This is a genomic window from Bacteroidales bacterium (assembly GCA_023229505.1).
Lineage (GTDB): Bacteria > Bacteroidota > Bacteroidia > Bacteroidales > JAGOPY01 > JAGOPY01.
Map to the genome: position 1 here is coordinate 57,672 of JALNZD010000008.1, position 55,655 is coordinate 113,326.

Genomic DNA, 55,655 nt, shown 5'->3' on the forward strand with positions numbered 1-55,655 from the left:
TTTACCTGTAAAATATCCATGGAGAAAGTGGGAGTTTACCATTATGCGTTCAGACTTTACCCAAAGAATAAATGGCTGGCGCATCGCCTGGATTTTAACCTGATCAAATGGATATGATCCTTATTGTATTAAGCACATTATTAGTAAATTTGATAAAAAAAGATATATGCTGTTAAAAGATAAAACCGCCCTTATCACAGGAGCCGCCCGTGGAATCGGACGGGCGATCGCCTTGCAGTTCGCCGCTGAAGGTGCCGATATTGCTTTTACTGACCTGAAGGTCGATGAAAATATGGAAAGCCTTGAAAGAGAGATCGAATTACTTGGAAGAAAAGGAAAAGGCTATGCATCTGACGCAAGCGATTTCCTGAGTGCTGAAACCGTGGTCGACCAGATCGCACAGGACTTTGGCAGGATCGATATCCTGGTGAACAATGCCGGCATTACCCGTGATAATCTCCTGATGCGTATGACAGAAGCTGATTGGGACCTGGTCATAAAAGTAAACCTGAAATCAGTTTTCAGCATGACCAGGGCCATCCAGAAACATATGCTGAAGCAACGTTTTGGCTCTATCATCAACATGAGCTCGGTGGTTGGTCTGAACGGAAATGCCGGCCAGTCAAATTATTCGGCATCCAAGGCCGGCCTGATCGGTTTTACCAAGTCAATAGCACAGGAGTTAGGGTCCCGCAATATCCGCTGTAATGCGATCGCTCCGGGCTTTATCGAGACTGAAATGACGGCCCGGCTTCCCCAGGAAGCAAGGGAGGCCTGGATCAAGGAGATACCACTCAAAAGAGGCGGCAAACCTGAAGATGTTGCCCATATGGCCTTATTCCTGGCTTCGGATCTGTCGGATTACGTGACCGGTCAGGTGATCAGTGTTTGTGGAGGAATGAATACCTGATTTGATGCCAAACCTTTTCACCGGGCAGCCTGCATGGCTGATCATAATTTGCCTTTTGTTGGCAGGCGGTTATGCCATCGGCCTTTATTTCAGGGATATTAAAAATGAATTTCCGGATTACCTAAAATTAATCCTTGGCGCTGTCCGGTTTGTTTCGGTCTTTCTGATTTCCTTTATGCTGCTTTCCCCATTCATCCGCTCCATTTCAAAAGAAAAAGAAAAACCGCTGATCATCCTTGCTGTCGATGATTCAGAATCTGTCCTGCTGAACGCTGACTCAGCTTACTACAAGGATGCCTTGCTTCGGGATGTTGACCGTTTATCAGCCAGGCTTTCCCAAATAGGGGATGTACGCCAATATCTCTTTGGCGATAAGCTTATCCAGCTTAAACAAGGGGAAGATTTTTCCGGCTCGGTTAAATACGACAAGGCGACGACAGATATTTCAAGACTTATTGCTGAATTGGGCAATTTATATGTCAACCGGAATGTCGGGGCACTGATCATGGCTTCGGACGGCATTTACAATACAGGAGCCAACCCGGTTTACCAGGCTAAAGACTGGCCTTACCCTATTTACACCATTGCTTTGGGAGATACCAGCATCCGGAAGGACCTCATTATTGCAAAAGTCAATTATAACCGCATGGTTTACCTGAACAACAAATTCCCCGTTGAAATAGTTGTCAGGGCCAATGCAGCCAATGGACGACAAAGCCGGATCCGCATCTTTCATGAAAATAATCCTGTCGAATCGAAGGATTTTATAATTGATAAAGATGATTTTACCCAAAGTTTTCAAATTATCCTCGATGCAAAGAAAAGTGGGTTGCAGAAATATGTCATTGTCCTTGACCCTGTGAATGGGGAATTGTCTCAAGCCAATAACAGGAAAGAGATTTTTGTTGAAGTCCTTGACTCAAGGAGCAGAGTCCTGATAATATCCGGTTCCCCTCACCCGGATATATCAGCCCTTAACCAAGCCATAACTTCAAATATGAATTATGAAGTTAAGGAATCGCTTCTGGGCGATTTCACGGGAAACCTTGAGAAATACAGCCTGGTGATCCTTCATCAGCTGCCGTCAGTAAATGAACCTGCGGATGCTTTGCTCCGTTCGATCGAAGAGAAAAAGATTCCGGCACTCTTTATTATCGGCACGCAATCGGATCTTAACAGGTTCAACCAATGGAAATCAGGCCTGATCATTGCAATGGCAGGAAAAGCTGTTTATGAAGAAGCTGTTCCGGTCCTAAACCCCGGTTTTTCTGCTTTTTCCCTTAGTGATGCGACGAAAGCCTGGCTTTCCGATCTGCCCCCCCTGATTTCCCCTTTGGGTGATTACCAGGTTTCCAACGCGTCAAGGGTTTTATTAAATCAGCGTTTGGGAAGCGTTGAAACATCCAGGCCAATGATCCTTTTCAATGAGACCCTTGATGGCCGAACGGGCGTTATTGCAGGAGAAGGGATCTGGAAATGGCGGTTTTACAACTATGCAAAAACCAAAGATCATCAATCATTCAACGAATTGATCAATAAGATCATTCAATTCCTGAGCCTTAAGGACCAGAAAAAGAATTTCAGGATATATAACAAAAGTAATTTCAGGGAAAATGAGCCGGTAATCTTCGATGCGGAAGTGTATAATGAAAGCTATGAACTGACCAATGAGCCGGAAGTTGGGATTACAATCAGGAATGAAGATGCAAAGGAGTTTCCCTATGTTTTTAATAAAGCAGGAAATGCTTACCACCTGGATGCCGGCACTTTCCCTCCCGGCAATTATTCTTACCAGGCAAAGGTCAGCCTTGGAAGTAGCCTTTATAATGCATCCGGCCAGTTTTCCGTTACTGCCATCGACCTTGAAGCCCTGAACACCGTGGCTGACCACCACCTTTTATTCCAACTCGCTGATGGAAGCGGCGGTAAGATGGTTTACCCTTCAGACCTGGACCTGCTGGCTGAAAATATCCTGGCAAGAGAAGATATCAGGCCTGTAACCTATACACGGAAAAAATATGAAGATTTGTTGAATAAAAGGTGGGTGCTGGCACTTATTATAGGCCTCCTTACACTGGAGTGGTTTCTGCGCAAAAGAGCAGGTAGTTACTAAATCGACTGCTGTTGTTTATGGAAAAGATAATTTTTGTCACCATCCTGCTGATCGTTATCCTTGATTTTTTTCTGGAGAGGATACTCGACTTCCTCAATCGTACCTATTGGCGTGATGACCTGCCTGCTGAACTTGAAGGTATCTATGACAGTGAAAATTACCGGAAATCACAGCTCTACCTGAGAACTAACCACAATTTCTCTCAAATAACAGAAACCTTTAATTTTACACTCGTTTTAGGGATGCTCCTGTTTGGTGGTTTTGCTTTCCTTGATCACTATATCCGGCAATTTACAACCAGCCCTATCCCGATGGCGCTGTTATTTTTCGGCATACTAGGATTGATAGCTGATATTCTTGGAACCCCTTTCTCTGTCTATGCGACATTTGTGATCGAAGAGGGCTTCGGTTTTAACAAAACAACGGTTAAAACCTTCATACTTGATAAATTCAAAGGGTGGCTGCTTGCCATTATTCTTGGGGGCGGGTTGTTATCACTGGTGGTTTGGATCTACGGGGCAACCGGGCAGTGGTTCTGGCTGATCGCATGGGGAGTCATCAGTTTTTTCACGGTTTTCATGACCTTGTTTTACTCTAACATCATCGTCCCGCTGTTCAATAAGCAGACGCCGCTCGAATCCGGAGAATTGCGTGATGCCATCGAAGCTTTTGCACTAAAGACAGGCTTTAACCTGAGAAATATCTATGTCATTGATGGCTCGAAGAGGTCGACAAAAGCTAATGCATATTTTACCGGGCTGGGGAGGAAAAAAAGGATAGTATTGTATGATACTTTGATCAAAGACCATTCGACAGAAGAACTGGTAGCGGTCCTTGCCCACGAAATCGGTCACTATAAAAAGAAACACACACTGATTGGGACAGTCACCTCCATCGTGCAAACAGGAATCATGCTGTTCATTCTTTCGAGGTTTCTCGGAAATCCGCATTTATCAGGCGCACTTGGAAGCAGTGAGCCCAGTTTCCACCTTAGCGTGGTGGCCTTCGGAATATTATATACTCCATTGTCGATTATCCTGGGCCTGGCAATGAATGTAGTTTCCCGGAAACATGAATTTGAGGCCGATCGTTTTGCTGCAACCCAATATCATGGAAATAGCCTCCGGGATGCCCTGATCAGATTATCAGTGAACAACCTGAGCAACTTAAGGCCGCACCCGGCTTACGTGTTTTTTTATTATTCCCATCCACCTTTGTTGAAAAGGCTGCAGGCCATTGAGGAAGTCAGATAATTGCAGATCGTGCTTATTCTTCTACAGCATTATCCTTTTCGAAATTATAGATAGAAGCCACCTGCGGTGGAGTAAGGGCTTTATCATAGAATCTGACATCATCAATATTGCCTTTAAAGTAACCACCCCAACCAATGTAGAAGTCGCCTTCAACTGTTGTATAAACTCCGGTCGGAAGATCTGATCCGATTGTAAGGTTGATGTTATCAACAGTCACAGGAATTCCGGGGGTATTGTCCCATGATTGTGCTAATTCTCCATTGATGTAGAAATTCATAAATCCATCTGTGAAACTAACAGCAATATGAGTCCAGGTTTCAGCAGTGATCGCATACGGGTTACTATCCCGGTCATAATAAGTTAGGTTGCCGTTATAAAGTGTCCTAACAGTAAAGAACAGTAACATATTACCCTGAATATTTAATTTCCAGCCATTCCAACGGTTCAATGAAATAATGTAATCATCGTAAGCCTGTCCCTCCATTTTTATCCAAAGGCTGATGGTCATGCTCTGAGGATTTAATGCAGTGGAATAGGGTACTTCTATATTTGAACCCTGGTCAAAATGATAACAGTAATTTGCATTTCCGAAGCGGTCGGCCACTAATTGCGGGGCAGCGCCACCGCCAAAATATGCATGCCCCATTGTTAGTGTTCCATCGTGTCCGTTTGCTGTAGCATCATCTGCATCTCCATTGAACAACCAGTGAGCAACCAAGTTTTCAAGTGCAACACCAGCCTGATGAACTACCACAGAAACACTTCCGGTTGCGTTACCTCCATTTCCGTCACTGACTTTGACATTTATGGAATAAGTCCCGCCTTCATAAGGTGCTGTCCACGTCACGGAAGAGCCAAAACCACTTATCGATCCGCCAGATGGCGTATATAAATAGGTGAGGGCATCTCCATCAGGATCAGAAGCAGTAACTGTGACAGTTGCTACTCCTTCGGATTGAACACTATCAGGGTTGATGATTATTTCCGTTATAATTGGTGCAGCATTATTTATTACCGATAATGTTAGCTCTGTTTTGACGGTATCTCTACTGTCACTGACAGAAATCTCAATGACAAAACTGCCGGGATAATCAGGAGTATTCCAGGTGACAGTAGGACCTGATCCTGTGATTGTTCCTGCTTCCGGAGAATAGTCATAAATCAACTGGTCCCCGTCAGGATCAACAGCATCTACTTGTATGACGGCTGTTGAATTTATTTGTAGCACCTCAGGGGTAATGGTTATCTCATTAATTATTGGTTTTGAATCGACGTAAAATATTTCATAACCAGTAGCTTCTCCGCCATTTCCATCCGATACGACTATATTCAAATTATAAATCCCGGATTCCATTGGTGCGATGATTTGAACATTTGCCCCAAAACCAACAATATTTCCTTCTGAAACGGTATAGGAATAATCCAACTGGTCACCATCCGGATCGGTTGCCAATACCTGAGCATTAATAGTCCCACCCGGACTGACTGCTGTCGAGTCAAGTTCAATACTGCTAATTATTGGAGGTGTATTGTTTTTTTCCTCTTTACAACCAAAACAAACCAGCATTATTGATAATGCTAATATTAAGTATGATGTTTTCATAGCAAATAGGTTCAATTATCATTTCGGTGTAATATACGGACAAATTAGATATAATGTCACATTTTAATTAAAATGCAAAACGCAAAATGCAAAACGCTTCATCTGTATATCCCCTCCGGGGAATTTGATAATTGGTTTATCCTATTCTCCTACAATACCTTAACCGCTACGCGGTATTTGCTTCATTTGGCCAGCCCCAGGGGACAAATTCCAAATCTGTGCTTGCCCGTGGGTCATGGGGTAGTGTTAATCCCCTCCGGGGAATTTGATTATTGGTTTATCCCATTCTCCTACAATACCTGAACCGCTACGCGGTATTTACTTCATTTGGACAGCCCCAGGGGACAAATTCCGAATTTGCACTTACCCATAGGGCACAGAGTCTTGTAGCAATGACAACAAATGCCAGGTTTATACCCCGTTGGGGTTAAACACCTTTTTTTGTTTATCCGGATTTTTTCAAAATATACCCGGTGGGGAAGAAGGGAGTTATTAACAATCTGGGCAAATAGCCTTCAGTCCATCGAAGAAGCAAGGAAACAAACAGACGAAGAATGAAATCCTAGAGATCGCGCTTCCTGATAACCCACAAGGAAATCCCGATGAATAAAGCGGCATAAAGCAGGGCTATGACAATATCCTGGCTATGAAGGCCAGTCTGCAGTTCCACATTGAATTCCGGCGACCTGAACTGGATAAGAGAAGTATTAGGCGTGCGCAGGATATGATTCATGGCATTTACCGGAAGAAAAGGCTGAATGCTTTCAGGCATCTTTTGCTGGATGATCAATTCGAATATTGGATAAACAAAAAGTAACCCGATGGCAAACCCGGTGCGCCTGACCAGGATAGCTACCATCATCGAAAAGAGCAGGAAAGTTAACGTTTCCACAAAATACCCAAGCAGGAAGACCATCTTGGAGAAAAAGGCATGGACACTGATGGTCGATGAATAAATTACGCCAAGGACCGTTCCGGTTAAAAAGATAAGAAGAGTGGCTGCAAAGCTGAATAAGATTGCCAGGTAAACTTTAGAAAGAAGGAAATCTGTCCGGCTCAGCCCGTTGATGATATTGTTCCGGATCGTCAGGAATGAATATTCATTGGTAACCAATACAATCATGATCATGCCCAGGAATATCTTAATAAAAAAGCGCAGTGAAGCTGCCCAGGAAAGATTTTGCCAGATATCCGGAAAATTATAAAGGAACTTCATCAGGAGCTTCACTTCCGGAGTTTTGGACTGCATCGAGAAATAATCGATCAGGCTCGGAAGTCCGTAAGAAAAGAAGACCAGGGAGAGGACGTAGATACCTGTCATCATCCAGAACATCTTGTAGGGAATTATTTTCCGTAGCTCGATCTGCAGCAGTTTCATCATGATTTGTCCAATAATTCGAGGAAATATTTCTCCAGTGATTTTTTTCTCAAGGCCAGATGGGTCAAAACAATTCCTTTATTAAAGAAGAAACTGTTCAATTCCGCCTGGCTTGTCGCAGAGTTCAGCTTGACGATATATTTATCCCCTTCTTCCTGGATATTTTCCACGAAACCGGCCTGTTTCAATGCAAGTTGAAGTCCGGCCATATTATCCGCTGCAAGTTCCACCCACTGGGCATCGTTCAATACTTCATCCACATGCCCGGAAAATAATTTTTTGCCCCTTTCCAGCACAGCCATGTGGGTGCAGGTTTTTTGGACTTCATCGAGTATATGACTTGCCAGGATTATTGTTACACCACGGGATGCCACTGCCAGGATAATATTCCGGATTTCCGCGATACCTCTCGGATCGAGCCCGTTCGTGGGTTCGTCAAGAATGAGCACTTCAGGATTGCCAATCAGCGTTGCTGCAACGGCAAGCCTTTGCTTCATACCAAGGGAATAGGTCTTAAACCGGCTGTCTCTCCTGTCATACAGGTCGACAGTTTTCAAGGCATGGTCGATATCATCACCTGGTAAATCTTTGATTTTAGCCACCATTCGCAGGTTTTGCTTCCCGCTCAGATAAGGATAAAACAGGGGTACTTCCAGTATGGCCCCGATCTTTTTCCGCTGCGCTTTCTCAGGTAGTCCGCCAAACCAGGAGAAAGATCCTGAATCAGGACGTATAACATCCAGTAACGCCCCCAATGTGGTGGTTTTTCCGCTGCCGTTAGGACCGAGAATGCCAAATACCGAACCCCGTTCGATTTCAAGATCAAGATTGTTAACGGCAGTGATGGAACCGTATCGTTTGGTCAAACCCTGGATGGAAAGGACAATATCTTTCAAATAAAAATATATTGTGATCAACAAATGTAAAACGAACTTCAACAGGAATCATTACAGAAATCCAAAAATATTTTTCTACAAACAGGACTTTGTTATCTTTCACCACTGATTACCGGTATAACAGGAATACAGCAGGTTTTTTCTGAATATCAGGCCATTTCATCCGTTTCCATTGCTCAGCAGTACGGGTGATGATCAGTTCATCCGGCATGGTCAGATTTACAGCAATACAAATCTGGGTTTGCGGGCGGCATGTTTCTACTAATGCCTCCATCATTTGCTGGTTACGGTAGGGTGTCTCAATGAAGATCTGGGTCTGATCTTGCTGATAAGCTGAAGTTTCCAATTCCCTGATTTTCAATACTCTTTCTTTTTTATCTATAGGAAGATAGCCGGAGAATGCAAAATTCTGACCATTAAATCCAGAGGCCATCAGAGCCAGGAAGACAGAAGAAGGGCCGGTGAGGGGTACAATTTTTACTCCGTTTTCATGGGCATGGCTTACCAGCAAAGCACCAGGGTCCGCGACACAAGGCAGCCCGGCTTCAGATAACAATCCCATATCTTTGCCTTCAATTGCCGGAGCGAGCAGCGAAGAAACCTCCTGTGGCGTTGTGTGTTCATTAAGGATTTGAAAAGAAAGGTCATCTATTATGATCTCTGGCAGGATTTTCTTCAGAAACCTGCGTGCCGTCCTTAAATCTTCCACCACAAAATGTTGAAGCTTCTCGATGACCCTCAGGTTGATCTCAGGAAGGCTGTTGGATGATGATGTATCCCCTAAAGTTGATGGTATGAGATATAAAGTTCCTTTCATAATCTAACCGGGGTTAACCATGGCAATTTATCAAAGCTGACATTTCCTCCGGAAATGATGATGCCTATTCTTTTTCCCTGGAAATCATCCTGGTTCTCCATAAGAGCGGCCAGGGGAACTGCTGAAGAGGGCTCGATGATGATCTTCATCCTTTCCCATGTCAGTAACATCGCTTGAATAATCGTTTCCTCCGAAACAGTGATGATCTGGTGAACATGATCCAGGATTATCGGGAAGGTAAGCGAGCCTAATGAAGTGAGCAGCCCATCGGCAATGGTTTGCGGGTTTATTGATGGGACAAGCTTGCGCGTTGTGAAAGAACGGAAAGCGTCATCGGCATGGGCTGGCTCAGCGGCGATAACTTTTGTGGAGGGTGAAGTGTAAGATGTCGCCAGGGCTGTGCCACTAAGCAAACCTCCTCCGCCAACCGGGGCCATGATCACATCCAGCGGTCCTGTTTCTTCGAAAAGTTCAAGGGTTGCAGTTGCCTGTCCGGCAATTACCCGGTAATCATTATAGGGGTGAATTTCCGTGGCACCGGTCTGGTTGACGACCTCTTGCAGAGTTTCTTCCCTTGATGTCAGCGAAGGCTTGCAGAAGAAAATCTCACCCCCGTAACCTTTCACGGCTTCTACCTTCACCCGTGCGGCTGTCTCCGGCATGACGATATAAGCTTTGCACCCCCTGATGAGGGCGGCCCTGGCCAGCGCCTGCGCATGGTTCCCGGAGGAATGGGTGGCCACACCTTTCGCAACAGCAGTATCATCGAGTGAGAAAACGGCATTACACGCCCCTCTTGATTTAAAAGCACCTACTTTCTGAAAATTCTCACATTTGAAATAAACCGTTGCACCAAGCATCTGATTTATGCTCTGGCAGGTCATTACAGGGGTCCGGTGGATATATGGCCGGATCCTTGTTGCAGCTGTTTCTATGGTTCTGAGATCGGGGATCATATCCGGATTTATTTAATACGTCGTTCAATGGATAGAATCTCCTGTACCAGCTGATCACATGCCTGATTGAGCATACGATAGGTTTGTTCAAAATGATCTTTTCCGCCATACCAGGGATCGGGTATCTGGCGGTTTTCCCCTGGTGTTACAAGGTTAAGGATAAAATCCACTTTTTGTATATCCTGCTGATCGCGGGCCAGGCTCATCACATCCTCATAATTATTCCGGTCCATTACATAGATCCGGTCAAAACGGTCGAAATCCCTGACTGAAAACATGCGTGCTATATGGTCTGAAAGATCGATGCCATAAGCGGAGGCAACATTTACGGAGCGAGGATCAGCCGGATCGCCGCGGTGAAATAATTCAAATCCCGCAGAATCAGTTTCAGCATTTAGTCCGAGTTTTTCGATCTTATCTTCCATGATCCCTTTAGCCAAAGGTGACCGGCAAATATTGCCAAGGCAAACAAATAATATCTTCATTTGTCAAAAGTAGGAAAAAAGCTAAAATGTGAGTAACGGTCAGGATGGGCTAAACCATCTTGATTTTCTTGTCGAGTTCTTCGACGTAAATACGGAATTGTTTATCGGTATCGATCAGGTTATTGACGGTCCTGCAAGCATGGAGGACAGTGGCATGGTCCTTATTGCCGCAATGGAGGCCAATCGTTGCAAGAGAAGATTTAGTATGCTTTTTGGCGAAATACATCGCCAGTTGCCTGGCCTGAACAATCTCTCTTTTACGCGTTTTGGAATTAATCGAGTCAACTGGCATGTTAAAATAATCGCATACAATTTTCTGTATGAAATCAATAGATATCTCCCTGGATGTGCTTTTCACGAATTTATCGATCATTTGCTTGGCCAGATCTAAGGTTATTGGTTTCTTATTCAGCGATGACTGGGCCATAATTGAGATCAGGGCGCCTTCCAGTTCACGAATATTTGTATTAATGCTATAAGCCAGATATTCAATAACTTCTTCCGGCATTTCGATCCCGTCGTGGTAGAGTTTTTTTTGCAGGATTGCGGTGCGGGTCTCCAGGTCAGGCGGTTGCAAGTCGGCGGCAAGCCCCCATTTGAAACGGGAAAGCAGCCGTGGCTCAATGCCTTTCATTTCAACCGGGGCCTTGTCGGAAGTAAGCACGATCTGTTTACTGCTCTGATGAAGCTGATTGAAGATGTGAAAGAAGACATCCTGTGTTTTTTCTTTTCCCGAGAGGAACTGGATATCATCGACAATCAACACGTCGATCATCTGGTAGAAATGGATAAAGTCATTCTGGTTATTATTCCTTACCGATTCGATATATTGTCCGACAAATTGCTCGGTCGAAACATAAAGTACGGTTTTGTCAGGGAAATTATTTTTGACCTGGATGCCGATGGCATGTCCCAGGTGGGTTTTCCCCAGGCCAACATTTGAATACAGGTATAAAGGATTGAATGCGGTTTTGCCGGGGTTTTCCGCAACGGCAAATCCTGCAGACCTGGCCAGCCTGTTGCAATCACCTTCTATGAAATTTTCAAAAGAATAATTTTCTACCAACTGGGAATTTACCTTGATTTTCTTCAATCCCGGGATCACGAATGGATTCGGAATTTCTTTGGATGATCCCCGGTTCAGATCGATGGGCATGGAAACTGAAGGGTTTGATAAGGATTTATTATTGGATGCCGGGATCTTGATTGACATCGGGTCAGGATTATCATAACTGTTTTCCATCAGGATGCTGTATTCTAACCTTCCTTCTGCTCCCAGTTCTTTTTTGATTGTCTTTTTTAATAAACCCACATAATGCTCTTCTAACCATTCATAAAAAAATTGGCTCGGGACCTGAATGGTCAGGACATTATTTTCCAATTTAATAGGATTAATTGGAAGGAACCATGTTTTGTAACTCTGGTAGTGGATATTATCCTTGATAATCTTCAGGCAATTATCCCATACCTCAGTACAAGTCATTTTCATGCTAAAACCCCCGTTCCGCTTTTTTAATATTTATTCTTTTCATATGTTTTAATTTTCCGCCTGAAAGTCAGGGGACTAATGCTAGGCAAAGTCCCCAAAAAGTTATTTAACAAAAGTGACATTAAAAAAGTTAGAAAAAAAAGTTATTTAATACTTGACAATGATATATTTTTAGCTTATATAGGCAAAGATGAAGCCCATTAATAATTATAGTTAAAGAGTTGATTTTCTTGGTTTTGAGTTTTAGGGTTTTGAGAGGGAAAAAGTACGAAATAATTTCATAAGTGTCAACAAAAATATACTTAAAATCAATTTAAATTACGGTACATTCCAATTTTTCCAAGGATGAAAATTTTCTGATCACAGTTTCCAGGTTCCCTTTCCTGATTTCTAGTAAGATACAGGATTGTCCCGGGGATTCCTGGTGTATGATCCGGAGACCTTCATCTTTGATAACGCGCATGACATCATTCATCTGAAGATAATCATAACGGATTTCGAGCAAGGCTTTCCAGGTTTTTGTGACAATCTTTCCATTTTCGATAGCGTCTCTCGCTGCATTCCGGTATGCCTGAATAAGACCACCGGTGCCCAGCTTCACTCCTCCGAAATACCGGATAATAACAATCAGCACATTGGTTAGCTCAAATGATTGAATTTGCCCGAAGATGGGTTTTCCCGCTGTTCCTGAAGGCTCCCTGTCATCATTATACCTCACTTCATAAGGCTCTTCTCCCAACCGGTAAGCATAGCAGTGATGCCTGGCGTCATGATAGCGCTTACGGAGTTGTTCCAACTGCAGCCTGACCTCATCGACGGAATCAACAGGAATGGCTATTGCAATAAATTTACTTCCTTTCTCCTTGTAAAGGCCTTGCGATACTTCCTGAAGAGTCCGGTACTCATCCATTGATCAACAGTATCTGTTATAAAAGGCGAGATGGCGGTTAGCCATGGCTTCCCAGCTGAAATTCCGGCGGATCAGTATTGAAGCAGCTTTGCTGATCTTATCACGATAGGTTTCATCTTCCAGTAACCTGATCATTGCACCGGCAAATTCATCTTCATTTTTAGGATCGATAAGCAGGCCGTCCTTTTCATGGGTCAGAACGGTTTTAATTCCCCCGAACCGGGAGGCGATAACCGGAATCCCGCTGGCCATCGCTTCCTGCGCAGTCATCCCAAAAGGCTCGAAAATTGAAGGCATTACGAAAAACCGGGCATTTTGATAATAAGATGCCATTAAATTTTCTTCCACATGACCAACGAAGACGATCTTATCTTCAATACACTTCTCCTTCATGATCCGGTGCATCATGTCAAGCACTTCCTGTTCCCTTGGCTGCGGATGGGCAGACCCTCCGCCGGTTACCAGGTATATATCATCGATTTCCTTACAGACCCGGGCAAAAGCATTTAAAAGAAGATCATACCCTTTATTGCTGTCAACCCGGCTCAGGCAAAAAATGTATTTTTCCGGAAGTCCGGTCTTTCGGGGAGGTTCACCGGGAGCAAGCGGTTTGAATTTATGGATGTTTACGCCTGGAGGAATAATTTCTACATTATCTCCCTGGTAATCATACAATTCCCGGAGCTTTTCGAGCTGAAGCAGGGAAGTGACCGTATGGCCCTGCAGGGTATTGAATATGCGTTTTTCTTCCGAAATGCGGTGATTGAAATTATATTGTAATTCCATCTTAAAGTAGTCACCATCCATCCGTTCCCGTTTCCAGGCACCGAGGGAGTGGGCCGTGAAAAAAGCCGGCTTATGGAAAATCTTCTCCAGGTCGATAGTTACGATGCCTGCATCAACATAATGTCCATGGAAAAGATCATAATCCAGGTTGTTTTTTTTGATGAAGGATGTAAGATTTTCAGTCAATTCAGGCAGTAGCTTATAAATTTCTTCCTTGATTACAAATTCCCATGGGCCTGCCGGGATACGGATCACCCTGACATCGGGACAATCCTTCAACGGATTGATCTGTTGGCGGTTGTGATCAAACCAGCGCGTGTAAATATCAACCTTAATACCTTTTCTGGCCAGTGCTTTGGATAATTCCAGCACATACAGCACTTGCCCGCCTGTATCCGTTTCCCCAAGCAGCGGGATGGGGTCAAAATAGCCATGCGTGCTCAGCATGGCAATATGTTTGAAGCTGCTGGTCATCCGGCTTTGATAACTTTAAATTCCTTATTCACGATAATATTTGCCAGAGTTTTATGGCGGTATATAATAAGGTGTTCAATTTCCAGTATTTTTTCCAGGTAGTCATTTTGCTTTTCCCGGTTTCGTTTAAGCCTGTCTGCCCGGGTATCATCCCTGTCACGGTCAATGAAAACGCGGCAGTCTATATGTTCCAGCAGAGTAGTATAGGTCCCGTCAATAATGATAACCTTGAAAGGGTTCAGGTTGATTTTTTCCGAAGTGATCCGGTCTTCGGCAAATATGACCAGTGGTTTTTCTATCTCTGTATTCCCGTTTAAAACTTCCCGGATATTTTCATTCAACTTGTCCAGCCGCACCTCACCGGGCCCGATCAGGTGAATATCTTTCTCCCGCATGCATTCATTGGTTTTGGGAGGATAAACAAAGAAGTCGTCCTGCTGGATAATACGGGCCGCGATGCCTGTTTTTTCTAAAAGATTTTCCAGGGCATAAGATACTTCTGATTTACCCGCACCAGATTCTCCCGCGATGGTGAAAAAGAATTTACCCGGTTTGAAGCGGATAGCCGGCAGCGTCAGGTCAAGAATATCTTGCGCAGCTTGCCTGTGATGCTCACTAATGATCAGAATATCACCCTTCATCAGAAATTATTGGGAAAAAATAATAATAAATGTTCAATCAAAGTTAGAATTTTCTTACCTTATAATCCAAAATAGTCGGGATTAATTTATTCAAGATAGGAAAATGATGCAACTTAAAGTGCTAAGGGATAAGATGGTACAAGAGTTAGTAGCGATCTACCCTGAAAAAGAATGTTATAATCTTGTCAACAGCCTGATCTTTTCGGTCACCGGGATAGAAAAGAAAGAGATCCCCCTTGATCCCGGAAGGATAATTGAAGAAGATATTGAAAACCTACTTTCCCAGGGTTTACATGAGTTGCTCGGGCATAAGCCTGTCCAATATGTAACGGGGATAGCTTACTTTTACGGCCTTGAACTTGCAGTTAATCCTTCCGTGCTGATACCCCGGACTGAAACGGAAGAGCTGGTAAAATGGGTGGCTGATGATCATAAAGATAAAACAGGTTCGAATGTCCTGGATATTGGTACCGGCAGCGGCTGTATTATTCTGGCCCTGGGCAGGCTTTTGAAGCAGCCCCATTTAACGGCTCTCGACATTTCTGAAAATGCTATCAAAACCGCATCAGGGAATGCAGATAGATCTGGTATCAGGGTGGACTTCAAAAAGATTAATATCCTGGATGAGAGCGAATGGGATGAATTGGGGATTTACGACCTGATCGTGAGTAACCCGCCTTATGTCAGGGAATCCGAAAAAAGCCTGATGCAGTCTAATGTTCTGGATTTTGAACCGTCACAGGCACTTTTCGTCCCTGATGATGACCCCCTGCTTTTCTACCGGGCGATTGCCGGATTCTCAAGGCAGCATCTGTCCGGAAACGGGAAGCTTTACCTGGAGATCAATGAAAATCTTGGTAAAGAGGCCGTCTTTCTTTTAAAAAATGAAGGATATGCTGAAATCTTCCTGAAAAAGGATATGCAGGAAAAAGACCGGATGATAAGGTGTTGTTTACTGGCTGAATAAGCTGAATACAGGGACTTACTAATATGGTGAAATCAACCGGAAGACGGGGGTTTCAGGGTTCAGGATTCTCATTAATTCCTGGTAGTTAACGAAAATGTCAATCGGCCCCAATGCAAAGGGAGCTATTTCATACTGGTTGTAATAAAAGCCTATGCCATCCTTGGTGATATAAAAATTAGGCCCGGCATCGATAAATTCGCTGAAAAAGCCTGCTTCCACAAGGCTCTGATTCCGTTCGAGATTGTACTTTTTGCGGGCGGCAAAATTGATGATGTCCCTGAGGTCATTATCATAATCTTTCCGGAAAATTTCACCCAGGCTGATCTGATGCCCGTCCTTCAGATCGATCACCCGGAATTTTGATACGGAAAGGCCATGCGCCCCGCCTGTAAAACCATAATTATAACATTCTATTGATAATATTTCATGCTCATTATGAAGGATCCTCATCTCCTTGATTTTCTTCCAGTCGAAAGATGCGGCGCCTTCCTGGTAAATATCCGCATTGCTGGTTTTATAATTTGTGAAGTATTGTTCACGGGTCTCATTGAACAGGATTGCCGGATCAGCACCCAGGGATTCTTTTTCGAAAAAGTCTTCATAGACAAAAGCTGTTACTGAGTCAGCAACATGATCTACCGGGTAATCGACCGGTAATAACAGGCTCAGGTTCAAAGATGCAACAGGCGAATTTGCCTTTCCAGTCAGTAAAGTCTTGTCATTCATGTATACGACGCGGAATGCCATCGTTCCTAATGGATAAGTTTCTGTGGCTGTGAACGGAAGCTGTTTTTTCCCGTCGGCATTGATCCACTTACCCGAAATAATCCCGTCTTTCAAAGTACCTTTGAAGATGGCACCTTTAACTTCAGGATCAAACTCGCTGAATTCAAAATCGTTCGAAGAACTTATTTGTCCATAGACCGGCATCGACTTTCCATAATGGGTCCAGGCGTCATCACCAGATTTATCATCAAAAAAATAATAGTAATAACCCCCGAGCTTTTCACCTGTAACGACCATATCAAGAACAATATTGATGTTGTTCCCGACTTTACCTTCCAGGTGTTTATAAAATGCAGTCTGTGCGTAGCAGGTTATGACCGCGAGAAAAGCCGTAATAAAAGATATAATGCCTCTGATCATAAGTTTAATGGTTTGGATCAGGGTCAAAATTAAGCATTGAAAAGAGAACAATTGCTGAAACCAAATTGATTTTATCCTTGAATTATCAACATAATATTGATGGCAATTAAATAATATAGAGATAGATAAGTAAAAATTAAAAATGCCACTAAAATACCAAATCACCAATTATCACCAAAAGGTTATAATCAAACAAATAACTTTCGTGGGTTTTGGTGTTTTAGTGCTTTGGTGGCAAAAAATGCAATTTTCGGAATTAATCAAATAATGAGAAAAACTAAGGCGATATGCCGAATTTATAAATGGTTTCAGACTGGAAAGTTTCACCAGGGCGCAAAATAGTACTTGGAAAGCCCGGCTGATTTGGAGAATCAGGAAAGTGCTGTGTTTCGAGGCACAACCCATAGTGTTTGAAATAGGGCTTACCGTTTTTACCGGTGATAGTGCCATCAAGGAAATTGCCGCCATAGAACTGCATGCCTGGCTGAGTGGTGTAAACCTCCATCCATCTGCCGGTAGATGATTCTTTGAGAATCGCGGCCTTAACCAGTGATCCGTCAGTATTAAGGGCAAAATTATGGTCATAGCCACCTTCGACCTGTGGCATATCCCGGCCGATAAGCTTTGGCTGCCGGAAATCCATCGGTGTGCCGGTTACCGGCCTTAATTCCCCGGTAGGCAAAAGCTGATCATTGACAACATTATAACGGTCAGCATGGATCATCAGTTCATGATCCAGGATGTCGCCATTTCCGGCCCCTTTAAGGTTAAAATATCCATGATGGGTAAGGTTGACCGGGGTTGGCCTGTCGGTTTCAGCAAAGTACAGGATTTTAAGTTCCCGGTCCTGGGTGAGCATATAAATGACCCTGACCTTCAGCTCACCGGGGTATCCTTCTTCACCGCCGGGGCTGACGTAAGTCAGTTCAACGCCGGCCTCATCACCCTGAACGATTTCGCGGGCTTCCCATACTTTTTTATCAAACCCGCTGATCCCGCCATGCAAATGATTATCGCCGATATTTTTAGCCAATTGGTATGTTTTTCCATCCAGTTCGAATTTTGCTCCGGCAATACGGTTGGCACATCGCCCCACGATGCAGCCGAAGTAAGGATGACCGTTCAGGTAGCCCTGCAGGCTGTCAAAGCCAAGTACGACATCTCCCGGGTTCCCGTTACGGTCAGGCACGAACAATGAAGTGACAATTCCCCCATAATTCGTTATCTGAGCTTTTGTTCCATCGTTTGCAGTCAGGGTAAAAAGGAACACATCTTTTCCTTCAACTTTACCATAATTTGATTTTGTGATTTTAATCATGGGAACATTTTTTTGAACAGGTTCATTACTCTTATTAACAGGAGCTCCACAGCTGATGAACAAATAAACAGGAAATGTAATACTTAGTATTATCGCCAGATTTCTAAATGTTTTCATGGCTTATGATTTTGCAGTAAATTTAAAACTTTAATTTCCAAAAAAATGACATGTTAATCATTTTCATTTTGTGTAAAATATATATCATTAAATTTACCTTTGAAATCCTGGCAAATTAAGTGGCTTTGGAGAACTAAAACCTTATAAACGAGTGTATTATTTAAATTAAAGTATATGACAAACAGCTTTAATCTCGCATGGATCGATTACACGGTCATGATCATCTACTTCCTTTTCGTGCTCGGCATAGGTTGGGCCCTGAAAAAGTACATGAAGGACGCAAAGTCTTTTCTGGAGGCAGGGCGTTCTATGCCTGCCTGGGTGGCAGGTCTTGCATTTATTTCCACAAACCTTGGCGCTCTCGAAGTGATGGGGATGACGGGTTCCGGGGTTAAATACGGGATGCTCACAACGCATTTTTACTGGGTCGGAGCCATACCTGCCATGGTTTTTCTTGCCCTGTTCATGATGCCGTTCTATTACGGCTCCAAGGCCAGATCGGTGCCGGAATACCTTAAGTTAAGGTTTGACGAGAAAACCCGCGGGTTAAATGCCATCCTGTTTGCCGTGATGACGATCCTGGCTTCCGGAATTTCCATGTATGCACTTGCTATTCTTATGGAGAAAGTGCTCGGATGGAATTTCCACATGAGCCTGGTCTTATCAGCAGCCGTCGTGTTGGGGTATACCTATTTGGGCGGGCTTTCGTCAGCCATTTACAACGAAGTGCTCCAGTTCTTCATTATAGTGCTGGGATTGCTGCCGGTTGTTTTCCTGAGTATGAAGGATGTCGGCGGTTGGTCGGGATTACAGGACCAACTGGCACCGATAGTAACAGCTAAAGGGTTTGCGGCTGACACCTGGACCACTACCTGGAAGTATACCGGGACAGCCATTGCTAACCCTATGGGGGTTGAATGGTACAGCATCTTTGCCGGCCTGGGCTTTGTGCTGTCATTTGGTTATTGGTGCACCAACTTCCTCATTGTCCAGCGTGCCATGTCGGCTCATTCCACTGTTGCAGCCCGCAACACCCCCCTGATCGGAGCTTTCCCGAAGATGTTCGTGCCATTCCTTATCATTTTGCCGGGTATTGTGGCATTGGTGCTTTTAAATACGCCGGGAAAAGGGTTCTCATTACCTTTAAATGAAGCCGGACAACCGATTTATGATTACACGATCATCATGCTGCTCAAGCAATATCTTCCCGCCGGTGTGCTGGGACTTGGGATTACTGCCTTGCTGGCCTCCTTCATGTCGGGAATGGCAGGCAACGTATCGGCCTTTAATACAGTTTGGACCTATGATATTTACCAGAGCTATATTCGCCCGTTAACCGGAAATAAAGCTGCCGATGAAAAGCATTACCTGGGTGTCGGACGTTTAGCCACCATTTTTGGCGTTATTGTCAGTATAGCCGCTGCTTACCTGGCGAGCCTCTTCGGCAACATCATGGATTTTGTGCAAACGATCTTCTCTATGATCAATGCACCGCTGTTTGCCGTTATCTTCCTGGGGATGTTCTGGAAACGCACTACCGGTCATGCCGCTTTCGCAGGACTGCTGGCCGGCTTCCTGATCGCCCTGCTTCACCACGGGTTGACCTTTCCTGCAGGGGCGGATACTCTTGTTAAAGGGGGATGGATCGCGCATGTTCACGCCTATCCCGTTGAAATGGCGCAGAACTTCTGGACTGCAATATTCGCCTGTGCCACCAGCTCAATAGTTGCTGTTGGCTTATCACTGGTCACCGTGCAAAAGAAATCCAATACCGAGCTTAAAGGCCTTGTATATTCACTGACCCCGAAGCTCCAGGAAGAGGTGGTCCCCTGGTACCAGCGTTCCACCACCCTGGCCATAGCAGTGCTGGCTATTGCTACGTTGCTGACAATATTGTTCTGGTAATGATAGAAAAAGATCTAAGATTTACAGTTTTAGATCTAAGATCTTAAATCGTAATTTGTAAATTGTAAATTAAGTAAAAATGGGTATAGATATAAAACTTCCGATTGGCCTGATGTTCTCCATCCTGGGATTGTTATTATCCATATATGGGTTGATAACTGCCGGTAATCAGGCTATGTACGAAAAATCCCTGCATGTCAATATAAACCTCTGGATCGGATTGACCATGCTTGTATTTGGAGGGATCATGCTGCTGTTAGCCTATAAAGGGAGGAAAAAGGAAGAGCATTGATTGGACGATTGGACGATTGGACGATTGGACGATGTTGCGTCGTCCGGATTTAGCTGGAAAATAAATTAATAGGTATAGGCGCTTAGGCATCCCGCTTTTTGATACCTTTGAGCCATGGAAACAAGAGAAATTTTCAGCGGTGTGAACTCAATCAAATTTAATCAACGGTTTAAAACAGATGAAGATTGTTACTCTTACATAGCAGCAATCAAATGGGAAAAGGGTTATAGTTGCAGGAAGTGTGGTCACCTAAAATATATTCCTGGGAAGAAACCATTTTCAAGACGCTGTTCAAAATGTAAATATGATGAAAGCCCCACAGCAGGAACAATGTTTGATAAAACCAAGTTTTCATTATTAATCGCGTTCCACATTGTTTTTAAAATTGTGACAAAGAAAAAAGGGATGTCGTCATTAGAATTAAGTCATGAATTTGAGTTAAGGCAAAAGACTTGCTGGGAGTTTAAATGGAAGATACAGCAAGCGATGCAAAGTAGTTTAATGTATCCACTTCAAGGTGAAGTTCATGTAGATGAATTATGGATCGGGGGGCCTGAGCAAATAAAAAGAGGTCGGAGTATAGGATCCAAAAAACTCGTTGTTTTAGCTTTAGAAAAATTATCTGATGGGGTTGGACGTGCCTATGCACAAGTAATAGAACATGCATCAGCAAAAGAATTCAGAGGATTTTTCGATAACCATATTTCAAAGAGCGCAAAAATACTAACCGATGAATGGAAAGGATACAGTCCATTAAAAAAGGAGTATCCAGGTCTTGAACAACGGAAATCAGAAGATGGTAATTCTTTTATTGACCTGCATGTTCATATCATGAATTTAAAAGGTTGGTTGAGAGGAATACACCATCATTGCAGTAAAGAAAGATTACAAGGTTATCTGGATGAATACCATTATAGATACAACAGAAGAAATAATATGGACACAATCTTCGATTTGCTCCTTAAAAAGATGGTTATAAATGAACCGATTCGTTTGTCTATGAGTATTTCGGAGGGATAACTAAGCGCCTATACCTATAAATTAAATTTGGAAGGTTCAGTCGTTTGAACAGGATCTTGTGATTTCTCCATCTTGGATCTTCTGTAGAATGATTTTTCGCATTTCCGATTTTACTTCTTCTTTGACCGGGATATGTCCGGCTTTCACTTTGCATAAATAAACCCTTGATTCATAAGGTAAAGGAGAAATTGTTTCGCAAAATTCGTCTTGATTGCTTTTCAAGCAAAGTTCCACTTGTTTTTTATCAGGGGGGATGGTAAGAAAATAATAGCTGTTTCGCATAAGTTTGCACATGTATTCGCCATCCACATAAACTTCCATAGTTGCATCAGCTTTCAGGTATCTTGAAAGATACAAAAGCATCCTGGAATTCATCTCTTTGTAAACTAAAAAATTAATTGGAAGTACCAGCCCGCTATTCAAATCAAGCTGACATTCAATGGTATGTGCTTTTTCCATTGTTGCGGATGGTATTATCATAACTCCAAAAGCTGCGCCTATGATACCACCGAAAATCCCTGCTGCGATTACGGGTGAAAGGTCTTCAAAACTGGGACCTTCCTTTAGTGCCTTTGCCCTGAAGTATCCATTATGCTGATAAAGCGGGTAATAATGATCATTTAATCGTATATAGAACAGCTTGCCATCCGAAATACCCCAGATATTTTCGATCTTGTTGTCATCCTGGGTCCACCGGGCATCAGCCATTGCAGGTAAATCACCTTTCCCGGGAATGTATTCCATGTTGAATGACTTTGTCGTATCGACCTGATAATCAAGAAAATCAGAAAATGTATTAAAAATCCCCCTGATTGTATCCTGAACTTGCTCAATATTAAATCTTTGTAGCCCAAGGCTATTGGTCGCAAGTTGGTTTTCATCAATTGGCCTGTTTTCAAGATTTCCTTTTTTATAATGCTCAATAAAATCATTAAAGCAATACGCAATAGCCTCGGCAATATTATGCACGGATGAACCTGAATTACTCAACCCGGCATTATCAGTTGAAGCGAAGCCCTGGAAGATTTCATAATATTTTCCATCACAGCATGTAATAAATGAAATATTGATTTCCACAATGTTAAAAGCCGCATCAGATAGTTTATATTCCGAAAGAAGAAATTTATTTATGCGGATAATAATTGGGATGCTATTGTCTTCTTTCGCCAGACTGCGTGAACAGAGATCCTGCAATTCTTCGCAAAACGGTCTTTCAAAATATGCAGCAGTTTGCCTGGAATCCAATCCCCTGAGAACAAATCCGATGCACTCATTCTGGTTCCTGGCATCAAGCACTGAATCGACAAAGAAATTATTGCTGTAAAGGTGAAGGCGTTGTTTATCCAGACTAAGGTATGTTACCTGGGAATTTACATTCGGAATACTTGATATCAAGATCAGGATTGTTACAAGCCGGATCAATAAAGGATTTGAACCTTTTTCCTCCTGTATTTCAATGGCGAAGAGTTCTATGTTGCTTTCAGTTATTTTGGTCATACTGAATAGAATATATCCTTCTGCCAATTTACGGGATTATTCGCAATATATTCTGAAATTGACAGGAAAGATTTGTTATCCCGGATTATATGATCATAATAATTGCGCTGCCAGACCGGTTCACCTGGCGATTTCCGTAAAATATTGATTTGTTTGGTAACGGATAATTTATATCCGGCAATGCGCCGATGGATTTTGGTTTGGGACCGGTAGGGGCGACCGGTGTTGTTTGGGTTTCCGGTGCCGTAGGGGCGACCGGTGTTGTTTGGGTTTCCGGTGCCGTAGGGGCGACCGGTGTTGTTTGGGTTTCCGGTGCCGTAGGGGCGACCGGCCGGTCGCCCCTACAGACATGACCAAACAATAATTCCCGGTTTTTAACGCAGATGGTGATGAAATAGGCTCCCTGGCGGGAATAATCATACCCCCGGAGCCTGATGGATTGCCGGTGATGGAGTTCCTGGTTAAATTTTATTATCTTCATGCCATGGGTGCCTTCTTCATTACTCCATAGATTATTCTCCTGACTTGCTTAACATGCCCCTTGATAAGAATATATTTCCATTCAGGTTGTACTCGTTCTAAATCCTATCGCCTTGATTATTTTCAAGCGTTCCACTTTGGAACCTTAAATATAGCGAATAACTTTATGTTGGAAGATTAAAAAAGGGGATAAATTCAATTATTATTCCGGCTTAATAAACTCATACGCACCAATATCCGGAAGGTCCTCAGGACGGTTGGTCTCTATAATATCACGGTGCAGGTCGAAAAATGACTGCCTGATAACCTCGGGATTTCCTTTGTCAATAAGAGGGGAGAGGGTATCAAGCTGGTAATTGTTCTCCAGGTAGTTGAAAAACAGGGGATCTTCATTTACCAGGCAACCGGGATAATGTCCCGGATCGGAAACATCCAGCGTAGTTCTGAGAAGGCAATGGTCAAACTGGTATTGGAAAGGAGCACCGGTATCACCTAACAGCAATAATTCGTCATCATTTCTCCCATAAAAAATATTATTGCCAAAATATCCCTGGAATTCAAACCATAGGTAGGGAATATCATTCGTGTCGGTAGCATAATTATTCAGGACAATGGATGGGGTTACCCTTACTGAAGCAGACCAGTAATTAGCGAAAGTACACTGGCGGATATCGTAAATCCCACCCCAGGTAAAAGCGGCCAGGTATTGACTGCAATTCACCACGACATTATTGTAAGCGGTAAGGTTATAAAACCGTGTCAGGATGCCGTAGCCTGTCATGTTCTCGATGCGTGTGTTTGAAAGGATAAGCTGGTTGCCCATCTGCTCCTGTATAGTTTCAAGCTGCAGGCCAATAAAGCCGTTACGGATAATGGCATATTCAATCTCGTTATTCACGCTGCCTTCATTGATCCAGATACGGTCCCACTGCCCGGGCATATCCTGGTAGAAACTCTCCAGCCGGTCGCCCTGGAAAATGATCGGTGCATCAACACTGCCTTTGGCTTTTATGTTGCCCCCTTTGTAAATCCATAATCCCGAATTATTATGAAAATATACCCTGGTTCCCCGTTCAATTTCGAGCGATCCGGTGGAATCCACTACGGCAAAACCGTAAATCACGTATGGCTTGTCGGCTGTCCAGCGGGCTGTTTCATTCTCATGGGCTATGATCTTGAATTTAGGGTATCCGGGGATATAGGTATCTGCAAGAATGTAGTTTGCGTTCTGCCCCCATGCAACCAGGTTGACATCCTGGATATTGCCATTAGTTTCGAACACGATGGAATCGCTTATCACAAAAGGATTTCTTTCATCAGTTGGGTCAATGGTCACCCGGCAAAATATGTAAAGACTGTCTTCTCCGTCAATATCAATGTCTTTAACTTCATTAGCTGCCTGTCCGTCGACATTCATCCGGTAGAAGGAGGAAGTTCCGCCGGCCAGGCGGATCGAAGTGATACTGATCCGCTGTTTTCCTTTATTATGAACAGTAAAGGATTGAATAGTGGAGCCGAGGCTGGTGAAAACCGTATCAAAAAAAACAGTGTCCTGTGAAAAATTCAGCTTGACGCCCGGGTCATTGTCAACAGGGTCTTTTTGGCAGGAAAATAACAGCAGCAAAATGATAAGGCTTATCCCCCCGGAAAACACATTATAAGAAAGGTAGCTCTTTTCCTTAATCATCAGGCCCATTTTGCCGGCAAATTTAACTAATCTCCCAGTAATTACGTTTCCGGGCTGAATTTATTGCTTCGATCCATTTTTTCCGCGATGGATAATAATTGGCTAAATTTGCGGTTTATTACAAAAACTAAACCTATGGGGATGTTTTGCAGGTTTATACTAGCCGCATTCAGTCTGATCATTTTATCGTCCTTAAACCTGACGGCGCAGGATACCATAAAGGCTCCTCCTAAACAGAAGAACCATAGTATCCTGGACCGTATCGATTTTGGCGGTTACCTGGGCGCCCAGTTTGGAACTATTACTGTCATCGACGTTTCGCCATTGGCCAGCTACCGGATTACAGAATCTTTTCATGCTGGTGTGGGATTTACCTACCTGTATTTTAAAGATAGCAGATACTCCCCGGATTACAGCGCCAGTTCCTATGGTGGCAGCATATTTGCCCGTTATTTTATCTGGCGCGATTTGTTTGCACATCTTGAATATGCACCGCTTTATGTGACTTACTATGATTATTATGATAATGGCTCGGGAGGTTATTACCGGGTGAAAAGTGCCACATGGGTGCACGATTTTATGGTTGGCGGCGGATACAGGCAGTGGATTGGTGAGAGAGCCTTTATGAGTCTTATGGTACTGTTTAATGTTAATGAAAGCTTTTACTCACCCTACAGAAATCCGATAATCCGGATTGGATTCGGAGTCGGACTATAGGAATTTAGCATTTAAAATTTAAAATTATTGCTGTCTGGCTATTTTCTGCAGTAAATCCAGCGTAAGTATCCAGAACTTCTCGACGGTGCTGATTTCGAGCCTTTCGCTGGGAGAGTGAACGCCCCTCATGGTCGGGCCGTAACTGATCATATCCATCCCGGGATATTTATCTCCGATCAATCCGCATTCCAGTCCTGCATGGATGGCCCTGACGACCGGCTTTTGACCGAATAGCGTTTCGTACGAATGAACACACAATTCCAACACTTTGGAATTTGGATTTGGCGCCCAGCCGGGATACCCGTTGGATTGTTCAATTCGCGCACCGGTAAGATTAAAAACGGCCGATACCATGTTGCAGATATCTTCTTTGGCTGATTCTATGGAGCTGCGCTGGCTGGTGGAAATCCTGAATAAGCCGTTCTGCATTTTCACAGATGCCAGGTTGGTTGATGTTTCAACAAAGTTGGGAATATCCTGCGACCAGGCGATAACGCCATGCGGGCAGGCATACAGGGAGTTCAGCAAATGATCCTGGGTTATTTTATCCAGAACAAAACCGGGTGTTTCAGATTCTTCCACATCGATCTTCAGGTCTGGTTCAGAGACCCGGAATTCAAATCTTAAATCTTTTAAATAAACCTCAGTGTAGGATTTAACAGGCTGGATCTTATCAGCCGGAACGAGGAAAATGGCGAATGCTTCCCGTGCGATGGCATTCCGCAGGTTTCCTCCTTCAAAGGAAGAAACTCGGATTCCATATTTCCTGGCAGTTTCCCACAAAAAGCGGTTCAGGATTTTATTGGCATTTCCCCTGTTTCGATGAATATCGTCGCCGGAATGGCCTCCCTGAAGCCCTGAAACTTTCATCCTGAAGGATTTATATCCTTGCGGGACCGGATCTTTCTTCAACGGCATTTCTATAACGGTATCACGGCCTCCGGCACACCCGATAAAGAATTCGCCATCATCTTCCGAATCCAGGTTCAAAAGGATCCGGCTTTTTAAAACATTGGGATCAAGGCCGAATGCACCGGTTAAACCCGTTTCTTCATCGATGGTAAAAAGGCACTCCAGCGGGCCGTGCTTGATGTCTTTTGCTTCGAGCAGGGCCAGCATGGTTGCCACGGCAATGCCATTATCAGCGCCTAGTGTGGTGCCCCGGGCCTTCAGCCATCCATCTTCTATATAGGTTTGGATCGGATCTTTATCGAAATCATGCATCACATCGGCATCTTTTTCACAAACCATATCGACATGCCCTTGCAGGCAGACAGAAGGGGCCTTTTCCAAACCGGGGCTGGATGGTTTCCTGATTATAATATTACCGACACTGTCAGTAGTAGACTCCAGTTTATGTTCTTTTCCGAAATTCACCAGGTAGCTGATAATCTTTTCCTCCTTTTTGGACGGACGGGGAATTTTCAGCACTTCAGAAAAATAAAACCAGAGTCTTTCCGGTTGTAAGGAAAGTATAGATTGATTCATAATTGAGTTGATTTTTGGTTATAGCAAAATTAAAATAATCGCACTCAGGCTGATAAGCTTTTCAGGGAAGATATTGTGTTTACCGGGTCGGGTGAGTCAAAAATGGTATAGCCTGCCACTAGTACCTGCGCTCCGGCTTTTATCAGCTGGGGCGCATTTTCAAGTGTCACGCCACCGTCAACTTCGATGAGGGCATCCGTCTTTTTTCGTGCTATTAATTCCTTTAAATGCATAATCTTTTCTAAAGTGCTTTCAATAAAACTCTGTCCGCCGAAGCCTGGATTTACCGACATCAGCATGACCAGGTCGGCATCGGTGATGATCTCTTCCAGCAGTGATACGGGTGAATGAGGATTCAAAACCACCCCGGCCATGGCGCCCAGCTTTTTAATGGCCTGGATGGTGCGGTGCAGATGGGTACAGGCTTCGTAATGGACGCTGATCACTTCGGCACCGTATTCGCGAAAACGCTCCAGGTACCGGTCAGGATCGACGATCATAAGATGCACATCAAGCGGCTTTTTCGCGTATTTCTGGATGGACTTCAGGACGGGAAAACCAAAGGAGATATTCGGCACAAAGACACCGTCCATCACGTCGATATGGAACCAGTCGGCTTCACTGCCATTAACCATTTCGATGTCACGCCGGAGGTTGCCGAAATCGGCTGACAGCATGGAAGGGGCGACGAGCGGAAAACGGTTCATCAACATAATTTATCCAAGGTATGATTTCAGGATTTTGCTACGGGAAGTATGCTTCAGCCGTCGGATAGCCTTTTCTTTGATCTGGCGGACCCGCTCACGGGTCAGGTCAAATTTTTCGCCGATCTCTTCCAGTGTCATCGGGTGCTTGGAATTCAGGCCGAAATAGAGCCTGACCACATCGGCTTCCCTGGAGGTCAGCGTTGAAATAGCCCGGTCAATCTCTTTCCGCAATGATTCCACCATCAGCTCTCTCTCAGGCGTATTGGTCTCGTCACTTCGCAACACATCGTAAAGGGTATTTTCCTCATCCTGGATGAGCGGGGCATCCATCGAAATATGGCGGCCGGAATTACGTATTGATTCCTTGACTTCGCTTTCCGGAATATCAAGCATTTCAGCTATTTCCAAGGAATCAGGCTCTCTTTCATGCTGTTGTTCAAGCCTGGCATAAGCCTTGTTAATCTTATTGATGGAGCCAATTTTGTTGAGCGGAAGGCGCACTATCCTTGATTGCTCTGCCAAAGCCTGAAGGATCGACTGCCTGATCCACCAAACGGCATAGGAAATGAATTTAAAACCACGGGTTTCATCGAAACGCTGAGCTGCTTTGATCAATCCCAGGTTGCCCTCGTTGATGAGGTCGGGGAGGCTTAGCCCCTGGTTCTGATATTGCTTGGAAACCGATACCACGAAACGAAGGTTGGCCTTAGTCAGTTTCTCTAAAGCATCCTTATCACCGGCCTTGATCCGGCGGGCCAGCTCGACTTCTTCTTCCGCAGTAATAAGCTCAACCCTACCGATTTCCTGCAAATACTTATCAAGCGAAGCAGTTTCACGGTTGGTAACTTGTTTAGTAATCTTTAACTGGCGCATAGGTCGGTTTATAGGGAGTACAAAGCTAAAGTAATTTGTACGATTCCGGCGCAGTTATGTTTCAAAAATTTATTGCCTTTGTGGAGGCGCAGGGAGCAATGCTTTCCTGGACAATTTAAGTTTTCCCGTACTGGTATCAACACCAATGAGTTTCACTTCAATTTGCTGTCCGACTTTCATGTATTCTTCGATATCTGTCACGCGTTTCCAGTCGATCTCGGATATGTGCAGCAAACCTTCTTTACCTGGCAGGATCTCGATAAAAGCGCCGAAAGCAACGATACTCTTCACTTTTCCATTGTATATATCACCGACTTCGGGCACGGCCACGATCTTTTTGATGCGGTCTTTTGCCGCTTCGATCGATTCTTTGTTGCTTGAAAATATATCGATCACCCCGGTTTCCCCGACTTCTTCGATAATGATTGTTGCGCCGGTATCTTTCTGAATTTCCTGGATGATTTTTCCGCCAGGCCCTATAATTGCACCGATAAACTCCTTAGGTACCGTCATTTTTTCGATCCTTGGCACAAACGGTTTATAGTCTTCTCTTGGGGTGGAAATGGTCTTCATCATCTCACCAAGGATATGATTCCTTCCCCGGCGGGCTTGTTCCAAAGCTTGTTGCATGATTTCGAAGGATAAGCCTTCAATTTTAATATCCATCTGGCAGGCCGTAATACCATCTGCCGTGCCGGTGACTTTGAAGTCCATGTCACCCAGATGATCTTCATCCCCCAGGATATCGGATAAAACAGCATACTTACCGGTTTCTTTGTCCGTTATTAATCCCATCGCTATACCTGAGACTGGTTTTTTAATCTTAACACCTGCATCCATCAGGGCAAGTGTACCGCCACAGACGGAAGCCATAGAGGAAGAACCGTTGGATTCGAGGATATCTGATACAATCCTGACTGTATAAGGATTTACATCATCTGCCGGTATTACAGGCTTAAGGGCACGCATGGCCAGGTTGCCATGGCCGATCTCACGGCGGCTGGTTCCACGTATAGGTTTAACTTCACCGGTTGAAAAACCGGGGAAATTGTAATGCAGCAGGAAATCGCTTGATCCTTCAATAACTGCTCCGTCAAGAACCTGCTTATCAAGCTTGGTACCAAGGGTTACTGTAACCAGGGCCTGGGTTTCACCACGTGTAAATATGGCTGAGCCGTGGGCAGCAGGTAAATAATCAACTTCGGACCAGATCGGGCGGATGTCCTCCAGGCCACGTCCATCAAGCCTTTTTCTTTCCACAAGAATGCAATTCCTGACTGCCAGTTTCTCGGTATCTTCAAAATAACGGTTGATCAGTGGCTCCAATTCCTTGCGTTTATCTTCCGCAATTGTTTCTATAAAGTTTGCCTTTACATTTGCAAATGCTTCATGACGAAGTTGCTTGTTTGCAACACCCTTCCCGGCAATTTCATAAAATTTAGGATAGGCAAAATCATGTATTGTCTGCTGTAAAGCGGCGTCATCGACTAATTCAGGCACAGCCATTTTATCTTTTTTCTCAGAAAGCATTTCGGCCAATTCGATCTGGGCACGGCATTGAACTTTGATGGCTTCATGGCCAGATTTAATCGCTTCAAGCATATCGGCTTCAGAGATCTCCTTCATCTGGCCTTCGACCATGACGATATTATCAATGGTAGCTGCGACCATCATGTCCATGTCTGCTTCTTCAGTCTGGGCAATGGAGGGATTGATAATAAGCTGGCCTTTTACCTTGCCAACCCTTACTTCTGATATCGGCCCGAGGAAAGGTATATTGGAAACCATGATAGCAGATGAGGCAGCCAGAGCCACTAAAGTGTCGGGAAGATTTTTTTTATCACCTGAAATCAACATAACCTGAACCTGGATCTCATTGAGAAAATTATCCGGGAACAATGGCCTGAGGGCCCGATCCACCAAACGGGAGATAAGTATTTCATATTCTGAAGGACGAGCTTCTCTTTTGAAGAAGCCTCCGGGAAATTTGCCGGTCGCGGAGTATTTTTCTTTATACTCAACCGTAAGCGGAAAGTAGCCTGCATTTTCCGAAGCCTCGGGGGCTACGAGTACGGTAGCGAGCAACATCGTGTCGTCCATTCTTACAACAACAGCTCCTGCAGCCTGTTTGGCCAATCTTCCGGTTTCAATGGAAATCTCGCGTCCGTCTTCTAACTTGAATTTTTTGATAATTGCTTTTGATGACATTTTCTTCTTTTTTTTCTATTTGATTGATAAACATGAAAAAAGGCAATGCTGAGATTGCCTTTTTTCTTATATTCCTGACAATGATTGTCTATTTTCTAATGCCAAGGTTCTTGACTATTGCCCGGTATCTCTCAATATCGACCTCCTTCAGGTATTCCAGCAGGCTGCGGCGTTTACCGACCAGCGCTACCAGCGACCGGCGGGTGGCAAAGTCTTTCCGGTTTTCCTTTAAATGACCTGTCAGGTAATTGATCCGGTGCGTGAACATAGCGATCTGCCCTTCTGGTGAACCGGTATCGAATTCCGATTTTCCAAATCCGGAGAAAAACTCCTTTTTCTTTTCTGACGAGAGATACATATCGATCTTATTATTAGGTTTAAATTGAGCCGGCAAAGATAATAATAATTTTTAAAAATTCAACATCGGGTCGGATTAATTATAGAATGAATATTTTACACTTTATCCTGGAACCAGAAGTTGCCATGGGATGGTTTTTGGCTTATTCCGGTTTAACCCATACCAGTTTCCATTGCGTACCATATAGTTCATAAGTAGTCCAGTACGTCAGTTTTTTTACGATTTCCCAGGTTCCGGTTTTATAAAATGAATAGGATGTTGTTCCACTTTCTTCGGCATCAATTTTCCTTCCGGCAGTAATCAACTCAGGGAAATCCATGTATAAAGAATCGGTAAACAGGTTGCGGCCGATCTCGGATACATCCTGGTTGTACAGCATTTTGCCTCCCTTTTCCATCACCCAGAGTTCAAACGCCTGGCCTTCGTTGATAGGCTTCATGATATTGCCTAAAATCTTTTCTGGAAGGAACAGTGCGGTAATGCCTCCTAAAATGGAATTATTTTTTACGATCGGGTGCATAATGACTGCCGCATAAAAACCCTCCACGGCAAGAAATTGCTGGCTCAGAACCGGTAGCTCAGTTTCATAAGCCTTGATAACATGATTCTGGAGGCTGATATCAGATCCCTGGAAATCATGGTAAACTGCCGGCTCAATGATTTGCATTATTCCTGCGGGAGTAATCTGCGCAAATTCGGTTACATCATTGAATTCATTCACTAGTTCCAGCAGCTTCGCCCGGATAAGGGTTGTATCCATGTTGATGGAACCCATGTACTCTACAGCCGCTGCCATTTTTTGATCAAGACTTGCGAATTCTGCTGTCAGATTAGTTTTTGATGTCACAAGAGCGTCAGGAAGCTCAACAGCTTCCTTCTTGCATCCGGCTGAAAAAATGGCAAGGCTGATAATTAAAAAAGTCAGTTTTGCTTTCATAGTTTAGTTTATTTATGACTTCATAGCGGATTTTTTATCCGGGAACACTGAAAAAATGGAAGAAAAGCCTGATATATCGAAAATTTCCTTAATCCCGGGTTGAAGGTTGCACAGACTGAACTGCCCTTTTACAGCTATCATTTTTTTCTGAACAATCAGGAAGACCCTCAATCCAGAGCTGCTTATATAATTTAACCCGGAGCAGTCCAGGATTATTTTGGTGCACCCTCTTTCGATTACCCCCATCATTGGCTTTTCAAACTCACTGGCATTGGTGCTGTCGATGCGTCCTTCCACACTGACAATTGTGTAGTCTTTTGACGATTCAACTTGTACATTCATGATTCGATATTTTTAGTAAGCATTAAATAATTTCTGTTTTCTTTACGTTGGTATTCAACTTTATCCATGATCTTTTTGATCAGGAATATTCCTAAACCGCCTATCGGCCTGGTTTCTACTGACAAAGTGATGTCGGGATCTATTTTTAAGGTAGGATCGTACTCATGTCCATCATCAATAATTGAAATGGAAAGCATATCTCCGATTTTTTTAAAATAAATCTCAATAGTATGCTTATTATCATCATCAAATCCATAATCATTAATATTGGTCAAAGCTTCTTCCAGAACTAAGTTTAAAGAAAATACCAGGGGCATAGATAGCTCCCATTCCTCGCCAAGTTCATTCAAAAAAACTTCCACCCTGGCTAATTCATCAATTTGATTATTTACCCACAAAACTTTCTCAAGTGATTCTTTATCCATTTTAAACAGTTATTATCTTTGTGATGTGATTCAATCCAATCGTGAATATCAAAAGAAGTGCAATAAATTAAGAATTCAATTAATTTAGACAAAAGCATTTTCAATACAAATATAGCAGATATTACAAAGTAATTCCTGCAACGAGATATACACTTTTACTTGAGGGATTTAAGATAAGGCTTACGCTTAGGGGTAATGAAAAGCGATCAGTCACCGGAATAGATTTTTTTACCGTACAGCCAATATTAACAAAGGCTGCTTTTGGGGCGTAGTACGTGCCTTTTAGCTGATAGCCTGCAAAAGCAACGAAGTCAGCAGTGCCTAATTTATGAAAGTACTGAAGTTCAAGGTAAATACTCTTTGAAGTGTCGGCACCATAAAAGAAATAGGCCGCAATGAAATTAAAAGGCACTGTTTCGCCTCCTGAAAGCAATACCTGGGCTTCGAGAACATGGGCGGTAGTCTCCTCGCGGTAGTTGAAAAAATCAAAAGCGGAAGTATCATTAAAGCTCCAGTAATCCCAAATAGCAATGGTAACAAAGCCAATGGTTTTCGATAGGTAAAAGTCGGTTTCCTGTCCACCCTCCCCGGTTAATTTGTAAGCGCCCCAGGCGCCAAGAGTGAAGCCTTTCAAAGAGGCCGACACACAGGGTTGAATACTGGGGGCATGCCCGTTTTCCAAACCGCGCCATATAAATCGGCTCATAAGGTCAACATTTGCTGATAGAGACACAGCCGGAAGAGTATCCGATTGAGCGGATAGCGATGAAGCGCAAAAACATAACCATGACGCTGCAAACAATTGTAAAGCGCCGAGTTTTATTTTCATAATCTGATAAATATGCTGATTTTAGTCCCTTTATAATTTAAAAGAAACCATAAACTGATCTTTGGGCAGAATTGGTCCATAGGCTCTTGAAAATCCAAATGAAAGTGTTGATTTGAGCAGTGAAAAGAGAACGATCTCAAAATCGAGCTGTACTCCCGATGAAAAGTAGTTTTGCTGCGGCTGGTCGTTAGCAATATTCGTGAAAATACCCATGCCAAAGAGGGTAAACCTGGCATAGGTTGAATAAAGGCCCTTCAGTCCGAAACGTTTGAATCGAATGGGTTTAAAATTAATCTCCGTCGAAAATTTTCCATAGTTAAGCGCTGAAATTGCATCAATCTCAACACCCGGGAAACCTGACATTTCGCGATATTGCTGCACTGAGCGGTAATCGACATAATTATTGCCAAACCCGCCAAAGTAAAAGTAGGAGTTGGTTTTATCCGATTCTCCAAACGACTGGCCTGCCGAAGTCCTGAACCAAAGCGATGAATTCCTCAATGGCAGTAAAAAACCAAAATCAAAGTTACTGATCAGCTGCGGATAAAATGTTTGCTTTGCAAAACTGGTAAAGGCAAAAACATTCCAGTCATAGCCCTGTTCGGGCTCAATGGCGCCGAGCGATTTGCGCAAATAACTTTTATGGAAGTTTATGGTTGCGACATACAAATTGCGGTAATCGGAGGCAATATTCTGGTAAAATGGTAATGTTTCAAGGTCACCGTAAGCGGTCAGTTTGATGTAGAAATCGGTTTTCGATGGAGAAAACCTGTTTAACAATTTGTAATATTTGACAGAGAAGGAGTACCCGGCCCGGCTGAATTTGGTTGGGCCGAACAGATCATAAAAATCGGCATAGTTGTAATGTGCCGCGAATGTCCAATTCCAATAATTGTAATCGGCTGAAAGATGAACTATTTGTTTAGTTGGCAAAGCAGGAGTGGGGGAAAAAGAAAGTTTAAGTACTAGCGAATTCAATGCCATCGGATCCATAAAATTGAAGCGGTAACCGGCGGCCACGTAATCTTTATAGCCCTGCACGATGGGGTAAGCGCTTGCAAAGCGGAGTTCTTTAACGGGGCGATAACGTTTTTCAACAACTTGCAAGGAGTCAAGATTTATTTTGGATGGTGGTGATAAAATCCACTGTTCAACTTCGGGATTTATCTCATAAACTCGTTGACCAAGGAATTTGATCGGATTCACATCAGCAAGCGTATCAATTTTTATCATGCCGGCAACCATTCCTGCATGCGTATATTTGAATACGATCATTGAATCGGGGGAAATAGGCAAGGGCCTGAAAAAGCCGGTTTCAGCGTTTGTCAGTATTTGTGCGCTGCGCGTTTCAAGTGAAATGCGAAAAATATTAGAGACCCCGGTATAATAGGACGTTCCGTAGAGGTATTTCCCGTCGGGCGAAAAGACAAAATTCGCGGCGGGATTGTCTTCAAACTCATACACTTCCTGGTATTCTTGTTTTCCGGCAAGTAAATCAGTAATTTTGAAAATAACAAGCCGCTGTCGGCCTGCAACATCCGAAAGCGTCGCAGAAAGCATGGATCCATCAGGGGAAATTGCCGGATCCGATAAATCCTGTCCAAAAGGAAGGCTGTATATGTTCTGGTACTTTGTGTAGGGACTCATAAACCGGACAAGCGAGTTGCGCCCGCTCATACTCTGAATGCCCCAAAGGGAATGGTCTTTTGGATTGATGACAAGATTTCCGCACCGGGAGTACTTGACCAGGTTTTTCGTTATACCGGTATTTAATTCGATCGATTGCAAGCCACGCCAGTCATTATTATGGGTTGAAACAAAGATCGTTTTCAATGAATCGTCGTAGGCGATACTGGTCACATAATAGAGGCCCGGACTGGGAACAGGCGCCACGCGCTTTTCATGCCCGGTGACAAGATCAAACGTGGCAATGTGGGCTAAGTTCCCGGGATAATTTACGGCGGCAACAATTTGGTTTGCCGATGGAATATAATACTGACGTGACACCGAGCCCAGGGTTTTGGCTGTAATCTGCCGGAAGTCCGTTATGGGAATCTTTCGTAACTCATGTAGGTTTTCCATTTGAAATTCATGCTCCCACCTGATCCATTGATCCCATTCTTTCTGAATCTTAACACCATAAACCTGTTGGAACTGATTAGCGTAGAATCTTCGACTTGTATCGGTACGCGCGTAAAAAGCTTTAAGTTTCGGGATGCCGTATTTGTAAGCAAGATAGCTTACGAACCTTGTCCCGTAAAGGTAGGAATTCACACCCACCTGAAAATCGATCGTTGTCCCTTCTGTTTCAAGTCCGATCACATTATAGAAAAATGCGCTGTCGTGCACCATCGTGCGGAATACCATCTCATCATATCCACCCATTACACGGCCAACGCCACCCGACATCCAGGTTTCCATGAAAACCGCGATCCCTTCGTGATACCACCGGGGAGAATACCATCGCGGTGTGGTAAAATAGCTGTATACCATTGAAAGTGGATCACGGTTGTCGGCAATCACCTTGCCTCCGAAAATGGTCCTCAGAATTTTATCGGATTTCGATGCTTTGTCGCACATTACCTGGTGTGTGAGTTCGTGACTCATCAGCCACTGCATCCGTTCATTGGAAGGGACAACCGAAAAGGTATATTCAAAAGGCGAAACACCAATGTTCAGAAAGTTCCAGGGGATGACCATTGTTCCCCCGTTGCCAACATCTGAAAAATCATTAAAAAGCATGTTGGTCTCTTCCGACGGCAGATACCCCCAGAATTGTTTATGAAATGCAAGGGCGTTTTCAAAGGATCGAACGGTATGCGCAACCAGGTAAGAGGTGTTTTTATCAAGAAAGACCAGCCTGACATTTGAAGTCTCGAACTTTTGGATGGCGATCTTATTCTGGGCCGTGAGAGAACAGGGAATAGCTGATAATACTATTATGATATTGACCAGCTTAAACCAGCGCGAGGTTGATGACAAACTGAACCATGTCATATGAATCCGGTTAAGGATGTCAAATATAGTAAAACTTTTGGTTTTACTGTCCGGGATCAAAAACTCCGAGGTTCTGACTCCGCAGTACCCCAAGCATATTGTTTAGTCCCTGGGTAGCTCCGATGAAACCGAGATTCTCCTGAGAAAGATAAATAACGTTGAGTCCATCAGAAGCAGGCAAATACCCGAGCGATTGCGCCTGGATGACATTCTGAAGGCTGTAATTACTAAGAATAACATTCAGTTTTTCGACTCCAAAAAAGGCAATTACCTGCATGCTTTGAAGGTTATCTGTCCCTGACAGTATAGCATTCAAATTTTCCTGGCTTCCAACCAAATTTTGCAGGCCAGGTTTATCTCCCACCAGAAACTGCAGGCCGGGCTTGTCGTAAACCATAGCCAGCCCGTTCATATTCAGCTTATCTTTCGATGCCACAGCACCCACTTGCTGGTTCGACTGAAACATCATACTAAGGTCAGAGCTAACATTAGCCTGCATAGCATTGCTTGCAACAAAGGATTGAATACCCTCATTACTCGCGACAAACTGAAGCTTGTTTTGCGCCATGAACTCACCCAATTGGTCATTTCCCAACAGTCTATTCAAATTGTCCTGTGATGCCATGGCATAAGAAAGCATGCTGCCAACCTGCTCCTTGTTACCTAAAATCCCGGCTATTTGGATGCTTTTCACCAGCAACTGGTCACGAATCGATTTTAACCGGGCGATTTCTGTTTTCCTGGCCTGAATGGTTTTATTGGTCAGCATAAAATTATCCATGCTGAGAAGCGCCTGGCTAAGGACCGAATCCTTTTCATTCAGGGTGTTCACATAAGTTCCGAAATCACGGAGGTTCTTCTCCACATCCTGCGAAAGGTCTGCAGTGTCCTTTAGGTAAAAACCATTAAGCATGCTAATGGTTGTACCCAATGTCCTGTTGTTATTCTTTATAAAATCGCTGTAATCCTGCAAGATACTGACTTTTTTGGCATCTTCTGCCAGGTCCCCAAGACCTTGTGCCTTAAAAATCAATACACACGAATCAATTTTTGTGCTCAGATCCTGTGTGAAAAGAGAGAAATAAATCAGCCCCTGGATCATATTTCTAAGTTGAGCCGTATCATTAACAAACTCACTGCGCAACAGAATATCTTTTTCGGTCATCTGCTGTTTATGGTATTTTTCCGCTTTCCCAAAGGTTCCTGATGTCAGGCCTTTGAATACAGTTGGGAAGAAGAACGAAATAGCCACGATCAGGATGGCAATGGCCACTACAATGCTGATGATCACTTTGACTTGTTTTTTCATATCATTATTTATTAAGTTCATATTCTTTAATCCCATGAAGACGCCAGAAACGAAGGCAAAACCGGATCTGAAATCAGGTCGTGACCAAAAACTTCGCATTATTAAAATTTCCGTTTTTTTCGGTTGTTTGTAAGTTTCTGTATTGATCTTTTTTAGAATTTCCTGTTTGAAATCGATGTCAACCGGATTTGCCAGTTCGCTCTCCATCTGCTCCTTTATCAATTCCCATTCTTTAGCAAACCGAACAGCTTCCGGATGACCGGCAAGGTAGGTCTCAAGTTCATGCAGTTCTGCTGCAGTTAACTCACCATCCAGTTTCCTGTATATCTTTTCGATGATTTCTTTATCTGTCATTTTCAAAAAAACCATTTGCAATCAATCCTTTTCGCAATTGTTCCCTGGCAATAAACAACCTGGAACGAACTTTTTTAACCGGAATACGGGTAACTTCATTAATCTCTTCATAGGAGAATCCGCAATAATATTTCAACAACACCAAAACCCGGTAGTCATCGGTCAGGTTGAGTAATCCATTGTGCAGCAACCTGTTTGATGATTCATGATCAGAGGCTTCAGGATTTTCAGCCAATAAGGGATCGATTCCGTTAAGGCTGATATTCTTTGGTCTTTTCCTGTTATAATTAATAGCCTCATTGATGGCCATCCGGTATATCCAACTAAAGAACCTGTATTTAAAATTGAATCCACCCATCTTTTCAAAAGCTTTGACAAACACATCCTGAGTAAGATCTCTTGCTGTTTCGAAATCGCCGACCATGCGTAATATGATGTTAAAGATCGTTTGCTGGTACCTGTCAATCAACACTTCAAAGGAGGAAATGCTGCCATGGATCACTTCGTACACCAGTTCATTATCGTCCTTCATCATCTTAAATACAGGAAAAATTGAAAAAGTTGGTGAAAGGTATAATTTTTTTTCAATCAAGCAGCGAAAGCTTCCACAAATCTTTGTGACTGACCCGTAAAACAGGAGCAATAGCGAGATAGCCGGCCCGCCCGATGGCCTTTTCCAGTGCTTTTAATTCTTTCAGCTTTGCCGGTATTTCAGGATCAGGGGCCATTTTCAGATCATTTTCTTTCAGCATAATATAACATTTTGCTTTCATCGAAAGTTCAAGATAGAGGCTTATAAAACAGTACATATCAAAAACCACCTCTTTTGGGAAATAGTGCTTGACCGTAAGGAGAAACGAACCAGCCTTTGTCTCTGTAAACCGTCCCTTTTTAATCATCTGTAATAAACTGACCTCTGTATCGAATTCCATTTCGAGCCAGTTGCGGATCGATTTTTCATTGGCCTGAAAGATCAGGCTCATACTGACAGGGATCAGGATCAATACGATCAATGTTGAAATCAGTGGTGAAACCAGGAATTGATTAAATGTCCCATGGATAATAATGGCGGCCAAAGCACCGGAAAATGTAGCCAGGGTTATATTTGCATGACGGTTTAAGGCGCTCATGCAAATGATCCCGAAAATGGCGGTGGTTCCGCAATGCATCACGGCAGTGCCAAATCCCCGGGTGATCCATACCATAAGATTACCTTCTGCCTCGGCAAAATGAAACAGGTAAAAGAGATTCTCACAAAAAGCAAAGGTCGTCCCGATCGAAAATCCATAAATAGCCCCATCGATCATAAAGCCGATCCTGTTTTTTCGTATCAGGACCAGTAACAAGCCCATCTTCAGAATTTCCTCCACAAATGGAGCTATAAAACCGGAATAGGCTTCAAACGAAAATCCGAGATTTTTTATCAGGAAGGTGTTGAGGAAAAAACTCAGGCTGGCGCTTACGACACCCCAGGCAAGGCAAATCAAGAGCAGCATTTTGCTTGCCAGTTTCAAGCTGTCGAGATACAGTAGCATGACCAGGAAAAGGAATACTGGAATCAGACTGATGATGACCTTTATGACCATAATGAGTTGATTTAAACATAGTTTGCAACCAATAATTCAGCAACCCCTGTGTCGATCTGATCCTTACGGCGGAGTTCATCAAACAGGTAAAGCAAATCCGGTACTTTTAGTCTTTTTTTCTCTTCTCCCCGGAAATCATATCTAATCTTACCCTGATGCATCATGATGACCCGGTCACCCAGATTAACGGCTTGCTGCATGGAATGGGTTACCATCAGGGTGGTCAGCTTACCTTCGGTTACAATCTGTTCGGTCAGTTCGATGACATTACTGGCCGTTTTTGGATCCAATGCGGCCGTATGCTCGTCGAGCAGGAGCAGATCTGGCCTAAGCCAACTGGCCATAAGAAGGGTCAAGGCTTGTCGCTGACCACCCGACAGTTTTCCGATCGGGGTATCCAGTCGCTCTTCCAGCCCCATATTCAAGACTTTAACGCGGTATCTCAGGTCGCGGACCAACGAAGCCGGTAATCCCCAGCCCAGTCCCCGTTTTTTCCCCCGTTTTGCGGCCAGTGCCAGGTTTTCACCGATCGACATACCCGGGGCAGTACCGCTGAAGGGATTCTGAAAAACCCGACCGATCTGGCAGGCCCGTTTATGTTCGGGCCATCGGGTGATATTCCGGCCGTTCAGGATAATGGTACCGGCATCAGTCAAAAAATTACCAGCAACTGCATTCAACAAAGTTGATTTCCCTGAACCATTGGTGCCCAATACGCATACGAAGCAGCCATCTTCAATGGAAAGGCTTACGTCCTGCAATGCATTCACCTCGTTTATTGTTCCGGCGTTAAAGGTTTTATACAGGTTTGATATTTCTAACATGCTTTTATCTGATTAGTTTGATCTTTTTGGTCTGCTTCATAAAGCCCGGCAATACCAGAGCAAGAAATACAAATGCTGCTGTGATCAGTTTCAGATCATTGGGATTCATCCCCCAACGCAAAGCAATGGCAACCAGGAGCCGAAACAGGACCGCTCCGATAACTGCCCCGGCAATCAAAAGCCCCAATCTGTTTTCACTGATCAATGCTTCTCCAATAATGACGCTTGCGAGACCCCAAACCATCATCCCGATCCCCATCTGCACGTCGGCAAATCCCTGGAACTGAGCCAGCATTGAACCGGACAAAGCAATGAATCCATTGGACAGCGCAACGCCAAAGATAATCATCCCTTTGGTATTCACCCCGAGAGCCCTGATCATCTGATCATTATCACCCGTAGCCCGCATGGCCGTACCGATATTGGTGCGGAAAAACCACAACAACAGCAGGCTGAAGGCCACAATGATCAACAAACAAAAAAAGAGGGTCCAAAGATCCTTGGCAGGAACACTCCATCCGATGAGGTTAACTACCGCATTTTCCCCGGAAATAATATTTGAGAATTTTTCGAACCAGGTGAACAGGGTGTTCTGGGAAAGCAGCGGGACATTGCTTTTGCCCATCACATGGAGGTTGACCGAATAGAGTGCAGTCATCACCAAGATACCAGATAACAGCGGATTTATTTTAAACCGCGTATGGATCAGACCGGTTGCCGATCCTGCCAGCAGACCGCCGGCGAAAGCCAGTACAGTAGCCACAACCGGGTTGATGCCGGCAACAATAAGGGAGGCTGTAATGGCAGCGCCGAATGTAAAGGAACCCTCTGCTGTAATATCCGGAAAATCAAAAATCCGGAAGCTGATAAAACTTCCGAGAGCCAGGAGCGCGAGAATAAGTCCTATGGTTATTGATCCGATAAGTAGTGTCATTGACCTTGTGTTTTAATGATTAACTGAATTTTCCAACCCAGCCAACTCCTTGCTTAAAGGTGCTGTCCCCTAATCCGGCTATATCACGGGAGTCATGGATCAGGTGCAGCACATCCTGAACAATACTGCTTTCAAACAAGTGCAGGACCAGCTTGCCTGCTGACGTTTCCTGTTTGGGCAAAGCCTGAAAGGGGAATACAGCCGAATGGGTATGAATGAAAGCGGATGATCCGGGTTTAACAGGGCGTAGGAATGATTTTAACGGCCCCTCAGGATGCAGGGAATAAAATCCGAGTGAAACTGTCAGCATTCTGGAGAATGCCGGTTCCGTAGTAAAATTTATATTCTCCCGTATGCCGGGGAACTCAAACAACTGTTTTCCGTCCACAGGAGGTGCGCTCAGGCTGACTCCTACCAAACCGCCGCTTTCAGCGATCAGGAGAAATACAAACTGTTTTTGTCCGGAAGTCTGTGCAAATCCGGCTACCAGATCCTCCAGCGAGATAGATGGGACAAATTCCATTGGCTCAAATGAAATCCGGTTTGAAAAAATTCCCTCGGCTTGCAATGAGCAAAGGGCATTGATCTCGGGTTCAAACCTTCCGGTTTTTACCGCATAATCCGGAAGGTTTGATCCGTCAGAAGGCTTATAAACCAATGCTTCCCCAATGGCCAGAAATTCTCCGTACCGGCTTTTGCAATCTTCAAATCCCTCGCCAATGGCTCCAATCCCCAGACTGTAATGATTAGTCGTGAATTTGATTTTCTGGTTGTCAGTAGCTGTGAATCCGGAAGTCAAAGCTAAACCCGGATTTCCGGTTAAACGAATGGTCATCTTATCATCTGATAATATTTCATTATCAAATCTATATCCCTTGATTTCCCGAAATTGGGATTCCACTTTTTTCATTGGAGTAGCTTCCGGTGTTGCTGCGGTCAGAATGCTTTTCATCCCTACCATTTCCAGAACATCGGATACTGTATCGGATAGAGCTTCCAGAACAAATAATCCGCCGATCTTTTTAATCTTTTTATGTTGACTAATCAGAATCCGTATGCCTGCGGAGCTAAGATACTGCACCCCGGCCATGTTCAGGATGAAGCGATAAGAACCCTCCCGAACAAGGCTATTGAGGTAGTCGTCCAGATGCCCGGCCCAATTGGCATCCAGTCTTCCTTCCAGAAAGATTCGCTGTTCTTCACCGCGAGGATCTTTCCGAATATTTAATTTGTTCTCCATACTATTGCAAGTATTGGTGTTATTGTTTGACAATTTTCAGCTGTGGGAAAACTGTGAAAAGCTGGTCGGGTAAGGGGACATCATATAACTTTGCGGTCTCCGGGCAGATCATGTAATCCGTCTTTTCAACATAGCGGAAAGGTATTTGCGCAGGATTTTTCCCGGATAAAACTTCAATCCCCATCTGTCCGGCTTCATAGCCTGCCTGAAAATAGTCGCGCGCACAAACGGCAACAGCTCCCTGATCCATTTGATTCGTCACAAAACCATAATAGGGAATTTTACTATCCAGGGATACTTTCAGGATTGCAGAACTGCAGCTTCCGGTGAGATTATCAGAAATCTGGCAAAAAGCATCAATTCTTTGCGCAACCAGGGAATTTGCGGCATCGAGCACTTCTGTTGCTGAATTGGCCGGAACGGCTATCAGCTTAATTCCTATTTTTTGGGCCGCCTCCTCCAGCCGGTTCTTATAGGAGACCGAATTAATCTCCGCCGGTGTGAAAACGGTCCCGGCACGTTTCATTCCGGGATGCAGGTTTTGCACCAGTTTCATCAGTCCTTCAAAATCACTCATCGTGGAAATACCACAGAGATTGGGCAGATGATCGTCAAACGATTCTCCCAATCCGGCGGCCAGGGGATCCCCTACATTGGTGAAAACGATTTTCGAATTGGGCAATTTCTTCGCCAGCAGCTGAACAGAAGGGGTTGAAGTGGCAAACACCAGATCCCAGGTTTCATTGTTGATGGTTTCTGCAATACTGTTCAGGGTCGAAATATCGCCTTGCGCATTGTACACTTTGAGGGTAAAATCAACACTTTCCCGGAGATTTTTATCTTCCAGCGCTTTGCGTATCCCTTTTTCGCAGGCTTCGGAATTCGGACTATCGACAAAATGGACCAGTCCCAGCCTAAACTTGATCCCAGTGGGCAGGGAGTTACCTGTGGTCCGGTATTTTTGTGGTATTGTGAGCTCCAGGCTTTTTGCCTTTTCCTCATCGAAAGCCACCATTTCATTCATATAGTTTTCAATTGGAATAGTGTCGGGTGATGCCCCGTTCAAAAGCCGGCCGATCAAGTCTCCCGAATGGTATCCCACGCTCTGCCATCCAATCCCGATGGCGGCAAAAGCGCCCTTTCCGACAAAGGGCAAATCATTTACAATTAAAGGAATGTGTTGGTTGTTGCAGACCCCGGCGATCGCATCGAATGCCTGTAAAGCGGTATTGTCGCCTGACACATACAGGGCATCAATTCCTTTGCTTGCGATAACCTGGGTTGCTTGTAACACTTCAGATGAATTAACAACCGGCATTTCAACCAGTGTAAATCCCGATTTTTCAGCTAACTGGCGCATCACGCCAACCACTTTGCGGGAGTTTGCTTCCGAGGTGTTATAAATGGTTCCGATTTTTTTTGTTCCGGGAATCGTCTCTAAAATAAATTGAATCGTTTTTTCCACAGGAGGAAAGGATCCAATACCCGTAATGCCTTTAGCATGGTCCTCCCGGCTGATTCCGACTCCTGCGGCTATCGGATCATAACAATAGGTAAAAGCAACCGGATGTTTCCTGATGGTAGCCACCGCAGCAGTGACACACGGTGTAGAGGTAACCAGTACCAGGTCCATGGTCTGATGATCCATATTAAGCAGGATGGGTGCGATGTTCCCGATCTCCCCATTGGAATGAGATTCTTTTACATTCAGATTGCTGTCGCGCACAAAACCCAGCTCCTCCAGACGCATCCAAAGACCGGATAGTAATTCGTCATGGGAAGCTTCCGGGGCAAAATAGCAGAGCCCCAAAATATACTTCCTTCCGGCCAAAGCTTCGGATTTTGCAGGTCCGGCAGGCCGGAAAGTATTCCTCTTCACATTCCGGTTCTGAAGATCAGAAATAAGTAAAATTGCCGAAACAAGGATCAACGCAATTATCCCGCGGGAAACTGATTTCATGGTATCTGTTTAATTAATAATCCGGGTAGCCCGGCCGATCACTTTTTCAGGGACCAGCAGACCCTGTTCGGCGCAAGCTTTCCGGTTAATGATCAGATTGTAGTTTAGTATCGGTTCAATCCGGTTCCCGGAGGAAGTTCTTCCCTTCAGGATTTCAACGGCTATAAGCCCGGCCTGATAGCCCCATTGGTCATAGTTGGCGCCAAGCCCGATGGCTGCACCCTTTTCGGCCTGCAAAGGATCGGTAACAAATAGGGGGATTTTTTGCCCGGAAGCCAGTTTCGCCAGAACCGGTAAACCCAGGTAAACGGTATTGTCGGCGGATGCCACCAGGGCGTCAATTTGTTGTCCGGCAAGATATTGTCCGGCTTGCAGGATATCATTCGTACTTGTCACCGATGCGGTCACGAGGGTGAGTCCCCGCATAGAAAATTCTTTGCTCAGGACTTTAACAGAATACTCCGCATTGGGTTCGGCATTGTTATAGGGAATTCCGATACGCTTCAGATCGGGAATACATTCCATCATGAGATCAACAAATTCACCGACTTTCAGGGGATCATAAACTCCGTAAAGATTTTCAGGTATAGTTTTAAGACCCACCTGCTCCGGTCCAAAAGCAACCGTAAAAACAACCGGAATAGTCCGAACGGTCTGTGCGGCAGCCATCATACAGGGTGTGCTGTTGGTGATAATCAGATCCACGTTTTGAGTCAGCAGGGATTGCAGGATCATGTTGATCATTGAAAGATCGCCCTGTGCATTATTATCAAGCACCTTGATGTTCTGTCCGTCTATAAAGCCAGAATCTGCCAGGGCTCGAAAAACACCAGCCTTGGCTGCATCCAGAACCGGATCCTGTGTGATCTGAACATATCCGATCGTAATTTTTTTCTCAGCCGGCTGGCAGGCAGCCAGGGAAACTATGGCCGCAACGCCGAAAAAAAAGTTCAAACGATTCATTTTTTTAATTTTGGTAAAGATAGCAAAAGAAGCTAAAATCCTTTCCGGAAGCCGGGAATTTATCTGCTGTCTGGAAAGATTGTCGAAGAGTTTGGCTATCCAAGCAGCATTATTCTGAGACAGTTTCCCAAACTTTATTTACGTCCGGAATAGGAACCGTAATACCATAGAGCCCTTTTTCGACAATATCTAAAGACAAAATGCTTTGGGTCATCGGATCATTCGTGGTGAGATAGTAGTTTTCCCCATCGCAACCCCTGATCCGGAAAGTAACTCCCTTGTAATTGGCAAAGGTGCTGATTGATACCAGGGCATCAATCTGTGTAAAGGAAGTTCCTTTATCGCGTTGGATTTGCCATCTGCCACCGGGAAGTGCTATGGTAGGATAAATCGCTCCTCCTTGTGCGCGTGCATAAATTCCGTTGCGAATGGGGTTTTCTACTTGCGTAAGAATTTCGGCAACCTTGGCATTTTTGAGTTCCGGTTCTGTAGTAACCCATCCTGTACCGTTAAATTGCGCACGGAGGATTTCATTCCCCGCAGGAGTCACTTCGTAAAGTTCACCACCTTGAGCAGGTGCATAATAGCCATCGAAGGTATATTCCGGAAAACCGCCATCACCCAATGTAGAGGATGTAAAGCCACCTCCCGTATTCGGCCATGCATGGGTCCTGGTTCCACCCATCTCTTCACAATAGGGGATGGACAGATTGCCGGTAACATTGCTGGTAAACCGTATAACAGCATAGCCTCCCCCATCGGGCGAAAACTTGGTTCCTGAATAGTCAAGCCGCATTCCGTAATATACATCACTAAGCGTTTTCAGACTTTTTACATCTCCGGCTGAAGAAACAAATCCTCCCACCGTTCCGCCATAGGTGTTATTCATATACAAAGCCACATCCTCCAAAGGAAGCACTTTTTGTAATATAGTAGAAGTAGTTGGAAAACTAACTCCTTCCCGCAGCTGCCTGAGTCGCAACTTATCACCTTCGTTCAGATGCCATGCTGAGTCGGTGCTAAATGAGATAAACTCATTCAATGACATTGTTGCATTGACAAGCAGTTCGGCCCGCTGTTCAGAAAATCCGCTCAAATTTTGCATGGCCGATTGGTTATATTGACCCTCCGGCCAGTTTTGGGTTTGTTCATCTTTAGAACAAGCGTGACCAAATACTATTACCAAAGACACCAAAACGAATAAGATAAATTGTTTTGTTTTCATAAATTGATGATTTAATGATTCGATAAGTATTAAGTTAAATATTTGTTAATCAAAGTAATACGTTAAGTTTTATTAGTATTAAACTTTTGTATTCAGTTTCCTGGGAAAGATCCGCCCCGCCAATTGTCGGACATGTCATTTCCACTATCCAGTTTGCATCGCCGGTTGCGGTTGTGTGGAAATGAAGCATGCCACATTTTGGCATTTGTTTTAATATCTTATATAATTCTTCTTGTTCAATTAAATCTTTCGACTTCACAACGGATAAAGAGCCAACCAGTGAACTTTCACGTAAATATATATATCTTTTCTGAAATCATCATAATCTAAGGCTTTCCTCCATATAAACTTAGAGGTTCATATTGTGCCGAAAGTCAGATACGACCTATATACTTTATTGCAAGTAAGGTGATATCATCTGATTGAGGCATTCCTGATGAAAATTTAGTAACATCTTGTATGGATTCTTTTACAACCTCTTCAATAGGATGAGCCAGGTGAGTTTGAAGATAGTTTTCCAAACGCTCTTCCCCATAAAGCTGTTCATGAATATTGAAAGCTTCAGTTACTCCATCCGTAAAAAGGAACAGAAGGTCGCCGGGAATCAATTGTACTTTTTTTGAATGATATATAAAATCTTCCATGCAACCCAGAACAGTGCCTGCGGTCATTTGTACCTTACGAACCTGGTTTCCTGAAAGGATATATGGAGGATTATGGCCGGCATTGACATATTCAACCTCCCCGGTCGTCGTGTTGAGAATACCATAGAAAACCGTAACAAACATGCAGGAAATGCTTTCATTACAAAGCAATCTGTTCACATAGTTCATACACTCTTCGGTAGATATGCCTGTTAGTCCTGTCGCTCTTATCAGGGTGCGGCTAACCGCCATAAAGATAGCTGCTGTAACACCCTTGCCGGAAACATCGCCGATCACAAAACCCAACCGTTCATTATCGATCAAAAAGAAGTCGAAGAAATCACCCCCAACTTCTTTTGCTGCAATCATAGAAGCGAAAATGGAAAATTCAGTGCGCTCCGGGAATGGAGGAAAAGTTTTAGGAAGAATAGCCTGCTGGATTTCACGGGCAGTCTGCAGATCCTGTTGAATAGATATCAATTCATCATGTTCCTGCAAGCTTAACCTCATCATGGTTATCTCATCCAACGTTTTATTAATGGTAATTTCCAGATCATCAAAACTGATAGGTTTGGTGAGAAAGTCAAAAGCTCCCCTGTTCATGGCTGTTCGGATATTTTCCATATCGCCATAAGCCGAAACGATCACTGTTTTTAATACAGGATTTTTCAGCTCTTTCAACCTCGTGAGTAAAGTCAATCCATCCATTTCAGGCATGTTGATGTCGGAAAGGATGAGCCCTATTTCAGGTTGTTCAATTAGTTTAGTCAGTGCTTCCAACCCATGATGAGCAAAAACAAAATCATAAACGCCATCCCTGATCTGCCTGCGAAACTTTTGTCGGATCAGTGGCTCAAGATCCACTTCGTCATCTACCACCATTATCTTTACATTCTTCATCAACTGTTCATCCATAATTAAATATTTTAGTCTCTTTTCTTATAGAAATTTGGTGCTGAATTTAAATCATCTTCATTATAATTAATTTGGGAGCGATATGGTAAACTCTGCAAATTCGCCCTCTTTCGAGTCAACCTTTACTTCACCATTATGTTCCTGAACGATAATATCATAACTTATCGACAATCCTAGTCCTGTGCCTGAACCGGCAGGTTTGGTCGTGAAAAAAGGATTAAATATCCGGTCAAGGATGGTTTGCGGGATTCCTTTTCCATTGTCCCATATCCGTATGATAATTTTATCCGGCGTCTTTTGAGTACTTACCCTAAGGATGGGGAAATAGGAATCTTTCAGCTCCTTTTTTTTCTGTGCTGTTGAATAACAAGCATTATTGATCAGGTTAAGGAAAACCCTGCTCATATCCTGGGGGACCACATTAACCAATCCGATGGATGGATCATATTCCGATTCAATTTTAATATTGAACGTATTATCGGTTGCCCTTAAACCATGGTATCCGAGGGCAACATATTCACCAAGCAGTGCATTCAGGTCGGTGGGCTGAATCTCTCCCGATTTGCCCCGGGAATGGAGCAGCATGCCGCGGATAATGCTGTCGGCTCGCTTGCCGTGTTCATTGATCTTTTTAACATTGCTTTCAATATCCCGAAGAATACCTTTCAAATAGTCCGAATCTTTGGGATCAATAATTCCTGATAATTTGTCTATTTCTTCGATTACTTCTCCAGCCAGTTCCACGGAAAGCTCAGAAAAATTATTGACAAAATTTAAAGGGTTCTTTATTTCGTGGGCAATTCCCGCGGTGAGTTGTCCCAGCGAAGCCATTTTCTCAGATTGAATCAACTGGGTTTGGGCAGCTTTCAGTGTGGCAGTCCGCTCTTCGACTTTTTGTTCAAGTGTGCGATTGTACTCTTCCAGCTTGGCATGTGAAATTTCGAGCTTTTCACCGGCTTCCTTCAAATCGCTGATTGTCCTGGTGAGGGTATCCTGCATATAATGAAATGCCGCATTGAGCCGACCGATCTCATCCTTTGAATTGATTACGGGAAGTTCAACATCGAATTCACCCTTAGCAAAAGTCTCAGTGGCTAAGGTGAGCCTGCGCAACGGACTGGTGATAGAACGCGAGATCAAAATAATAATTAGGATGAGGATGGCTCCACCTCCCAAACCGAGGCCCATAACTATCATTCTCAGGCGGTTTGCATCAGCCATAAACTCATCAACAGGAAAGACAACTCCGAGGGACCAGCTATTTAAAGGTACCGGGGCATAAGCAATCCAGCTGAGTTTTCCGGTCTTCATATTACGATATTCAATTTCTGCGAAACTGGTCTCCCCTTCGATCATGTGTCGTCCTATTTCTCGCAAGGCTGATGATTTTTGTTCATCCGCGATACTGAAAATAGTTTCGTTCATGATAAAATCCTTAATCGGATGGGTTATCATACTGCCGGTTTTCGAGATCATAAACGCATACCCTGTCTCATACACCTTGATTTCATTCACGTATAGCTGCAGCCAGTCAAGAGAAAGATCGATGGTGAGGATGCCCACGAATTTCTTTTCCCCATCCTTTTCAGAATACAAGGGAACTGAGTAAGTGGAAAGCAACATATCCGCACCACCTGTATCAAAGTATGGTTCACTCCATAATGCCGTACCAAGTTCTTTAGGGATCTGGTACCAATCCATGTAGAAATAAACATACTGGTCATTGCCCAGATTCAGGAATTCAATTTTATCGTCTTTCCGGTAATAGTAGAATGAGTAAAACTTCTCCGATTGATTTTTAAAGAAAGGCTCAAAAGCAAGGCAGGCGCCTATTATATCCTTGTTATTTTCAACCATCATCCTGAGCAAACGGTTCATTTCTGCTTCATCAAAATCATTTTGTTGATAGATCTGAGCAAAATTGTCAGGGACCCGCTGAATGGAGCTTAACACTTTTTCAATTTTTGAAACGGTACTTTTGGTGAGGTATTCAGCGTTTGATTTTAAATTTTCAACGACAATATCACGGGTGATTTTTAATGTATAATGAAAGATCAGGATGAATATAACCATAATGCTTACAAAAACATATATGATCATCTTAAACGCCAGGCCTCTTCGTAGTTTTATCTGTGATTCCTTTACCATATGCTTATCATTTCAATGATAATCATCGACTTTCCGGCAATTTGTTATAGGGTTTATAAAATGAATGATAGGGGGTAACCTTGTTAATGAACCGATTCTCTATCATGATCTGCTGAACAGTCTCATAATCTTTTTGCAGAAGGTTGGTATTGATCGTATCACTCCCTGTAGGAATATACAGTTCCTTATAATGGCTTAGCATCCATCGCTGATGAGAACGGTTGACAGGTTGGTTTTGCTTTTTAGCATATTTTTCCACGATGTCAATAGCTTCCTCCTGGTTATTAAATGCATAATTCCAACTTTCCAAAGCGGCAGTAACGAAATTCACACACAGTTCCGGATCCTCTCTGACCTTTTCAGCAAGACAGTAAATGCCATCTTCAAGGAAATTTAATCCATAGTCTGCAAAAAAGAATTTATTCAACTCATCCTCATTAGTCCCGTTGTTTAAAACAGAATGGTACTCATCGAACCAATTGGCATTGAGGATATCAACCCCACCCTGGAGAAAAAGATTATTGGTACTGCCAATCAGGATAATTTTGACATCAAGGTTATATTTTTTAAACAAAGCTTGGGGTTGCCTTTCGTACCCAATCCATATTCCTGCCCGTTTGCCATTCATATCCTCGAGTTTCGAGATTCCGCTGCTTTTTTTAGTTATAAGCATCAGGGAAGAACGGGATGACAATTGTGCAATATTAACGATATCAACGCCCTTATCCCTCAGCTCTATAGCATTAACCAACCACAACATGGCAAAATCAGTTTTTTTATTCCTTATGGCTGGTGCGACAGGCATGAGCGGGTCAAAGGGCATCATCTCCAGGTGTATTCCATGTTTTTCGAAAATCCCTTTTTCAATCCCGACATAATAGCCGGCAAATTGAGCCGAAGGAACCCAATATGGAAGCAGCCTTATCTGATGCATCGGTTTGCCAGTGTCCTGAACAATAAGATTTTCCGTATTAATATTGACTGGAGATTGTACAGGCTGGTTATCGCATGATCCAAATGATATAGCCAATATAATGAGGAGAAGAAAAACATTGGTATTCCTGGTTTGAGATGGAAACGAAACACAAAATTCAATGATTGGTTTACACCAACATGGAATAGAAAACAACCTGATCATTGACATGATAAAAGTATTTTTACATGAGTAAAAATACAAAAAGACAGACACCGATCTCATCTATGCGTCATATTAATTTTCTATTTCCCTTTTTGATCTTTCTCCGGATGGCATTTATTAAAAATTCCATTTGAGACGAATGTAATAAAGAGATCCGTAATCGCCGAATTCCGTCAGTTTATCTCCCCAGAAAACCTGCCCTATGAGAAGAAGCGACAGGTTGTTGGTAAGGGAAAAGTCGACCGAGGGTCCGGCAAAACCTGATTTGTCATTGGGATTGAAAATGCAGGCCAGGTCGGCCCTGATGAGGGGCGATACCGGGTAGCCAATTCCCGCATATAACGAATGCATGGCACGGGTGAAGTTTTTTGCGGATATATCGGCGTATAGCGATAATAATGTCCCATTACTCGCTGGTCCCCTTGTACCGGCGCTGTTGAACAAGTAGGAACCGTTTATAAAAAGAGAGTTTTTGAATGTGTAATTCATACTAACAGAACCAACCAGTACACCGCTGCTGTCCGAAAAATGTTCATATGGATGAAAATAGCTCAATTCCCCCGTAAATCCAGCTCCTTTGATATCACCTGACCAGCCGGCTCCTACTACCATATCCCCTTTCATTACCCCGCCAAACGCCTGGAAATCATAATTCCAGCGATTAAAACGGTACATGAGGGCTGAAGTAATTTTATCATCGTGATCAATTTTAAATCCGATCTGCACCGAAGAAGTCGTCCCGGTGAAATATTCCAGTAAAACAGCATCACAACCGGGCCTTTCCACGTAATCAAAATCAAAATAGTTGAAAGAGTTAAAGATATCATTAGGCGTCCAGACCAGGTTGATGCCCCAGTTGATCCGCTGCCTGCCGACGGTTGTTTCAAAATTTCCCACCTTCCACTTAACATTCACGCGGTCGATATTTGAATAAAAATAATAAGATGAGTCACTTACCCAAAGATGAGTGAGATCGAAAAAGCCATCTTCGATGGTCGACATCTCGGCATAATATGGATAATAAAGCTGGACCATCTGCCCCAGGTTCATGTTATTCCTGACCCCGACGTGGAAGGAAAAGGAATTGCCGGGAGCCCAGCGGAAATCAAGTCTGTTATTTATTGACGTCATAGTTTGCCATTGGCTTGTGGCCGGCGGAATCCATAGATTCTGAAGTGTTTGCAAATAACCGTTCAACCGCCAGTTCCGCTCCTTCTCCTGGGCTTGAAGATTTAATGTAAGAGAGATTAATATTAATATGATGAACCTTTTCATCAGAATTTGGTGTTCACATCAAATTTAATTACAATGTAATGCTTTCGAAAAGACAAAAACAAGGTGATAAAATCAGTATAATAAATTATTTAGTTTTAAGTACTTTAAATTTCAAAATTGTAATATTTATCATTTGCATTTGGGATGATGGTGAACATTGTAAGAATGAGAGGGGAGAAGTTACACCTCCTATAATACTTTTTAAATTTGTTAATTAAACAAAGATATTACATAGTCCTATATTTAATCAAAATTGTAAAATACAATGAAATATTTAATAATTAACTACATTTGATGAGGGTAGTGATAGAACAGCTTAACAATCTCAGGCATTAAAGTTAGGAAATCTCACAATGAGTGAAAAAGAGGATATAAATTCAAATAATTTTAATCCAGCCAATGATTGGAAAAAACAAGTTATCGAAGCATTGGGTTTACCACCACAGTCAGAGTATAGCAAAAAGAATGTATTAAAATATAATAGTGCTAAATCCATCGATGAATTATTGATATATTATGGAGAAGCATTACTCCTTTCAACAGCCTCAATAATAAAGCGACTTAAGATGCCAAACCCAAGTGGTATACGTTTAGGTATCATGAGTATTATTAACAAGAAATATACTGACCAGTATTATTTTGGATTTTTTAATTTGTTTTCGTTAGGAATTTTGTTTGTGTTTAACGAAGCAAAAGAATATTTAAAAGAGGACGTCAAATATGAGTTAGACGAGGAAGACTATGAGCTATTACTTAATAGTAGTGGGGTGTATTTTACTGAATTATTAGGACTAAAAAAAGATAGCTATAGAGAGAATGAATTTGTCAATATATTTTTCAAATATATAGATTTTTACAATATTCATCCAGTTGTCAAAAATTCAGATTTTATTGATAAAATAAAGGAGTTTTATGAAATTCATTATTTCAATAATGTCAAAATGGACTCAAAATCGTTTTTTGACTTCTTTGGTTTGATAGCAATGAGAAATCACTTAGCATTGTTAGATACACCTTCATTTATTGAAAATTATAAACGATTGAAACGGGATAGCAAATTGTAAGAAATATAAACTTTTCTGTACCCTATTTGTACCTCAACACAGGGGTTGAAAACTTAAATTGCTGTTATAGAAATAATTAAAAAGGTTAGTTACTTTTTGCATCAAATGGAAATCGATATAAAATATGCCACTTTTTTGTTTCTCACAGATTTTCACGGATTAAAGCACAGATTACACAGATTATTAGCATTGAAATTTGAAACTTGAAATTTGGAATCAAGTATCTCATTTCGTCTCATCTTTGGCAACCTTCCCATCCTCAATCGTTATAATCCTCCTGGCACGATCCATCACGCGCTGATCGTGAGTGGAAAAGATAAACGTCGTTTTGTACTGCTCATTCATCTTCATCATGATGTCAAGCAATTCGGCGGTCGATTTACTGTCGAGGTTAGCGGTAGGTTCATCGGCAAGGATGAAACGGGGTTTGGAGGCCAGCGCTCTTGCAACCGAAACCCTTTGCTGCTGGCCACCGGAGAGGTCGCCGGGCCGGTTGTCTATCTTATCCGGCAGCCCTACCGCTTCCAGCAATTCAATGGCCCGATGCTGCCTTTCTGTTTTACCTACCCCCTGCAATTGCAGTATGAACTCGACATTTTCCCTTGCGGTTAAAACCGGGATCAGGTTGAACGACTGGAAAACGAAACCAATATTGTGCAGCCGGAAGTCGATCAAACGACGCGAAGGCAGGCTGGTTATATTCGTCCCGTTAATATGCACCTCGCCGCTGGTAGGTACATCCAGGCCGCCCAGCATGTTCAGCAGGGTGGTTTTCCCTGAGCCGGAAGGCCCTACTATCGCTGTAAACTCGGCTTCTTCAAATGATAATGAAACCCCATTCAGTGCATTGACCGGAATTTTAGTCTCCGCGTAAACCTTGTGCAGATCTTTTGTGCTGATAACGCCCATAACAATTTAGTTCAAAGTGCAAAGTTGAGCCCCCTCTAAAAAGGGACATTAATATAAATTGAAAAAATAATAATTATCGGTAAAAGTATGACTTTGGAAAAATGCCTGTCTGGATTTCGATGAAAATTTAGCTTCAGAGAAAAATA

At 43.4% G+C, this 55,655-nt stretch carries 49 protein-coding genes (1 of these 49 only partly in view); 10 read left to right on the forward strand and 39 right to left on the reverse strand.

What is annotated here, in order from left to right; genetic code table 11:
* The 4 genes in view from glgP to M0Q51_04630 are tightly spaced (at most 49 nt apart) and all read left to right on the forward strand, a layout consistent with a single transcriptional unit that may run on beyond the window.
* On the forward strand, positions 1 to 117 hold the final stretch of the coding sequence (gene glgP, locus M0Q51_04615; GenBank protein ID MCK9399258.1) for an alpha-glucan family phosphorylase. 4,122 nt of this gene lie to the left of the window's left edge; the window shows 117 of its 4,239 coding nt (coding positions 4,123-4,239); its start codon lies off the left edge, out of view; it ends in the stop codon at positions 115 to 117.
* Positions 118 to 166: 49 nt separating this feature from the next.
* A complete protein-coding gene (gene fabG, locus M0Q51_04620; protein MCK9399259.1) occupies positions 167 to 910 on the forward strand; it encodes a 3-oxoacyl-[acyl-carrier-protein] reductase in 744 nt (247 codons plus the stop codon).
* 4 nt (positions 911 to 914) lie between these two features.
* On the forward strand, positions 915 to 3,023 hold the full coding sequence (locus M0Q51_04625) for a hypothetical protein (GenBank protein ID MCK9399260.1): 2,109 nt from the start codon (positions 915 to 917) through the stop codon (positions 3,021 to 3,023).
* 17 nt (positions 3,024 to 3,040) lie between these two features.
* Entirely contained in the window at positions 3,041 to 4,276 is a 1,236-nt protein-coding gene (locus M0Q51_04630) for a M48 family metallopeptidase (GenBank protein MCK9399261.1), read from the forward strand.
* A gap of 13 nt (positions 4,277 to 4,289) precedes the next feature.
* On the opposite strand, the gene M0Q51_04635 is transcribed toward M0Q51_04630, so the two are convergent.
* The 10 genes from M0Q51_04635 to M0Q51_04680 form a co-directional block, all read right to left on the reverse strand.
* Positions 4,290 to 5,879, reverse strand: a complete 1,590-nt coding sequence (locus M0Q51_04635) for an Ig-like domain-containing protein (protein ID MCK9399262.1) — start codon at positions 5,877 to 5,879, stop codon at positions 4,290 to 4,292.
* Positions 5,880 to 6,441: 562 nt separating this feature from the next.
* Positions 6,442 to 7,260, reverse strand: coding sequence for an ABC transporter permease (locus tag M0Q51_04640; protein ID MCK9399263.1), 819 nt, complete (start codon positions 7,258 to 7,260; stop codon positions 6,442 to 6,444).
* Positions 7,257 to 8,153 (reverse strand): ABC transporter ATP-binding protein, encoded by an 897-nt coding sequence (locus tag M0Q51_04645; GenBank protein ID MCK9399264.1) that lies wholly within the window; start codon positions 8,151 to 8,153, stop codon positions 7,257 to 7,259. The genes M0Q51_04640 and M0Q51_04645 overlap by 4 nt, the downstream gene beginning before the upstream one ends.
* 109 nt (positions 8,154 to 8,262) lie before the next feature.
* Positions 8,263 to 8,970 (reverse strand): SAM-dependent methyltransferase, encoded by a 708-nt coding sequence (locus M0Q51_04650; protein ID MCK9399265.1) that lies wholly within the window; start codon positions 8,968 to 8,970, stop codon positions 8,263 to 8,265.
* A complete protein-coding gene (locus M0Q51_04655; GenBank protein MCK9399266.1) occupies positions 8,967 to 9,926 on the reverse strand; it encodes a pyridoxal-phosphate dependent enzyme in 960 nt (319 codons plus the stop codon). The genes M0Q51_04650 and M0Q51_04655 overlap by 4 nt, the downstream gene beginning before the upstream one ends.
* An 8-nt stretch (positions 9,927 to 9,934) precedes the next feature.
* Positions 9,935 to 10,411 (reverse strand): low molecular weight phosphotyrosine protein phosphatase, encoded by a 477-nt coding sequence (locus M0Q51_04660; GenBank protein MCK9399267.1) that lies wholly within the window; start codon positions 10,409 to 10,411, stop codon positions 9,935 to 9,937.
* Positions 10,412 to 10,460: 49 nt separating this feature from the next.
* A complete protein-coding gene (gene dnaA, locus M0Q51_04665; protein MCK9399268.1) occupies positions 10,461 to 11,900 on the reverse strand; it encodes a chromosomal replication initiator protein DnaA in 1,440 nt (479 codons plus the stop codon).
* A gap of 313 nt (positions 11,901 to 12,213) precedes the next feature.
* Positions 12,214 to 12,810, reverse strand: a complete 597-nt coding sequence (locus M0Q51_04670; protein ID MCK9399269.1) for a YigZ family protein — start codon at positions 12,808 to 12,810, stop codon at positions 12,214 to 12,216.
* Between the two features lie 3 nt (positions 12,811 to 12,813).
* On the reverse strand, positions 12,814 to 14,070 hold the full coding sequence (locus M0Q51_04675) for a glycosyltransferase (protein MCK9399270.1): 1,257 nt from the start codon (positions 14,068 to 14,070) through the stop codon (positions 12,814 to 12,816).
* Positions 14,067 to 14,711, reverse strand: coding sequence for a hypothetical protein (locus M0Q51_04680; protein ID MCK9399271.1), 645 nt, complete (start codon positions 14,709 to 14,711; stop codon positions 14,067 to 14,069). The genes M0Q51_04675 and M0Q51_04680 overlap by 4 nt, the downstream gene beginning before the upstream one ends.
* Positions 14,712 to 14,814: 103 nt before the next feature.
* Between M0Q51_04680 and prmC the strand changes: the two genes are divergently transcribed.
* On the forward strand, positions 14,815 to 15,678 hold the full coding sequence (gene prmC, locus M0Q51_04685; GenBank protein ID MCK9399272.1) for a peptide chain release factor N(5)-glutamine methyltransferase: 864 nt from the start codon (positions 14,815 to 14,817) through the stop codon (positions 15,676 to 15,678).
* Between the two features lie 18 nt (positions 15,679 to 15,696).
* Here the strand turns inward: prmC and M0Q51_04690 are convergent, their stop codons facing one another.
* Complete coding sequence (locus tag M0Q51_04690; GenBank protein ID MCK9399273.1) at positions 15,697 to 16,824, reverse strand: DUF3298 and DUF4163 domain-containing protein; 1,128 nt, start codon at positions 16,822 to 16,824, stop codon at positions 15,697 to 15,699.
* Positions 16,825 to 17,101: 277 nt separating this feature from the next.
* Entirely contained in the window at positions 17,102 to 18,259 is a 1,158-nt protein-coding gene (locus M0Q51_04695; protein MCK9399274.1) for a galactose mutarotase, read from the reverse strand.
* A 174-nt stretch (positions 18,260 to 18,433) separates the two neighbouring features.
* Between M0Q51_04695 and M0Q51_04700 the strand changes: the two genes are divergently transcribed.
* The 3 genes from M0Q51_04700 to M0Q51_04710 all read left to right on the forward strand — a co-directional run bounded on the left by M0Q51_04700 (position 18,434) and on the right by M0Q51_04710 (position 21,476).
* Positions 18,434 to 20,164, forward strand: coding sequence for a sodium:solute symporter family protein (locus M0Q51_04700; protein MCK9399275.1), 1,731 nt, complete (start codon positions 18,434 to 18,436; stop codon positions 20,162 to 20,164).
* A gap of 79 nt (positions 20,165 to 20,243) precedes the next feature.
* A complete protein-coding gene (locus tag M0Q51_04705) occupies positions 20,244 to 20,456 on the forward strand; it encodes a hypothetical protein (protein MCK9399276.1) in 213 nt (70 codons plus the stop codon).
* A 114-nt stretch (positions 20,457 to 20,570) separates the two neighbouring features.
* Positions 20,571 to 21,476, forward strand: coding sequence for an IS1595 family transposase (locus M0Q51_04710; protein MCK9399277.1), 906 nt, complete (start codon positions 20,571 to 20,573; stop codon positions 21,474 to 21,476).
* A gap of 36 nt (positions 21,477 to 21,512) precedes the next feature.
* On the opposite strand, the gene M0Q51_04715 is transcribed toward M0Q51_04710, so the two are convergent.
* From M0Q51_04715 to M0Q51_04725, 3 genes are all read right to left on the reverse strand, one after another.
* Positions 21,513 to 22,973: a hypothetical protein gene (locus M0Q51_04715; GenBank protein MCK9399278.1), complete on the reverse strand. Its 1,461-nt coding sequence runs from the start codon at positions 22,971 to 22,973 to the stop codon at positions 21,513 to 21,515.
* Between the two features lie 85 nt (positions 22,974 to 23,058).
* A complete protein-coding gene (locus tag M0Q51_04720; GenBank protein MCK9399279.1) occupies positions 23,059 to 23,454 on the reverse strand; it encodes a hypothetical protein in 396 nt (131 codons plus the stop codon).
* Between the two features lie 201 nt (positions 23,455 to 23,655).
* Positions 23,656 to 25,149 (reverse strand): hypothetical protein, encoded by a 1,494-nt coding sequence (locus M0Q51_04725; GenBank protein MCK9399280.1) that lies wholly within the window; start codon positions 25,147 to 25,149, stop codon positions 23,656 to 23,658.
* A gap of 132 nt (positions 25,150 to 25,281) precedes the next feature.
* On the opposite strand from M0Q51_04725, the gene M0Q51_04730 reads away from it, so the two are divergent.
* On the forward strand, positions 25,282 to 25,857 hold the full coding sequence (locus tag M0Q51_04730; GenBank protein MCK9399281.1) for a hypothetical protein: 576 nt from the start codon (positions 25,282 to 25,284) through the stop codon (positions 25,855 to 25,857).
* A 24-nt stretch (positions 25,858 to 25,881) separates the two neighbouring features.
* On the opposite strand, the gene M0Q51_04735 is transcribed toward M0Q51_04730, so the two are convergent.
* The 23 genes from M0Q51_04735 to M0Q51_04845 form a co-directional block, all read right to left on the reverse strand.
* Positions 25,882 to 27,345 (reverse strand): aminoacyl-histidine dipeptidase, encoded by a 1,464-nt coding sequence (locus M0Q51_04735; GenBank protein MCK9399282.1) that lies wholly within the window; start codon positions 27,343 to 27,345, stop codon positions 25,882 to 25,884.
* Positions 27,346 to 27,389: 44 nt separating this feature from the next.
* Positions 27,390 to 28,052, reverse strand: coding sequence for a ribulose-phosphate 3-epimerase (gene rpe, locus M0Q51_04740; GenBank protein ID MCK9399283.1), 663 nt, complete (start codon positions 28,050 to 28,052; stop codon positions 27,390 to 27,392).
* A gap of 9 nt (positions 28,053 to 28,061) precedes the next feature.
* Entirely contained in the window at positions 28,062 to 28,925 is an 864-nt protein-coding gene (locus M0Q51_04745) for an RNA polymerase sigma factor RpoD/SigA (GenBank protein MCK9399284.1), read from the reverse strand.
* A 69-nt stretch (positions 28,926 to 28,994) separates the two neighbouring features.
* Entirely contained in the window at positions 28,995 to 31,133 is a 2,139-nt protein-coding gene (gene pnp, locus M0Q51_04750; protein ID MCK9399285.1) for a polyribonucleotide nucleotidyltransferase, read from the reverse strand.
* Positions 31,134 to 31,221: 88 nt separating this feature from the next.
* Positions 31,222 to 31,491 carry a 30S ribosomal protein S15 gene (gene rpsO / locus M0Q51_04755; GenBank protein ID MCK9399286.1) on the reverse strand — a complete coding sequence of 90 codons (270 nt, stop codon included), beginning with the start codon at positions 31,489 to 31,491 and terminating at the stop codon, positions 31,222 to 31,224.
* Positions 31,492 to 31,633: 142 nt separating this feature from the next.
* The gene (locus tag M0Q51_04760; protein ID MCK9399287.1) at positions 31,634 to 32,428 is read right to left on the reverse strand and encodes a hypothetical protein; all 795 of its coding nucleotides are present in this window, start codon (positions 32,426 to 32,428) and stop codon (positions 31,634 to 31,636) included.
* 12 nt (positions 32,429 to 32,440) lie between these two features.
* A complete protein-coding gene (locus M0Q51_04765; GenBank protein MCK9399288.1) occupies positions 32,441 to 32,770 on the reverse strand; it encodes an STAS domain-containing protein in 330 nt (109 codons plus the stop codon).
* Positions 32,767 to 33,195 carry an ATP-binding protein gene (locus tag M0Q51_04770; protein MCK9399289.1) on the reverse strand — a complete coding sequence of 143 codons (429 nt, stop codon included), beginning with the start codon at positions 33,193 to 33,195 and terminating at the stop codon, positions 32,767 to 32,769. Before M0Q51_04770 ends, M0Q51_04765 begins: the two co-directional genes overlap by 4 nt.
* A gap of 121 nt (positions 33,196 to 33,316) precedes the next feature.
* Positions 33,317 to 33,901 (reverse strand): hypothetical protein, encoded by a 585-nt coding sequence (locus M0Q51_04775; GenBank protein ID MCK9399290.1) that lies wholly within the window; start codon positions 33,899 to 33,901, stop codon positions 33,317 to 33,319.
* Between the two features lie 153 nt (positions 33,902 to 34,054).
* The gene (locus M0Q51_04780) at positions 34,055 to 37,021 is read right to left on the reverse strand and encodes a hypothetical protein (protein MCK9399291.1); all 2,967 of its coding nucleotides are present in this window, start codon (positions 37,019 to 37,021) and stop codon (positions 34,055 to 34,057) included.
* 43 nt (positions 37,022 to 37,064) lie between these two features.
* A complete protein-coding gene (locus tag M0Q51_04785; GenBank protein MCK9399292.1) occupies positions 37,065 to 38,684 on the reverse strand; it encodes a hypothetical protein in 1,620 nt (539 codons plus the stop codon).
* A complete protein-coding gene (locus M0Q51_04790) occupies positions 38,674 to 39,219 on the reverse strand; it encodes a sigma-70 family RNA polymerase sigma factor (protein MCK9399293.1) in 546 nt (181 codons plus the stop codon). Before M0Q51_04790 ends, M0Q51_04785 begins: the two co-directional genes overlap by 11 nt.
* A gap of 49 nt (positions 39,220 to 39,268) precedes the next feature.
* Entirely contained in the window at positions 39,269 to 40,270 is a 1,002-nt protein-coding gene (locus M0Q51_04795; protein ID MCK9399294.1) for a PrsW family intramembrane metalloprotease, read from the reverse strand.
* A gap of 11 nt (positions 40,271 to 40,281) precedes the next feature.
* The gene (locus tag M0Q51_04800) at positions 40,282 to 41,094 is read right to left on the reverse strand and encodes an ATP-binding cassette domain-containing protein (GenBank protein ID MCK9399295.1); all 813 of its coding nucleotides are present in this window, start codon (positions 41,092 to 41,094) and stop codon (positions 40,282 to 40,284) included.
* A 4-nt stretch (positions 41,095 to 41,098) separates the two neighbouring features.
* The gene (locus M0Q51_04805) at positions 41,099 to 42,028 is read right to left on the reverse strand and encodes an ABC transporter permease (protein ID MCK9399296.1); all 930 of its coding nucleotides are present in this window, start codon (positions 42,026 to 42,028) and stop codon (positions 41,099 to 41,101) included.
* Positions 42,029 to 42,047: 19 nt separating this feature from the next.
* Positions 42,048 to 43,268, reverse strand: coding sequence for an STAS domain-containing protein (locus tag M0Q51_04810; protein ID MCK9399297.1), 1,221 nt, complete (start codon positions 43,266 to 43,268; stop codon positions 42,048 to 42,050).
* Positions 43,269 to 43,287: 19 nt separating this feature from the next.
* The gene (locus M0Q51_04815; protein ID MCK9399298.1) at positions 43,288 to 45,228 is read right to left on the reverse strand and encodes an ABC transporter substrate-binding protein; all 1,941 of its coding nucleotides are present in this window, start codon (positions 45,226 to 45,228) and stop codon (positions 43,288 to 43,290) included.
* 9 nt (positions 45,229 to 45,237) lie between these two features.
* On the reverse strand, positions 45,238 to 46,191 hold the full coding sequence (locus M0Q51_04820) for an ABC transporter substrate-binding protein (GenBank protein MCK9399299.1): 954 nt from the start codon (positions 46,189 to 46,191) through the stop codon (positions 45,238 to 45,240).
* A 109-nt stretch (positions 46,192 to 46,300) separates the two neighbouring features.
* Positions 46,301 to 47,416: a hypothetical protein gene (locus M0Q51_04825; GenBank protein ID MCK9399300.1), complete on the reverse strand. Its 1,116-nt coding sequence runs from the start codon at positions 47,414 to 47,416 to the stop codon at positions 46,301 to 46,303.
* A 374-nt stretch (positions 47,417 to 47,790) separates the two neighbouring features.
* Positions 47,791 to 48,975 (reverse strand): SpoIIE family protein phosphatase, encoded by a 1,185-nt coding sequence (locus M0Q51_04830; protein MCK9399301.1) that lies wholly within the window; start codon positions 48,973 to 48,975, stop codon positions 47,791 to 47,793.
* 66 nt (positions 48,976 to 49,041) lie between these two features.
* Positions 49,042 to 51,123, reverse strand: a complete 2,082-nt coding sequence (locus M0Q51_04835) for an ATP-binding protein (protein ID MCK9399302.1) — start codon at positions 51,121 to 51,123, stop codon at positions 49,042 to 49,044.
* Positions 51,124 to 51,145: 22 nt separating this feature from the next.
* A complete protein-coding gene (locus tag M0Q51_04840) occupies positions 51,146 to 52,057 on the reverse strand; it encodes an ABC transporter substrate-binding protein (GenBank protein ID MCK9399303.1) in 912 nt (303 codons plus the stop codon).
* Positions 52,058 to 52,378: 321 nt separating this feature from the next.
* On the reverse strand, positions 52,379 to 53,536 hold the full coding sequence (locus M0Q51_04845; protein MCK9399304.1) for a hypothetical protein: 1,158 nt from the start codon (positions 53,534 to 53,536) through the stop codon (positions 52,379 to 52,381).
* Positions 53,537 to 53,889: 353 nt separating this feature from the next.
* Here M0Q51_04845 and M0Q51_04850 point away from each other — a divergent pair, with 353 nt between their 5' ends.
* Complete coding sequence (locus tag M0Q51_04850; protein ID MCK9399305.1) at positions 53,890 to 54,600, forward strand: hypothetical protein; 711 nt, start codon at positions 53,890 to 53,892, stop codon at positions 54,598 to 54,600.
* A gap of 225 nt (positions 54,601 to 54,825) precedes the next feature.
* Here M0Q51_04850 and M0Q51_04855 read toward each other — a convergent pair whose 3' ends face one another.
* Complete coding sequence (locus M0Q51_04855) at positions 54,826 to 55,509, reverse strand: ABC transporter ATP-binding protein (GenBank protein MCK9399306.1); 684 nt, start codon at positions 55,507 to 55,509, stop codon at positions 54,826 to 54,828.
* Positions 55,510 to 55,655: the final 146 nt, after the last annotated feature.

Coding starts and splice junctions, on each gene's coding strand:
- fabG (MCK9399259.1), top strand. CDS start 167: ATGCTGTTAAAAGATAAAACCGCCCTTATCACAGGAGCCGCCCGTGGA.
- M0Q51_04625 (MCK9399260.1), top strand. CDS start 915: ATGCCAAACCTTTTCACCGGGCAGCCTGCATGGCTGATCATAATTTGC.
- M0Q51_04630 (MCK9399261.1), top strand. CDS start 3,041: ATGGAAAAGATAATTTTTGTCACCATCCTGCTGATCGTTATCCTTGAT.
- M0Q51_04635 (MCK9399262.1), bottom strand. CDS start 5,879: ATGAAAACATCATACTTAATATTAGCATTATCAATAATGCTGGTTTGT.
- M0Q51_04640 (MCK9399263.1), bottom strand. CDS start 7,260: ATGATGAAACTGCTGCAGATCGAGCTACGGAAAATAATTCCCTACAAG.
- M0Q51_04650 (MCK9399265.1), bottom strand. CDS start 8,970: ATGAAAGGAACTTTATATCTCATACCATCAACTTTAGGGGATACATCA.
- M0Q51_04655 (MCK9399266.1), bottom strand. CDS start 9,926: ATGATCCCCGATCTCAGAACCATAGAAACAGCTGCAACAAGGATCCGG.
- M0Q51_04660 (MCK9399267.1), bottom strand. CDS start 10,411: ATGAAGATATTATTTGTTTGCCTTGGCAATATTTGCCGGTCACCTTTG.
- dnaA (MCK9399268.1), bottom strand. CDS start 11,900: ATGAAAATGACTTGTACTGAGGTATGGGATAATTGCCTGAAGATTATC.
- M0Q51_04670 (MCK9399269.1), bottom strand. CDS start 12,810: ATGGATGAGTACCGGACTCTTCAGGAAGTATCGCAAGGCCTTTACAAG.
- M0Q51_04675 (MCK9399270.1), bottom strand. CDS start 14,070: ATGACCAGCAGCTTCAAACATATTGCCATGCTGAGCACGCATGGCTAT.
- M0Q51_04680 (MCK9399271.1), bottom strand. CDS start 14,711: ATGAAGGGTGATATTCTGATCATTAGTGAGCATCACAGGCAAGCTGCG.
- prmC (MCK9399272.1), top strand. CDS start 14,815: ATGATGCAACTTAAAGTGCTAAGGGATAAGATGGTACAAGAGTTAGTA.
- M0Q51_04690 (MCK9399273.1), bottom strand. CDS start 16,824: ATGATCAGAGGCATTATATCTTTTATTACGGCTTTTCTCGCGGTCATA.
- M0Q51_04695 (MCK9399274.1), bottom strand. CDS start 18,259: ATGAAAACATTTAGAAATCTGGCGATAATACTAAGTATTACATTTCCT.
- M0Q51_04700 (MCK9399275.1), top strand. CDS start 18,434: ATGACAAACAGCTTTAATCTCGCATGGATCGATTACACGGTCATGATC.
- M0Q51_04705 (MCK9399276.1), top strand. CDS start 20,244: ATGGGTATAGATATAAAACTTCCGATTGGCCTGATGTTCTCCATCCTG.
- M0Q51_04710 (MCK9399277.1), top strand. CDS start 20,571: ATGGAAACAAGAGAAATTTTCAGCGGTGTGAACTCAATCAAATTTAAT.
- M0Q51_04715 (MCK9399278.1), bottom strand. CDS start 22,973: ATGACCAAAATAACTGAAAGCAACATAGAACTCTTCGCCATTGAAATA.
- M0Q51_04720 (MCK9399279.1), bottom strand. CDS start 23,454: ATGAAGATAATAAAATTTAACCAGGAACTCCATCACCGGCAATCCATC.
- M0Q51_04725 (MCK9399280.1), bottom strand. CDS start 25,149: ATGGGCCTGATGATTAAGGAAAAGAGCTACCTTTCTTATAATGTGTTT.
- M0Q51_04730 (MCK9399281.1), top strand. CDS start 25,282: ATGTTTTGCAGGTTTATACTAGCCGCATTCAGTCTGATCATTTTATCG.
- M0Q51_04735 (MCK9399282.1), bottom strand. CDS start 27,345: ATGAATCAATCTATACTTTCCTTACAACCGGAAAGACTCTGGTTTTAT.
- rpe (MCK9399283.1), bottom strand. CDS start 28,052: ATGAACCGTTTTCCGCTCGTCGCCCCTTCCATGCTGTCAGCCGATTTC.
- M0Q51_04745 (MCK9399284.1), bottom strand. CDS start 28,925: ATGCGCCAGTTAAAGATTACTAAACAAGTTACCAACCGTGAAACTGCT.
- pnp (MCK9399285.1), bottom strand. CDS start 31,133: ATGTCATCAAAAGCAATTATCAAAAAATTCAAGTTAGAAGACGGACGC.
- rpsO (MCK9399286.1), bottom strand. CDS start 31,491: ATGTATCTCTCGTCAGAAAAGAAAAAGGAGTTTTTCTCCGGATTTGGA.
- M0Q51_04760 (MCK9399287.1), bottom strand. CDS start 32,428: ATGAAAGCAAAACTGACTTTTTTAATTATCAGCCTTGCCATTTTTTCA.
- M0Q51_04765 (MCK9399288.1), bottom strand. CDS start 32,770: ATGAATGTACAAGTTGAATCGTCAAAAGACTACACAATTGTCAGTGTG.
- M0Q51_04770 (MCK9399289.1), bottom strand. CDS start 33,195: ATGGATAAAGAATCACTTGAGAAAGTTTTGTGGGTAAATAATCAAATT.
- M0Q51_04775 (MCK9399290.1), bottom strand. CDS start 33,901: ATGAGCCGATTTATATGGCGCGGTTTGGAAAACGGGCATGCCCCCAGT.
- M0Q51_04780 (MCK9399291.1), bottom strand. CDS start 37,021: ATGACATGGTTCAGTTTGTCATCAACCTCGCGCTGGTTTAAGCTGGTC.
- M0Q51_04785 (MCK9399292.1), bottom strand. CDS start 38,684: ATGACAGATAAAGAAATCATCGAAAAGATATACAGGAAACTGGATGGT.
- M0Q51_04790 (MCK9399293.1), bottom strand. CDS start 39,219: ATGATGAAGGACGATAATGAACTGGTGTACGAAGTGATCCATGGCAGC.
- M0Q51_04795 (MCK9399294.1), bottom strand. CDS start 40,270: ATGGTCATAAAGGTCATCATCAGTCTGATTCCAGTATTCCTTTTCCTG.
- M0Q51_04800 (MCK9399295.1), bottom strand. CDS start 41,094: ATGTTAGAAATATCAAACCTGTATAAAACCTTTAACGCCGGAACAATA.
- M0Q51_04805 (MCK9399296.1), bottom strand. CDS start 42,028: ATGACACTACTTATCGGATCAATAACCATAGGACTTATTCTCGCGCTC.
- M0Q51_04810 (MCK9399297.1), bottom strand. CDS start 43,268: ATGGAGAACAAATTAAATATTCGGAAAGATCCTCGCGGTGAAGAACAG.
- M0Q51_04815 (MCK9399298.1), bottom strand. CDS start 45,228: ATGAAATCAGTTTCCCGCGGGATAATTGCGTTGATCCTTGTTTCGGCA.
- M0Q51_04820 (MCK9399299.1), bottom strand. CDS start 46,191: ATGAATCGTTTGAACTTTTTTTTCGGCGTTGCGGCCATAGTTTCCCTG.
- M0Q51_04825 (MCK9399300.1), bottom strand. CDS start 47,416: ATGAAAACAAAACAATTTATCTTATTCGTTTTGGTGTCTTTGGTAATA.
- M0Q51_04830 (MCK9399301.1), bottom strand. CDS start 48,975: ATGGATGAACAGTTGATGAAGAATGTAAAGATAATGGTGGTAGATGAC.
- M0Q51_04835 (MCK9399302.1), bottom strand. CDS start 51,123: ATGGTAAAGGAATCACAGATAAAACTACGAAGAGGCCTGGCGTTTAAG.
- M0Q51_04840 (MCK9399303.1), bottom strand. CDS start 52,057: ATGCATCAGATAAGGCTGCTTCCATATTGGGTTCCTTCGGCTCAATTT.
- M0Q51_04845 (MCK9399304.1), bottom strand. CDS start 53,536: ATGAAAAGGTTCATCATATTAATATTAATCTCTCTTACATTAAATCTT.
- M0Q51_04850 (MCK9399305.1), top strand. CDS start 53,890: ATGAGTGAAAAAGAGGATATAAATTCAAATAATTTTAATCCAGCCAAT.
- M0Q51_04855 (MCK9399306.1), bottom strand. CDS start 55,509: ATGGGCGTTATCAGCACAAAAGATCTGCACAAGGTTTACGCGGAGACT.